Annotated in this window: 32 protein-coding genes and 1 pseudogene; 12 read left to right on the forward strand and 21 right to left on the reverse strand. The window is 66.5% G+C overall.

From position 1 onward, the window contains the following. The 12 genes and pseudogenes from GF405_00125 to GF405_00180 form a co-directional block, all read right to left on the reverse strand. Nucleotides 1–3,127, reverse strand: a 3,127-nt coding sequence (locus GF405_00125) for a hypothetical protein (protein MBD3366560.1), incomplete at its 3' end; no start/stop codon positions are given. Nucleotides 3,128–3,563: 436 nt separating this feature from the next. Continuing rightward, a pseudogene (locus tag GF405_00130) lies at nucleotides 3,564–5,025 on the reverse strand (fumarate hydratase). Between the two features lie 109 nt (nucleotides 5,026–5,134). Beyond that, nucleotides 5,135–6,562, reverse strand: a complete 1,428-nt coding sequence (locus GF405_00135; protein MBD3366561.1) for a sulfatase-like hydrolase/transferase — start codon at nucleotides 6,560–6,562, stop codon at nucleotides 5,135–5,137. A gap of 56 nt (nucleotides 6,563–6,618) precedes the next feature. Continuing rightward, complete coding sequence (locus tag GF405_00140) at nucleotides 6,619–6,837, reverse strand: hypothetical protein (protein ID MBD3366562.1); 219 nt, start codon at nucleotides 6,835–6,837, stop codon at nucleotides 6,619–6,621. Nucleotide 6,838: 1 nt separating this feature from the next. Further along, complete coding sequence (locus GF405_00145; protein ID MBD3366563.1) at nucleotides 6,839–8,389, reverse strand: oligosaccharide flippase family protein; 1,551 nt, start codon at nucleotides 8,387–8,389, stop codon at nucleotides 6,839–6,841. Beyond that, complete coding sequence (locus GF405_00150; protein MBD3366564.1) at nucleotides 8,389–9,471, reverse strand: GNAT family N-acetyltransferase; 1,083 nt, start codon at nucleotides 9,469–9,471, stop codon at nucleotides 8,389–8,391. Before GF405_00150 ends, GF405_00145 begins: the two co-directional genes overlap by 1 nt. Nucleotides 9,472–9,474: 3 nt before the next feature. Further along, nucleotides 9,475–11,160 (reverse strand): FAD-binding protein, encoded by a 1,686-nt coding sequence (locus GF405_00155; protein ID MBD3366565.1) that lies wholly within the window; start codon nucleotides 11,158–11,160, stop codon nucleotides 9,475–9,477. Next, the gene (locus GF405_00160; protein MBD3366566.1) at nucleotides 11,161–12,402 is read right to left on the reverse strand and encodes a M24 family metallopeptidase; all 1,242 of its coding nucleotides are present in this window, start codon (nucleotides 12,400–12,402) and stop codon (nucleotides 11,161–11,163) included. A gap of 131 nt (nucleotides 12,403–12,533) precedes the next feature. Then, nucleotides 12,534–13,310 carry a methyltransferase domain-containing protein gene (locus GF405_00165; GenBank protein ID MBD3366567.1) on the reverse strand — a complete coding sequence of 259 codons (777 nt, stop codon included), beginning with the start codon at nucleotides 13,308–13,310 and terminating at the stop codon, nucleotides 12,534–12,536. A 19-nt stretch (nucleotides 13,311–13,329) separates the two neighbouring features. Further along, on the reverse strand, nucleotides 13,330–13,782 hold the full coding sequence (locus GF405_00170) for a hydrogenase maturation protease (GenBank protein ID MBD3366568.1): 453 nt from the start codon (nucleotides 13,780–13,782) through the stop codon (nucleotides 13,330–13,332). Between the two features lie 75 nt (nucleotides 13,783–13,857). After that, nucleotides 13,858–15,330: a Ni/Fe hydrogenase subunit alpha gene (locus tag GF405_00175; GenBank protein ID MBD3366569.1), complete on the reverse strand. Its 1,473-nt coding sequence runs from the start codon at nucleotides 15,328–15,330 to the stop codon at nucleotides 13,858–13,860. Between the two features lie 61 nt (nucleotides 15,331–15,391). Continuing rightward, the gene (locus GF405_00180) at nucleotides 15,392–16,360 is read right to left on the reverse strand and encodes an oxidoreductase (GenBank protein MBD3366570.1); all 969 of its coding nucleotides are present in this window, start codon (nucleotides 16,358–16,360) and stop codon (nucleotides 15,392–15,394) included. 289 nt (nucleotides 16,361–16,649) lie between these two features. Here GF405_00180 and GF405_00185 point away from each other — a divergent pair, with 289 nt between their 5' ends. The 6 genes from GF405_00185 (at nucleotide 16,650) to GF405_00210 (ending at nucleotide 23,419) form a co-directional block, all read left to right on the forward strand. Then, nucleotides 16,650–17,780: a response regulator gene (locus GF405_00185; GenBank protein ID MBD3366571.1), complete on the forward strand. Its 1,131-nt coding sequence runs from the start codon at nucleotides 16,650–16,652 to the stop codon at nucleotides 17,778–17,780. Nucleotides 17,781–17,834: 54 nt separating this feature from the next. Beyond that, nucleotides 17,835–18,119, forward strand: coding sequence for a hypothetical protein (locus GF405_00190; protein MBD3366572.1), 285 nt, complete (start codon nucleotides 17,835–17,837; stop codon nucleotides 18,117–18,119). A gap of 13 nt (nucleotides 18,120–18,132) precedes the next feature. After that, the gene (locus GF405_00195) at nucleotides 18,133–18,519 is read left to right on the forward strand and encodes a response regulator (GenBank protein MBD3366573.1); all 387 of its coding nucleotides are present in this window, start codon (nucleotides 18,133–18,135) and stop codon (nucleotides 18,517–18,519) included. 115 nt (nucleotides 18,520–18,634) lie between these two features. After that, nucleotides 18,635–19,054, forward strand: a complete 420-nt coding sequence (locus GF405_00200; GenBank protein ID MBD3366574.1) for a response regulator — start codon at nucleotides 18,635–18,637, stop codon at nucleotides 19,052–19,054. 81 nt (nucleotides 19,055–19,135) lie between these two features. Then, a complete protein-coding gene (gene gltA / locus GF405_00205) occupies nucleotides 19,136–21,412 on the forward strand; it encodes an NADPH-dependent glutamate synthase (GenBank protein ID MBD3366575.1) in 2,277 nt (758 codons plus the stop codon). Nucleotides 21,413–21,493: 81 nt separating this feature from the next. Then, nucleotides 21,494–23,419, forward strand: a complete 1,926-nt coding sequence (locus tag GF405_00210; GenBank protein ID MBD3366576.1) for a HAMP domain-containing protein — start codon at nucleotides 21,494–21,496, stop codon at nucleotides 23,417–23,419. Nucleotides 23,420–23,450: 31 nt separating this feature from the next. Here the strand turns inward: GF405_00210 and GF405_00215 are convergent, their stop codons facing one another. Both GF405_00215 and GF405_00220 read right to left on the reverse strand, forming a co-directional pair. Beyond that, the gene (locus GF405_00215) at nucleotides 23,451–24,821 is read right to left on the reverse strand and encodes an oligosaccharide flippase family protein (GenBank protein MBD3366577.1); all 1,371 of its coding nucleotides are present in this window, start codon (nucleotides 24,819–24,821) and stop codon (nucleotides 23,451–23,453) included. After that, nucleotides 24,818–26,125 (reverse strand): glycosyltransferase, encoded by a 1,308-nt coding sequence (locus GF405_00220; GenBank protein MBD3366578.1) that lies wholly within the window; start codon nucleotides 26,123–26,125, stop codon nucleotides 24,818–24,820. Before GF405_00220 ends, GF405_00215 begins: the two co-directional genes overlap by 4 nt. A gap of 110 nt (nucleotides 26,126–26,235) precedes the next feature. Between GF405_00220 and GF405_00225 the strand changes: the two genes are divergently transcribed. Further along, entirely contained in the window at nucleotides 26,236–27,132 is an 897-nt protein-coding gene (locus GF405_00225; protein ID MBD3366579.1) for an EamA family transporter, read from the forward strand. 30 nt (nucleotides 27,133–27,162) lie between these two features. Here the strand turns inward: GF405_00225 and GF405_00230 are convergent, their stop codons facing one another. Further along, a complete protein-coding gene (locus tag GF405_00230) occupies nucleotides 27,163–30,912 on the reverse strand; it encodes a T9SS type A sorting domain-containing protein (GenBank protein ID MBD3366580.1) in 3,750 nt (1,249 codons plus the stop codon). Nucleotides 30,913–31,095: 183 nt separating this feature from the next. Between GF405_00230 and GF405_00235 the strand changes: the two genes are divergently transcribed. Further along, on the forward strand, nucleotides 31,096–32,463 hold the full coding sequence (locus GF405_00235) for a geranylgeranyl reductase family protein (protein MBD3366581.1): 1,368 nt from the start codon (nucleotides 31,096–31,098) through the stop codon (nucleotides 32,461–32,463). Next, nucleotides 32,460–33,719 carry a hypothetical protein gene (locus GF405_00240; protein ID MBD3366582.1) on the forward strand — a complete coding sequence of 420 codons (1,260 nt, stop codon included), beginning with the start codon at nucleotides 32,460–32,462 and terminating at the stop codon, nucleotides 33,717–33,719. Before GF405_00235 ends, GF405_00240 begins: the two co-directional genes overlap by 4 nt. A 35-nt stretch (nucleotides 33,720–33,754) precedes the next feature. Here the strand turns inward: GF405_00240 and GF405_00245 are convergent, their stop codons facing one another. Together GF405_00245 and GF405_00250 are read right to left on the reverse strand one after the other, a co-directional pair. After that, the gene (locus GF405_00245) at nucleotides 33,755–35,863 is read right to left on the reverse strand and encodes an ATP-binding cassette domain-containing protein (protein ID MBD3366583.1); all 2,109 of its coding nucleotides are present in this window, start codon (nucleotides 35,861–35,863) and stop codon (nucleotides 33,755–33,757) included. Nucleotides 35,864–35,865: 2 nt separating this feature from the next. Further along, on the reverse strand, nucleotides 35,866–37,671 hold the full coding sequence (locus GF405_00250) for an ATP-binding cassette domain-containing protein (GenBank protein MBD3366584.1): 1,806 nt from the start codon (nucleotides 37,669–37,671) through the stop codon (nucleotides 35,866–35,868). Nucleotides 37,672–37,915: 244 nt separating this feature from the next. On the opposite strand from GF405_00250, the gene GF405_00255 reads away from it, so the two are divergent. Together GF405_00255 and GF405_00260 are read left to right on the forward strand one after the other, a co-directional pair. Further along, nucleotides 37,916–38,491 carry a hypothetical protein gene (locus GF405_00255; protein ID MBD3366585.1) on the forward strand — a complete coding sequence of 192 codons (576 nt, stop codon included), beginning with the start codon at nucleotides 37,916–37,918 and terminating at the stop codon, nucleotides 38,489–38,491. Between the two features lie 133 nt (nucleotides 38,492–38,624). After that, nucleotides 38,625–39,167: a hypothetical protein gene (locus GF405_00260; protein MBD3366586.1), complete on the forward strand. Its 543-nt coding sequence runs from the start codon at nucleotides 38,625–38,627 to the stop codon at nucleotides 39,165–39,167. 227 nt (nucleotides 39,168–39,394) lie between these two features. Here the strand turns inward: GF405_00260 and GF405_00265 are convergent, their stop codons facing one another. Beyond that, the gene (locus tag GF405_00265) at nucleotides 39,395–40,057 is read right to left on the reverse strand and encodes a hypothetical protein (protein MBD3366587.1); all 663 of its coding nucleotides are present in this window, start codon (nucleotides 40,055–40,057) and stop codon (nucleotides 39,395–39,397) included. Between the two features lie 192 nt (nucleotides 40,058–40,249). On the opposite strand from GF405_00265, the gene GF405_00270 reads away from it, so the two are divergent. Further along, a complete protein-coding gene (locus GF405_00270; GenBank protein ID MBD3366588.1) occupies nucleotides 40,250–41,713 on the forward strand; it encodes a hypothetical protein in 1,464 nt (487 codons plus the stop codon). 42 nt (nucleotides 41,714–41,755) lie between these two features. Here GF405_00270 and GF405_00275 read toward each other — a convergent pair whose 3' ends face one another. From GF405_00275 to GF405_00285, 3 genes are all read right to left on the reverse strand, one after another. After that, nucleotides 41,756–42,772: a TGS domain-containing protein gene (locus GF405_00275; protein MBD3366589.1), complete on the reverse strand. Its 1,017-nt coding sequence runs from the start codon at nucleotides 42,770–42,772 to the stop codon at nucleotides 41,756–41,758. 73 nt (nucleotides 42,773–42,845) lie between these two features. Continuing rightward, nucleotides 42,846–43,334, reverse strand: a complete 489-nt coding sequence (locus tag GF405_00280) for a hypothetical protein (GenBank protein MBD3366590.1) — start codon at nucleotides 43,332–43,334, stop codon at nucleotides 42,846–42,848. A 143-nt stretch (nucleotides 43,335–43,477) separates the two neighbouring features. Then, the gene (locus tag GF405_00285; protein ID MBD3366591.1) at nucleotides 43,478–45,274 is read right to left on the reverse strand and encodes a T9SS type A sorting domain-containing protein; all 1,797 of its coding nucleotides are present in this window, start codon (nucleotides 45,272–45,274) and stop codon (nucleotides 43,478–43,480) included. Nucleotides 45,275–45,465: the final 191 nt, after the last annotated feature.

The following is a 45,465-nucleotide window of genomic DNA, read 5'->3' on the forward strand; positions in this document are numbered from 1 at the left end:
CCGCGAGGTCGTCGATGACCAGGATGTTGGCCAGCGTCTCCTCGAGCACGAAGTCCTGTGTCTGCGTCGCGCCGTCCACCGTGATGCCCCGCGTCTCGGGGATGTGGTGGTACGAGCGCACGAACATCGAGTAGTTGAAGTACGGAAGCTCAACGCTGTACGCGCCGCCCGCGAGCGTGTCGGACGTCACCTGCGTGTAGAGCTCCCCCGTGTCGGCGCGGTACACCTTGATCGTCGCCTCGAGCGGCAGTCCCGTCCCGAGCTGCGTCACCGTGCCCGACACGATGCCGGAAGGCGCGCTGTCCAGATAGAAGTCCACCACGTTCGCGCCGTACTGGACGAACACCTCCTCGACCAGCGTCAGGTAGCCGAACTTCGATACGTACACGTCGTAGTAGTCGACCTCGAGGTCGCCGTCCACGGTGTACGTCCCGTCGCCCGCGCTCACCGTCTCGAACACAGGCTCAGCCGTCGCCGTGTCGGCGCCCGCTGCGTAGCCCTTGATCGCAGCACCCGCGATCGGATCGCGGACCGCGCCGTTCACCGTGCCGGACAGCTGACCGTACACCACCTGCACCGTCACGTCCTCAAGGTAGATGTCGAAGCCGCTCTTCGCCACGGCCGTCGAGATCGTCCCCGTCGACGTCGGTGTCACCAGCAGATCGACCGTCGTCGAACCGCCCGAGCTCGTCGACGCGTCCACACCGCAGCCCGCGGCGTAGAGGTCGAAGCCCGTCTCGCTCGACGTGCCGGTGATCGTACCCTCGTAGTGCGGTGCCAGCATGCCGGTCAGGCCGATGGACGGAACCGAAGCATCGACGTCGGCGGAACCGAACGTCGTGCCGCCCGTCACCGGGATCACGTCGTCGAACGCGTGGTAGCTCTCGCCCGACTCCTGTCCGTAGATCGTCAGGTCCTCGCCGTACGGTGCGTTCACACTGAGCACCACATCGCCCGACGGTCCGGTCGTGCCGGAGATCGGGGAGACGCCCCAGCCGTCGATCTCGATGTAGCAGTTCTCCACCGGGTTCGACAGCGAGTCGAGCACCGTCACCGTGACATCGGTCGCCGTGTTGATCGGCACTGTCGGCGGGTCGATCGTGTAGGTCACCGGGACGATGACGTTCGCCGAACCCGAGTAGGGCTTGTAGTTGTGCTTCCCGACCCACACGTCCATCGCGCCGACATCCGTGGGCGGCGTCGAGATGGTGATGTCGGCATGGCCGGTGGCGTCCGTGTACTGCGTCTCGTAGAGCTGACCGTCCATGTAGAGACAGACCAGCGCGTTCTCGACGGCGGCGCGGCTTGCGTCGGTCACGTCGATCGAGAACGTGTCGCCGCCGATCGGGAAGGCGTCGTCGTACGAGGCGTAGAGATCCTGCGGCGGGTCGGTCCACGGATCGAGAGCCGGGTCGCCGAAGACCGTGTAGGCCTCGTAGTAGTAGCGGGTCCTGCCGCCGCCCGAGTAGGCCTCGTAGACGGCCCAGAGGCCCTCGTTGAACATGCCGCGGGCCCAGGTGTAGTCGTTGCCGAACCACGCGTCGTAGACGGCCCGTTCCATGATGTCGTCCTCGTCCCAGTAGGAGTAGGTCGAGGCGCCGAGGAAGAGCACGCCCCCGTAGGGCGCGAGTGTCCAGGTCTCGCCGAAGCAGCTGCTGTCGAACGAGCCCGTGAGACACGAGTACGACTGGACCATCGGAAGCATCTCGGCGTTCGTCAGGCCGTTGACGTCGGTGGCGTCCATCGGCGGACCGTCGGCCCACGAGTTCACCGAGCCGTGCCCGGAGTAGGTCAGCATAGAGATGCCGCCGTTGACGTCGTCGATGACCTGCTGCGTCGTGGCTCCGGAGTAGTAGTAGCGCTTGTTGGACGTGTAGCCGTCCGGCGTGAGCCACGTGTCGATCACGTAGTTGTGCGTGCCCTCGGAGACCGTGTGGTTATCGGTCGAGGCCATGAACGTGGCCTCCTTGATCCAGTCGGCCCCGCTCGAGAGCGCGAAGCGCGTGTAGTCGGTCGTCTTCTCGGTCAGGAGCGTGACCTCGGCCTCCGTGTCGCAGGAGAAGCGGCCGACGTAGATGTCGGGAAGCCAGTCGTCGCCGGCGTCCATGCAGCCGTAGTAGAGGTTGCTGGCCGAGCTCGAGGACGAGCCCGTCCACGCCGGGATCTGGCCCGTGTCGCCGACGAGCAGGACGAACGTGGGAGGCGTGTCCCAGTTCGTGTAGGCGTCCAGGATGTATGCCTGGATGTTCTCCTTCGTCGCGCCGCCCGGGATCTCGGAGGTCTTCACGACCGTCGTCTCGTAACCGAGACGGTGTCTGAGACCGGCGAGACTCTGGATCTCCTCGTAGTAGTCGTCGTAGACGACGATGATGTAGCCGATCGGAAGCGTCAGCGCGCGCGTCCGGAACTGGTCGGCGTTCACGAAGTGCTTCTGCGCGAAGACGTCGAAGTCGGGAGAAGCGTAGCGCTCGAGCCTGCGGCCGGTCTCGGCCCAGTCGCCGCCCTCGAAGTCGACCGCGACCTCGATGTCCGTGAGGTACCGCACAGCACCGGTCGCGGTATTGTACTGGACGGGGAAGATCTCGAGCTCGACGAAGCTGTGAGCGCGGATCGTGCCCGTCTCGCCGAGCGACGCGGGGACGTCCGGTGTGAAGGCATCGGCGGCGTAGACGGCTTCGTCGTACTGGAAGGCCGCCGCCTCACGCGCTCCCGGGACCTTCCTGACGGAGGGCTGGACCGGGATGATCGGAGCGTCGATCCCCAGGGCCTCGAGCGTCGTCTCCGCATACTCCACGCGGACGATGCTCAGGCGGGGCGTCGCGCCCCAGGGGATCTCGATGTACTCACGGATCACCGGAAGCTCCGGCGAACCAGCGCGGATCGTTGAATAGTGGCCCGGAAGCGTCAGCTCCGCGAAGACGCCGCGGTCGGTCGCGACGGTCTCACTGACGAAGCCGGGAAGGTCGACGGACAGCCTGATACCCGAGGCATCCGAGGCGAGAAGCTCGACCTCGGGCTCCGCCATGGGGCCGGCCGTGCCCAGGTCGACCCACCGCGCCGACGCCGTGAGCGGCGCCGCGATGAGAACGACAAGGGCGAGGAAAACGAGTGTTCGCACGGATCTCATCCGTTCCTCCTCTCGTGGGAAAGGCAAATCCCCCCGTCGAACGGGGGAACTCACGTCACCCGTCTCTATAACATCCCGCCATGTACGGGAACCGGCAACTCATTGTCTTTACACAGATTATACCACATGGCCACCTGGCTCACAAGAACACCCTGACGCGGGACTCATCAGGCCGTCCGGGGGCGCCCGAATCTTCGCCCTGTTCGGTCCTCGGGGAACCCTCTTCGCTCAGACATCGGCCGCGCTTCGCGCGGCCTGAACTCGCTCGGGAGGGTACCCCGTCGGCCCGTCATGGAACCCGAACGTGGCGCCCCCGAACGGCCTGGACAAAGGGCCGCATCAGGGGCTCATTGCCCCGTGATGCGGCCCTGTTGTACGTTCTGCGAGCCTCTTATCGTCCACCGCCACCCCGTGCCCGCGCCCGCTGAGTGTTCATTCAATCCTGCTTCTTCCCGACCAGCCTCTCGTAGTTGCCGCGCGACTCCCTCTCGATCTCGTCGTGCAGCGACCGGCCGTGCGCGTCCATCGTCACGATGGCCGGGAAATCCTCGACCCTGATGACCCACATGGCCTCGGGCGCCCCGAACTCATCGAGCTTGTGAACATCCGTCACCTCGACGACCGACTGCGCCAGGATCGTCGCCAATCCACCGATGGCCGTAAGATAGACGCATCCGAACTTCTCGCACGCTTCCTGCGTCCTCTCGCCCATGCCGCCCTTCCCGATGACGCCGCGCACATTGTACTTCTCGATGACGTCGGCCTCGTAGGGTTCGTCGCGGATGCTGGTCGTCGGTCCGGCGGCCACGAACTCCCACCTCCCCTCGTCGTTCTGCTTCACGACGGGGCCGCAGTGGTAGATCATGCTGTTCTCGAGGATCTCCTTCACCTCGGGACCGTCCGTATCGACCAGGTACTTGTGCGCCGCATCCCGGGCAGTGATCATCACGCCCGTGATCGACACCTCGTCCCCGGCCTTGAGCGTGCGGATGTCCTCCTCGGAGACCGGGAGCGTGATCTTAGTCGCCATAGGTGACCTCCTCCCCCGAGATGGTCATCGCGGCCTTGCGATAGGCCCAGCACACATAGCTGACGGAGACGAAGTAGCATGCCGGCGCCCTGTGCAGCTTGCAGGTCTTGACCCCGAGCACCGTCGTCTTGCCGCCCAGTCCCATCGGACCGACGCCGAGTTCGTTGAGTTCCTTCGTGAGCTGCTCCTCGAGTTCGGCCAGCTGCGGATCCGGGTTCGTGTCGTCGAGATCCCTCAGGAACTGCTTCTTGGACCAGCAGAACGAGGTGCAGCGGTCGCCGCCGATGCAGACGCCGATGGCGCCCGGTGCGCACCCCTTGCCCTGTGCGTTGTACACGGCGTCGATGACGCAGCGCCTGACGCCCTCCATGTCGCGTCCGGCTCCCAGCGAGCCGTCCGGCAGCTTGTACTGGGCGCCGACGTTCTCGGAACCGCCGCCCTTCAGGAGGAGCCTCACACGCATCCCTGCCTCGTCCCTATGTGTGAACTCGATGTGAGGAGCCTCGATGCCGACGTTGGTGCCGGAGTTCTTGCCGGTGACGGGATCGACGGCGTTCGGTCTGAGATAGTAGAGTTCCGTCGCCTGCTTTGCCGCCTCGCGGGCGGCCTCCTCGATCTCGCACGCCGTGAAATCGGGGCCGTACTCGATGAAGAAGAGGAGCGAGCCGGTATCCTGACAGATCGGCGTCGAGTTTTCGCTCGCCTTCTTCGCGTTCTCGAGCATCAGCCTGAGCGTCGCGGCGCCCGATGTCCCCTCGCCCTCGGCCTCGGCGGCCTTCTCCATGGCGCGCTGCACGTCGGGCGGAAGCGTCGTCGACGCCCGCCTGATCAGCTCGAGGAAATGCTCGGTCAGCTTCGCCTTGTCCATGGACCTCCCTCCTGAACGAAGAACAAGCCCGACGGAACGTCGGGCGTTCGCGAACGGTTACGATTCTACCGGGCCGGAAGGGCGGTGTCAAAGTCCGTTGAGCGGGCGCTCAGGCGCCGCGGCGCTCGAGAGCGCGGCGCACTCCCCGCATCCTGCGCTCGAGTTCGAACCTGGCGTCCCTGACCGCGGCCTCTCCCGCCCGGGCCTCCACGCGGTCGCGCAGGACCCGCGCAGCTCCAGCGTACCGATCGTCGTCCGAGAGATCGCGCTGTTCGCCGGGATCGGCGGCGAGGTCGTACAGCTCCTCGCGGTCGGTTCCCCGCCAGGAGATGAGCTTGAGTTCCTTCTCACGTGCGCTCAGCACGATGTCGAACTCCGCCAGGTGTTCCCGCGGGAAGGGCGTCGTCAACCCCCAGAGCGACTCGGTCACAGCGGGTCCTCCCGGCGTCGAGGCAAGCAGCCCGCTCCCCCCGTCAACGCCCGCCAGACCGAGCATCGTCGCGGCGAGCGAGCCGTGCGAGACCCAATCGTCGACCGTGCCCGTTCGGACGTCCGGTCCAGCCATCACGAGCGGCACGCGCACCACCTCTTCGTACAGGGAGAAGGGGGCGTGCCCGATGCGGCCGTGTTCGAAGAACTCCTCGCCGTGATCCGAGGTGACCACGGCGACCGTGTCGCCGCGCCCGAGCGTTGCATCGAAGAGCGACCCGAGCCAGCGGTCGGTGTAGGCGACCGAGGCGTCGTAGAACCCCTCGAGGATGCGCCGGTCCTCGTTCGAGTGTTCCACGTTCAGCGGCCCGGCGCTCGCCTCCGACGCGAGGATGAGCCTGGTCCATCGCGCGAGGTAGCGGTAGCGCTCCCACCTGAGCGCAAGTCGCGCGGCGCCGCTTTGCGCGCCGAGGACGCGCTCTCGGTCCTCTGGCTCGGAGTAGTAGTACCCGTGGAGATCCATGTAGTGAAGCCAGAGGAAGTACGGTCGCTCCAGCTGTTCGATGAGGGCGAGGGCGCGTCGGGTCACCGTCTCGCCACGCGAGGCGCCGTGAAGCGACGGGTTGCCGTCGCGGAAGGCCGACCGCACGTTGTTCCACGCCGCCTTGCAGCGCCGGAGCCCGGCAGTGAGGTCGCTGCCGAGCACGCGCTCGAGGTTCGATATCCGCGTTCTCCTGCCGCTCCCCGCGGCCGAGAAATCGTCGAAGATGTCGAAGCCTCGATGGTACGAGTAGTAGCGGGACAGGTAGGGGTTGGAGGAGACGACGGCGGCGGTGCTGTATCCTGACGCCCGCAGCCGCTCGACGACCGTCGGCCCGCCGCTCCTCAGCCCGATCCGCTTCCCGTTGTCGAGCGGACCGCCTCCGCGGAAGATCACCGGAAAGGAGAAATAGGTCGGCACCCCGGAGGCGACGGCGCCGGTGAAGGTCAGACCCTTCTCCGCGAGCCCGTCGAGGTTCGGTGTCAGCTCGCCGCCCGAGACCATCCGACCGAGCCTGTCGGCCCGCATCGTGTCGAGTGTGACGAGGATGATGTTGGGTCGTGACACGCGTCCCCCCGAAAGGGCGGTTTCTCCCCGCGGCGTCGCGGAGCACAGGTCGGCCGCTACATGTACCCCAGGTCGGCGAGCCGCTCCTTCATCTCGGCCTTCTCAGCCTCGGAAAGCTCGCGCTCTGTGTCGTCACTTTCGTCGGCCCGGCCGGAGACCAGCAGCCCGAGCGCGTGCGAGACCAGCTCGTCGACCGAGGCGAACCCCAGCCGTTCGAGCTCCTGCTCGAGAGCGCTGTAGGTCTCCTCAGGTATCTCAACGGTCCTTGTTGCCACGTTATCGCCTCCCCCGGATACGCGCGAAACGTGCCGCCAGTGCATCGAGGATCATCCTGTCCTCCTCGCTGATCCCGAGGAGCCATGTCAACGCGCCGACCAGGCCGGCGGAACCGATGAGCGTCAGCACGGACCCGACGAGGTTCCTCGGGACATCGACGTAGCGGCGGACGAGGAAGGCGACGACCAGGACGACCGCCGCCGTCGCAAGCACCTTCCAGGTCGCTCTGCCGTAGGGCGAGACGCCCAGCAGAACGCGAACCTCGATGATCCGGGCGATGTTGACCAGGACGAAGGCCGTGCCGGTCGCCAGTCCCGAGCCCGCGATGCCCATTCTCGGCACGAGCACCATATTGAGCCCGATGCTCAGTGCGGCCATCGCCAGCGTGTTCCAGACATTGTAGCGCTGGTGGCCGGTCATCGCCAGGCAGAGCCCGACGGACCCCGCGCTCGCTCCGAAGGTCATGCCGGTCGCGAGGAACGCGAGCGCCGGATAGCCGCTGACGAACTCGTCACCGAAGACCGAGAGCGTCGCGTCCCCGCCCGCTAGGATCCAGGCGTAGATCGCGAGCGTCGGGATCATGATCCAGCGCGTCACAGAGCGGAAGAGCGACCGGAGCAGGTCCTGCCGCCCGCGGTGATAGACGTCCGCGATCACGGACGAGAAAATCGCGTTGAACGAGAGCAGCACGAAGGTCGTGAGCCCCGCGATGAGCGCCGCGACGTTGTAGATGCCGACGGCCGCTGACGGAAGATAGAAGCCGAGTATGAGACGGTCACCGCGCTGCATGCCGAACGCCATGGCCGCGTCGGCCAGCATCGCGCTCGAGTAGACTACGAACTCGCGGGCCGGGACCTCCCCGCGTCCGACGTCGGCTCTGAAGAGTCCCGCCGGGTTCCTCCTGACGTACCCGATGAGCACCGACGCGGCGAACGAGCTCGCTACGATGGCAGCCCCGATGATGCCCTTGAGCTCCCACCCTACGAGATAGAAACCGAGAAACGCGACGAGCCGCATGACGCGATACGAGATGTCGCTTCCCAGCACGTCGCGTTTGACGTCCTTGAGGCCCCGCATGGCACCCGAGAGGATCTTCATGACCGTGAACGGCACGAGCATGAAGGAGATCCAGACGAGCGCGTCGACGAGCCGCGGCTCCTTGAAGAAGTCGAGCGCCAGCGGCCTCCTCAGCAGGATGATCGCGACGACGCCGGCCGCCGCCGCACCCACGCCGATCCGGAGCGCGAGGAGCAGTGTTCGACGCGCCGCGCCCGGACGGCCTCCGGCGACGTACATCGAGATGTAGCGAATGAGGCTGCCTTCGAACCCGAAGGTCGTGACGATGGCGAAGGCCTGGATCGTCGTCCACGCGAGGACGAAGACGCCGAGGAGATCGGCGCCCAGGAGATTGGCGATGACGGCCTGCGATGCGAAGCCGAAGACGAGCCCGAAGACCTTGCCCGAGAAGGCGAAGCCCGCCTCCTTCGAGACCTTCGAGAGGTATCCCCGGTACTCGGCCCTCCCGGCATCGTCGGCGCCGCGCAGTTCCATCAGCTTCTCCCGTCCCCGCCGCGGCCGGACACGCTGTCCCGTACGGCCCGGGCGGCGGGCTTGATGCGTCCCTCGACCAGGGCGCGCGCCCGCCCCGATGCGTCATCGGGATAGAGCGTGAGGTCGCTGTGCTCGAGGCGGTCGTTCGCCCACTCGTCCTTCCACCGGGCCGGCTGCCCGACGAAATCGAACCGGTCGAGTCCCCTCTCGAAGACGTCGCGGACTGCGTCCCGGAAGAGGCGGACCCCGGGCGAGAGCTTCGCCACTCTCTTGAGGTACGACGTCTTGAGCGCGTAGTAGGTTCCGCCGAGCTCGACGCCGTACAGGAAGGCGATCATCCGCCCGTCGAGCTCGACCCACCACGGGCGGAACCACCCGGCCTCATCGAGTCTCCTCGACACGTCCCGGTAGAAGCTCTCCATCCCACGGCCGCGGATCGAGGTCCCGGTGTCGTCCTTCCAGCTCCCGTCCTCCAGGTCGGCGAAGGCCGTGACCAGTTCGTCGGTGTCGCCCCCGTCGTAGACGTGGACCGTCACCTCACCGGCACGGTCGAGCTTCCGGATCTTTCGCTCCCACTCGTGCGTGACCTTACGGGGACGTCCTTCGTAGTAGCTCTCCCAGTCGCCCGCGACGTCCACCACCGGTGAGGAACGCCCCTCGCGCTCGACGGCGATGTAGCCGGACGGGGATGCGACGCCCCGGACGGCCCTGTCGGTGCCGGAGCCCGCGGGAAGCCCTCGCATGAGAAGCGTCTCGCCACGGGAACGGGCGCTTCGGAGGATCGACGCGGCGACCTCCTGTTCGCGTCCGGGAAGGCACACCAGCTCTCCCCGGTGCGACACGAAGTTGACTGGGGTCGTCAACAGGCCGTCGTCCCGTCTGAAGAGCGGGAGGATCCCCTGGATGGAGCCGGAGTCCCCCGCCAGTCCGATCTCCGGAACGAGCCTGTCTGCGAACGCGGCGGCCCAGGCGGCCACCCACGGAAGGCACGAGAAGACGCCGGGACAACCGCCCCGGTCGGTGATGGCGCGCCACCCCTCGACGACGTCGCGCCGCTCGATGTCGGCCGAGAACTCCGCCATGCGTCAGGTGCCGCTCCCTGTCAGCAGACGCTCGGGAAACATGACATCCCTGTTGAGAAGCCCATCGGGGTCCAGCGCGAGCTTGGTCCCCGCCATCTCGGAGAGCCCCTGCTCGCCGTAGAGAAGCTCGAGAAACGCGTGCTTCAGCTTCCCGATGCCGTGCTCGGCAGAGACCGTTCCGCCGAGTTCGACGGCCTTCGCCGCGAAGCGCACGGCGAGCCTCTCGGCGGCGGCGAGCTCGCCGGGGTCCTTCGGGAGGATGTTGAGATGCAGGTGGTTGTCGCCGATGTGCCCGAACACGACGTGCTCGAGACCCGTCCCATCCAGGGCGTCCCTGTAGTCCTCGAGCACCTCCTCCAGGGCGCCGGGAGGCACGGCCGCGTCGGTGCCGATCTTGTGGATCTCCGGATGCTCCGCCTTGGCGCGGGCGATCGTGTTGTTGACCTCCTCGGGAAGGGCGTGCCTGAGCGCCTTGAGCCGTTCGAGGTCGGCCTCCTCCATGCCGCCCCACGTCTGCTCCATCGAGGAGCCGTGGGCCGAGAGGACCTCCTCCCACGCCTCGTACGCGGCCATCAGGTCGTCCTCGTCCTCGAACTCCTGCTCGAAGAGCACCCCGGCCGCGGCCCCCTCGGGCAGTTCGGGGATCGATGAGGACTGTCCCTGCTCCTCCTTGCGTGAGCGGAGGAACGCGAGGCTCCTCGAGTCGAAGAACTCGTAGGCGAGAGCGCTGATGGCGTCGGGGACGCCGGCATCGAGGTCACCCCGCGCGTGCCGCACGAACGCGACGGCGTCGCCATCGCTTGGGAAGAAGGCGAGCGCCGAGAGCGTTCCGCCCGGTCGTCTCGTCAGCAGCAGCCCGACCTCCGTCACAATGCCGAGCGTCCCCTCCGACCCGACGAAGAGATCGACGAGGTCCATGCCTTCGGCCGCGTAGTACCCGGCCGCGTTCTTGGTCGCGGGCATCACGTACGACGGAACCGTGACCTCGGTCACGTCCCCGGAACGGACGATGCGGAAGGTCCTGCCATCGGCGACACATGCTCCGCGCTCGAGGGCGAGCACATCGCCGCCCGGGAGACAGACCCGCATCGACTGCACGTGCTCCCGCGTGGCCCCGTACCGGAAGCTCCTGGCGCCCGACGCGTTCGTGGCGACCGTCGCGCCGATGTGGGCCGTGTCCTCGGTCGGGTCCGGCGGGTAGAAGAAGCCTCGCTCGTCCGTCGTGAAGGCATCGAGCGCCCCCCGCTCCTCGGGAGAGAGCTCTTCAGGCTGAAGCCCCAGCTCGCGCCGGTCCAGCATGTCCGCAAGCTCCGCGATCGACAGCCCCGGCTCGACACGCAGCACGAGACGGCCGTCATCTCGGCGCGAGATGCCGCGCACGCGATTCATCTCGACGAGCGAGACAAGCGTCCCCCGGTTCGGGACGGCTCCCCCGACGATGCCGGTGCGCCCGGCGGAGACCGTCACTTCGGTGCCCGCGTCCTGCGCCTCCGCGAGCACGGTCGCTACCTGTTCCTCGCACCGGGGAAACACGAGACGATCGACCGAGGCCGCGCCGAAGCGCGACTCGTCCTCAAGATAGTCGGCGTACGACTCTCTGATGCGCTCCTCGGACTCGATGACCTGCGCGCAGTCGCCCTCGCCGGCCCGCGGCGCAATCGTCCGCACCTCGTTCGTCGATGGCACCATCTACCCCCGGGTCTCCTGCATCTCGATGACGAGTTCCCTCGGGAAGTTCGTCAGGTTCTCCATCACGCCGTCCGGTCGCGCGTAGTAGACGTCCTCTATGCGCATGCCGAACCCCTTGTCCGGGTAGTAGAGGCCCGGCTCGACCGTGAAGATCGAACCCGGCACCAGCTTGTCATCCATCCCGGGCATGTCGGAGAGGGTCGGCTTCTCGTGGACGTTCAGCCCGATGCCGTGGCCCAGGCTGTGCACGTACCCGCTCGTGACCTGTGGGTTCGTTCGCGGCGTCTCGTGACCCAGCTTCTCGAAGAACTCGCACGTCATCGTCTGGTACGTCCCGGCCGGAGCCCCGACCTCGAGAGCGGTCGTCACGGTATCGTGGCACTCCTCCAGCTGGCGGTAGTGCTCGACGATCTCGTCGGACGCCTCCCCGACGACGAAGGTGCGCGTCATATCGAAGAAGTAGCCGCCGCCCTCCTCCTGGGGGAAGATGTCGAAGACGATCGTCTTCCCGGCCTCGATGACGTCGTCGTCGTGACCCCTGCTGTGCGGGATCCCGGCGTCGCGACCGATCGCGAATATCGTGTCGACCTCCTCGATCATCCTCCGCTCGACGAGCATCACCTTGATGCGCGACTTGACATCGCCGATCGTGAGTGGACTCCCGTCGTCCTTGATGACCGTCCCGCCCTCGAGTTTCTGCGACGCGATGTGGTCCCGGATCCCGGCAACGACCTCGCAGGTCTTCCGTCCCGCGACGCGTATCCGCTCGACCTCCGACTCGTCCTTCGTCATCCTGGCCGTCAGGAAGATGTCGTCGTCGAACTCTCCGACGATCTCGATGTCCGGCATCGCCTCGTCGAGCGCCTTGAGGAGAGCCCAGTTGCTGCCGGTGTCTCCCAGACCGTAGAACGCGACCCGGCCGGAGACGCCGAACTCCTTCAGGATCATCTTCCGGTAGCTGACGGCCGCCTTGAGCCGGTCGCCGCCCGCCTCCTTGAGGATCTTGCGGTAGTCATACCTGGACGAGTCGACGATCTCGAGCCCGCTCGCCCCGGCCTCCTCACGCTCCATGGACGAGCAGACGAGAACCGGTGCCTCCCCCCGCTTCTTGATGACCGTTCCGTGCGAGATGGCCGCTCCGTTGACCATGTAGAACATGGTCGCGTTTCCCTTGACGACGCCTGTCACCACGGCGGCGTCGATGCTGCGTTCCTGCATCAGTCGATCCAGATCGGTCTTCACGCTTCAGCCTCCTTCGGTCCCGCGCGCTCGGCCCTGAGCCGCCGGCTCCGGGGGCCCGTCCTCCGGGCTCGCCCCGCGTCATCATAGCGACGACCCGGGCCGCCCGCCACCGGCAATCCGCCGCCCGGGCGTCATCGTCTCTTCAGAATGAAGTAGTGGTTTCCCATGTCCCCGGTGATCCGCGTCTCCAGCGGGACGCGGTCGTACGTGTAGCCGTCGCCGCGGATCCCGACGAGTGTGAAGCCGGACGACTCAAGCATGCGGCGGAACCCCTCGTCGGTCCACACCTTCAGGCGGTGCCGGTCCTCGAACACGCTCCGGTCGCCGTTGTCGTCGACCTCCATACGGCAGAGGTGCGTCCCGACCCCCGCCTCGCGGTCCTCCTCCTCGATGCTCCAGTGCGTGACGACGCGCACGTCGTCCCGCTCCATCTCCCAGGTGCTCACCTCCCCCGGCTGATCGGTCTCGAGCGCCATCGAGAAGTGCACCACGTAGACGGCCCCGGACCTGAGGGAGTCGGCCGTCGCGGCCAGATGGGCCTCGACGTCCGCGTCCGTCAGCAGATAGCAGAAGCTGTTGATCGAGTTGAGCGCAGCGTCGAACGGCGGGTCGAACCGGGCGCTCCGCATGTCCCCGGGAAGGACCTGCGCCTTGGAGGCGAGGCCCGCCCGCTCGATCGACCCGCGGGCGAACGAGACCATCTCGGGAGAGATATCGTAGCCGACCGCCTCGATGTCGTGCGACGGCAGCTCTCGCAGGAAGCGGCCGCTGCCGCAGGCCGGCTCGAGGAGCCGCTCCACCGGGAACGGTACGTGCTCGTCGAAGACCTCCTTCAGGAAGGCGATCTCGCTCTCGAGTTCCCACGAGAAGGCGATGTCGTAGTAGAGGGGATTCCTGTAGAGGTCCATGGCGGCTCCCTCCGATGCCTCAGAACATCTCGGCCGCGATCTCCTCGGCGATCGGCTCGACGCGCGAGGCGACGCGCGGGGTCAGTTCCTCTCCGAGCGTCAGCGTGTCCTCGGCCTCGACCGCGTAGATCACGATCTCTCTGGGCACGGCGAGCCCCTGACGCCGCCCGAACTCGATGACCGTCGCGAGGTTCAGACCGTGCGGCGCGCCCGCGTGGATCGTCTCTTCGAGATCCTCGAGCGCGAACCGGAAGAGTGTCCCTGGCTCCGCACCGGTCATGATGGAGTCGATCACGACCATCCGGTCGTAGCCGACGGCATCCTCGAGGAGCGTGAATCCCGCTTCCTCGTTCTCCAAGACCTCGACGTCGTCTCGCGAGGCGAATCGCTCGGCGAGCGAGCGCGCCACGAAGAGCCCGACGGCGTCGTCGGTCAGAACCGAACTGCCCACGCCAACAACAACGGTCTTCATAGAGAACGCGGCACTCCGGCGCGCCTCGTGAGGCTCCCGGAGTGCCGCCCTTTCCCGCGATCGAGCTCTCTGATGCTAGTCCTCGACGAACTGCGACAGTCTCTCGAGAACCTCTCCGTCCGGTCCCTTGACCTCGACCACGAGCGGCATCTGGCCCGGGAGCGAGTGCGTCGCACACGCGAAGCACGGGTCGTAGGCACGGAAGGCCATCTCGACCATGTTGAGAAGGCCGTCGTTGACCTTCCCGCCCTTGATGAGACCCCTCGCGGCGCCCTCGATCGACATGCAGATCCCGGGCGCGTTGTTGACGGTCGCGACGACGAGGTTGGCCTGCGTGATAACGCCGCGCTCGTCCGTCTTGTAGTGGTGGAAGAGCGTGCCGCGCGGCGCCTCGACGACGCCGACGCCCTCGTCGGGCTTCTCGGTCGGGAGCGTCCGGATGTCGTCCCCCATGATCTCGGGGTCGTCCATGAGCTCGACCAGCCGCTCGGCCGCCTGCGTGAGCTCGACGAGGCGCGCCCAGTGATACGCGAGGGTGTTGTGCGCCGGCTTCCCGCCGAGCGTCTCGTAGAGCTGGTCGTGCGCCGCCTGCGCCGTCTCGGTCGCCATCCCGTCGGAGGCGTTGAGGCGTGCGAGCGGGGCGACGCGGTAGACGCCGCTCTCCGGCCCGTCCGTGAAGCCCTTCCAGCCGACGGCCTTGAGATACGGGAACTTGATGTAGCTCCACGGCTCGACATGCTCGGCGATGTGGTCCAGATAGTCGGCCGGGGCGAACTTCGCGAACTCGTTCCCGTCGGGGTCGACGACGCGGATCATGCCGTCGTAGAAGTTCACCCTGTTCTCGTCGTCCACGAGACCCATGTAATAGGTCTTATGCTTGTAGATGTCGCCGGCGATCAGGTCGACGTAGTCCTTGTTCTCGAGGACGACCTTCGCGAACAGGTCGAGCGAGAACTTCCCGAAGTCGACCGCCTCGGCTGCCGTCGCCGTGAACTCCTCCTTCATCTCCTCCGTGAGTCCCCGCGAGACGCCGCCCGGAAGCCCGCAGACCGGGTGGATGACGCGTCCGCCCAGCGACGTGATGATGTTCCTGACGCGCCGGCGCATCTCGATGACCCTGCCGCCGACCTCGAGCCCGACCTTCGCGATGACGCCCAGGACGTTGCGCTCGGCCTTCGGCGCGTCGGGTCCGACGACGAAGTCGGGGCCTCCGAGGAAGTAGAAGTGGAGCGCGTGGTCCTCGAACATGAACGCATTGTAGATGAGCTCGCGGATGAGAATGGCCGTCCGCGGCGGCGTGACGTGATAGAGCGCATCGAGCGCCTTCGTGGCCGCCATGTGGTGCGCCGTCGGGCACACGCCGCAGATCTTCGGGGTGATCCGCGGCATCTCCTCGCACATCCGCCCCTCGGAGAACTTCTCGAAGCCGCGGAGTTCGGGTACCTGGAAGTACGCGTTGGCCACGTCACCGTTCTTGTCGAGGAAGATCTCTATCTTGCCGTGGCCCTCGAGTCTTGTGATCGGATCGATCGTGATTCGCTTGCTCATGGTTCCTCCGCCCTCAAGTTCTTCTCGCTCGATTCCTCATCCACCCTTGTCCCACGAAGCCCTATTTCTCGAGCTTCCTCCTCTTGAGGAGCGTCACAGGGAGGCTGTACATCGCAAAGAGCCCGGTCACGTCCGGGATCGACTCTGAGAGCCGCTCCATCTCCTCGGGTTCGTCCACGTCGAGCACGGACGCAAGCGCCGAGAGGAACTTGGCGCTCTGGTCCCTGACCTCGTCGGTCGGTCCGAAGCACCCGCGGCACGGCATGTTCGCGTTGATGCAGCGCTCCCCGCAGCCCGCGCGCGTGGCCGGGCCCATGCAGATGATGCCCTCCGCCAGGAAGCACTTCTCCGGGTCGATCATCGTCTGATGCGGCCGCTTGAGCTCGGATATCTCGATCTTGTCCGGCTTACTCTCGTTCCGGTCGCACTCGTCGCACAGCGACTTGGTCGGGGCCAGCACGGTGCCCTTCGGCGGGAGCTCTCCCGAGAGGATGGCGTTGACGGCGTCCAGAATGAGGTCGGCGGGCGGGGCACAGCCCGGGAGATAGTAGTCGACGTCGACCACCTGATCGAGCGCGTAGACCGTGTCGTAGATCTCCGGGAGTTCGAGCGTCCCCTCCTTGACCTTCGTCTCGGTCTGAGGGACGACGCCCTCCGGGTTGTCGACCGAGGGGAGGTATCCGTACGACGCCTCGAAGACGCCCTCGCGGTTCGAGAAGTTCGCAAGTCCGGGGATACCGCCCAGGTGCGCACACGATCCGAAAGCGACGACCAGGCCCGCCTTCCTTCTCAGAAGCCTGGCCCAGTCCTCCTGCTCCGACGTGCGGACCGAGCCGTTCAGGAAGGCGACGGCGATCTCGCCGTCGTCGAGCGCCTCGACGTCCTCGCGTTTGAAGTCCATGGCCACCGGCCACAGAACGAACTCGACCGCGTCGACGACCGTGAGGATATCCTCGGCGAGGTCGACGACGGCCTCCTCACAACCGCCGCACGACGCGTTCCAGTAGAATGCGACCTTCGGTTTCGCCACGCTGCCCCCTCCGCCGTGTTGAGCCGACGACTTTCCCCGGGCCGCCGCCCGAGACGGTCCGGCCCTTCGCTCGTCGGTCTCCTCCGCCGCCCCGGAAGCGGGGAGGAGACCGTCTCAATCTGAACATACCATCACGAACGGTCCCGAAGCAAGTGAAACCGCCCCGGGCGGGTCATCACCCGGGCTTTGCTGTTGAAGCGCATCGTGTTGTCATAGTAGCATTTAGACACTGATACTCAGTCAGGCTCGAGGCATCCCCTCTCCACGATCGCGGTCCCGAGGAGGCGACATGAGCGAGCGGCCTACTGTCCTCGTTGTGGACGATGAGGAGGCGATCCGGGATTCCTGCGTACAGGTTCTGACGAAGGCCGGCTACGACTGCCACGCCGGCGTCGACGGCTACCAGGGGCTGTCGCTCGCCCACGAGCTCGAGCCGGACGTCCTGCTGCTCGACCTCATGATGCCCGGCCTCGACGGGTACGAGGTCCTCGAGCAGGTGATGAACACCCACAAGAACACCGTCGTCATCGTCATCACCGGCTACGCGACCATCGAGTCGGCCGTCGAGGCGATGAAGCGCGGGGCGTTCGACTTTCTGCCGAAGCCGTTCACCCCCGACGAGCTCCGCCTGATCGTCAACAGGGGCCTCGAGCAGCGCAGGCTGCTCCAGGAGACGACCGCCCTTCGCGAAGAGAAGGAGCGGATGAAGCAGTACTTCATCACGATCGTCGCGCACGAGCTGCGCTCCCCCCTGCTCCTGTCGAAGCAGTACCTCGATCTGGTCGTCGGCGGCAAGATGGGCAAGATCGACGATACGGCCCGGGAGATGCTTGACGGCGCGCACGGTACGCTCGTCGGCCTGCTCGACATCATCGCCGACTGGCTCAAGCTCGCCCGCATCAACGCCGGGGACATCGCGGGCGGGATGGAGGAGACGAAGATCGGCCCTATCCTCGAGAAGGTCATCGAGGACACGATGCCGTTCGCGAAGGACAGGAACATCGACCTCACGCTCGAGAAGCCCGACGAGAGCTGCCCACTGAGCGCCCACCCCGAGTCGCTCGAGGTCGTCTTCAAGAACCTCGTTACCAACGCCATCAAGTACAATCGGGAGAACGGGAGCGTGACGGTCTCCGCGCGCTGCGAGGACGGCCGCCTGCTCGTGTCGGTGGCCGACACCGGAATCGGCATCCCGAAGGAGGAGCAGGGATTCATCTTCGAGGACTTCTTCCGCGTGAAGAGCTCGAAGACGGCCGACATAGCGGGGACGGGCCTGGGGCTCTCGATCGTCAAGAAGATCGTCGAGGGCCATCACGGGACCGTCGAGCTCGAGTCCCGTGAGGGAGAGGGCTCGACGTTCACCGTGTCGCTGCCGCCTCTCAAGCACAAGGACGAGGCGGAAGAGGAGGAAGAGGATTAGGCGGGCGCGTGCTGCGCCCGAACACGGATCCCCTGAGGTGAGAGGAGCGGACGCATGCCGAGCGAGGGCAAGTTCAAGCACGTCCAGGTGTACTGCCCGGAGTGCCGGAAGATGATCTCTCCGGGCGAGTATGCGATGTGCCCCTACTTCGAGGCGGCCTCGCTTGACGTGAACGACGCGGAGCAGGTGTTCGAGCAGCTCTTCACCTGCCACGTCAAGTGCGGCACGAAGATCCAGTATCACTACTACAAGGACGGCGAGCGCGTCACGACCACGATGGACCCGGTCGAGAACGAAGAGATGCTCAAGGAGATCCTGAAGAAGGTGCTGAACCACTAGGCAGGAGGCAGCGGTGGCTGGGAAACACGTCCTCATCGTCGACGACGACATGGACTTCGTGAAGCTCTACTCCCTGTTCCTCAGGAACAACGGATTCGAGGTCGATGCGGCCTACAGCGCCGCGGAGGCCATGGACGCGCTCGAGAAGGCCGATCCCGACATCGTCGTCCTCGACGTCATGATGGAGCACTTCGACTCGGGCTTCAACGTCAGCAGGTCCATCAAGGAGAAGTACCCCGACCTCCCGGTGATCCTGTTGACCGCCATCGGCGAGGAGACGGGGCTCGACTTCGAACCGAAGGACGACGACGAGCGCGAGCTCATGCACGCCGACGGTTTCCTCAACAAGGGCTCCGACCCCGAGGAGCTGCTCGCCAGGATCAACTCGCTCCTGAGCTAGTTCCTCCCGGCGCCGGGTCCCGACCCCCGGGCCTGCGCCGGAGCGATGACTGGCACCCGTTCATGAACCGTCCGCCGCCCAACGCAGCGGTCCCGCTGGAAAGGGAGGAGGTTCCGTGCCGGAGAAGAAGAGGATCCTCATCATCGACGACAACGCGCATTTCGTGAAGATGAACCGGACGGCGCTGGAGGCGGCGGGCTACGAGGTCGAGGCCGCCTACAACGCCGAGGAGGGCTTCACGAAGGTCGAGTACGGACAACCCGATGCCATCGTCCTCGACCTCATGATGGAGCGACACGACTCCGGCTTCAAGCTCGCGAAGAAGCTCAAGACGCACCCTGTCTACCGCGACATTCCCGTTCTCATGCTGACGGCCGTCGGCGAGGCGACCGGCTACCGCTTCACCATGGAGGAGGACGGGTACTGGATGAACACCGACGATTTCGCCGACAAGCCGCTCCCCCCGGACGAGCTCATCTCTCGACTTGAGAAGCTGATGTCGGGGAACCGGGAGGACGAGAAGGACGCAGCCTGACCCGCTCAGGCTGCGACGGCCGCTCCGCGGGTGCGGGGCGCGACGACCGCGGGCGGAACGCGACCACGAGGGAGCTTCACCGTGTCTGAAACGGCCACCGGAAAGAGGACGTGGACGAGAAATGAGATCGTCGAGATCAGGGACCTCTCCCCCGAGATCAAGCTCTGGAAGGTCTACTGCCCCGAGATCGCGCGGGCGGTGAGACCGGGGCAGTTCGTCGTCTTCCGAGCGAACGACTACGCGGAGAGGATCCCGCTGACGGTCGCGGACTTCGATCGGGACAGCGGGCTCATCACTGTCATCTTCCAGACGGTGGGCGCCTCGACGAAGAAGATGGCACTCCTCGGGAAGGGCGCCGTCGTCATGGACGTCGTCGGGCCCCTCGGCCACGCGAGCGACATCGAGAACTACGGGACCGTCGTGGTCGTCGGCGGCGGGATCGGCGTCGCGCCCGTCTACCCGATAGCCGGCGCCCTTCACGAGGCGGGCAACAGGCTCATCTCGATCGTCGGCGCCCGCACGAAGGACCTTCTCATTCTCGAGGACGAGATGCGCGCCATCTCGGACGAGATCATCGTGACGACCGACGACGGGAGCCACGGAGAACACGGCTTCGTAACCGACGCTCTGAAGGAGGTCCTCGACCGCGACGAGTCGGTCAACCGGGTGGTCGCCATCGGCCCGGTCGTCATGATGCGGGCCGTGGCGAACGCCACCCGCGGACGGGAGATCCCGACGATCGCCTCCCTGAACTCCGTCATGATCGACGCGACAGGCATGTGCGGCTGCTGCCGCGTGACCGTCGGCGACGACACGAAGTTCGCCTGCGTTGACGGACCGGAGTTCGACGCTCACCTCGTCGACTTCGACGAGCTCATGCGCCGACAGGCCATGTACGAACGCGAGGAGTACCGGGCGCTCTGGCATCACGAGTGCATGCTGGAGGCGGCGGCCGCAGAGATCGAGAAGGCGGAGTCCCGCATACCGATGCCCAAGCAGGACCACAGAGCCCGGGTCAACAACTTCAACGAGGTCGCCCTCGGCTACTCGCGCGAGATGGCCCAGCAGGAGGCACTGCGCTGCCTTCAGTGCAAGAAGGCACCGTGCATCTCCGGCTGCCCGGTCGAGATCGACATTCCGGCCTTCGTCAGACTGGTGCAGTCGGGTGACTTCCTCGGCGCCATCCGGAAGGTCAAGGAGAAGAACAGTCTTCCGGGCATCTGCGGCCGCGTCTGCCCCCAGGAGGAGCAGTGTGAGACCGCCTGCGTGCTATCGAACAAGCAGCAGCCCGTCGCCATCGGCAGGCTCGAGCGGTTCGTTGCCGACTACGAGCTCGAACAGGGCGAGGTGCGGGCCCCCACGATCAAGGACCGCACCGGGCACAGGGTCGCCGTCGTCGGTGCGGGCCCGGCGGGCCTCACCGTCGCCGGAGAGCTCGCCAAGCTCGGACACAACGTGACCGTCTTCGAGGCGCTCCACAAGCCGGGCGGCGTACTGGTCTACGGCATTCCTGAGTTCAGGCTGCCGAAGTCGATCGTTCAGGTCGAGTGCGACTACGTCATGAAGCTCGGTGTCGATTTCAGGACGAGCCACGTGGTCGGTCAGCTCGGAACGCTCCAGTCGCTCTTCGAGGACGGCTACGAGGCGGTCTTCGTCGCGACCGGCGCGGGCCTCCCCTACTTCATGAACATCCCCGGTGAGAACCTGAACGGCGTCTACTCCGCCAACGAGTTCCTCACGCGCACCAATCTCATGAAGGCCTACCTCTTCCCCGAGTACGACACGCCGATCCGCGTCGGCCACCGCGTCGCCGTCGTCGGAGGCGGCAACGTCGCGATGGACTCGGCCCGCTGCGCCATGCGACTCGGCGCCGACGAGGTGTCGATCGTCTATCGCCGCTCCCGCAAGGAGATGCCGGCCCGCGACGAGGAGATCGAGAACGCCGTCGAGGAGGGCGTCATCCTCCGGAACCTCAGGAACCCGGTCCGTCTGATCGACGACGGCAACGGCTGGGTGAAGGAGATGGAACTCATCGAGATGGAGCTCGGCGAGCCGGACGCCTCGGGCCGAAGGCGCCCGATCCCCATCGAGGGCAGCGAGCACACGATCCCGGTCGACGTCGTCGTTATGGCCATCGGACAGGGGCCGAACCCGCTGCTCACGACCTCGACGAAGGACCTCGAACTCAACAAGTGGGGCAACATCGTCGCCGACGAGGAGACCGGGAAGACCAGCATGAAGGGCGTTTTCGCCGGCGGCGACATCGTGACCGGCGCGGCGACCGTCATCCTTGCGATGGGAGCCGGGAAGAAGGCCGCGCGCGCGATAGACGAGTATCTCGCGACCGGCGAGTGGTAGCCTCGACTCGTGCGGCCGGTTCGATACGACGACCGGCGGGCGACCGGTGCGTCGGCGAACTCCGTCCCCGGAGTGCCTCAGATGATATTCCCCCTCAGAACGAGACTGGCGGCGAGCATCGTCATCGTCGTCCTCGCGATGGGCGTCGTCTCGACGATCGTCGGGACGCGCCTTTTCGCCGACAGCCTCGTGCGCCAGGTTCAGCAGGGCGTCGAGCAGGACCTCAACACCGCGTACCTCGTCTACGAGAGCCGCCTGCGCGAGGTCGAGACGAGCATCCTACTGGCGGCCAACGACGCCGAGGTCGTTCGTCCGATCACTGTCGACCGTCCCGGAACGCTCGCGAGCGTTCTCTCCAGGATCAGAGAGCGGCGGGGGCTCGACTTCCTGACGGTGACGGACGCAGAAGGCATCGTGATCGCGCGTGTCACGGGCGGCGCGGGGGTCGGCGACGACCGCGGCGGCGAGCCGCTTGTGGGAAGGGTTCTCGAGACGGACGAGCCGGTGCGCGGGACCGTCCTCATGGAGGCGGAACGCCTGGCGCTGGAACGCGCAGGTCTCGCCGACTCCGCCCGGATCGGGGTCCTCGAGACGCCCAGAGCTCGTCCGACGGAGCGCTCGGAGATCAGCGAGGGCATGGTGCTGGCCTCCGGCGCACCGGTCCGCGTGGGCGGCCGAACGGTCGGGATGGTATACGGAGGCGTTCTGCTCAACCGGCGCGAGGAGATCGTCGACAACGTCAAGCAGACGGCCTACGGCGGCGAGACGTGGAAGGGCAAGGAGATCGGGACGGCGACCATCTTCCGCGACGACACGCGCATCGCCACGAACGTCCTCGACGCCGGCGGCGACCGCGCCATCGGGACCCGCGTGTCGGAGGAGGTCTACGAGAAGGTCGTCGGCGAGGGCGAGCGCTGGATTGCGAGGGCCTTCGTCGTGGACGACTGGTACATCACTGCCTACGGTCCGATCCGCGACCTCGGCGGCAGGGTCGTCGGGATGCTCTACGTGGGCGTTCTCGCGGACAAGTTCGACGCCATCCGTGCGCAGACCGTCTGGACTTTCGCCGGCGTCAGTGTCGCCGGTATGGTCCTGGCGCTCGTCATCGCCAGCATACTCTCGACAGGCATCCTTCGCCCCATTCGGCACCTCCTTCAGGCCTCGCGCGAGATCGCGAAGGGCAACTTCAAGACGCGTGTCGACATCGACCCGAACGCGGCGAACGAGCTCGTCGAACTGGGCGAGTCGTTCAACTTCATGGCGCAGTCGATCGCGGAGCGCGACGAGCGCCTCCAGGAGAACGCCAGGAAGATGACCGAGTCGAAGAAGCTGGCCACACTCGGACAGCTCGCGGCCGGCATCGCTCACGAGATCAACAACCCGCTGGGCGGGATCCTCATGTACAGCCACATGCTCCGGGAGGACCTGAAGAAGGAGGAGAACCGCGAGAACGTTGTGAAGATCGGCCGCGAGGCCGACCGCTGCAAGAGGATCGTCAAGGGGCTCCTCGATTTCGCCAGGCAGACCCGCCCCGAGCGCTCGGAGTCCAATCTGAACCACATTCTGAACGAGGTCGTTGCGCTTCTTGAGCAGCAGGCGATCTTCAGGAACATCGAACTCGAGCGCGACCTCTCCCCGAGCCTGCCGCTCATCGAGGTCGACGTGACGCAGATTCAGGAGGTCTTCATGAACATCATCCTGAACGCGTCACAGGCCATGGAGGGTAAGGGGACGATCCGCATCGCGACGCGCCTCGTAGAGGACGGCGGGGCCGTGGAGATCGAGCTCGGCGACACGGGGCCGGGGATCCCGCCGGACGACATCGACAAGATCTTCGAGCCGTTCTACACAACGAAGGAGGTCGGGCGGGGTACGGGCCTCGGGCTCTCGATCGCGTACGGTATCGTCGAGAGACACCAGGGGTCGATCCGCGTCGAGAGCGAGGAGGGTAAGGGAACGACGTTCTTCATCCGGCTGCCTGTCCCGGAGCAGCCGCCGCCGATGTGATCCGCGAGAGAGCCCTCACCACGCCCGGGCGCTAGCGTCCGGGCGTTCTTCCTCTCCTTCTCTGAACCAGGCTCCTGAGGAACCCCGAGATCAGCCGCACGTCCTCGCGCTTCGGCACGAGGGCCTCGCGGATCGGCACGCCGGAGAGCCTGCGGAAGAAGACCAGCATCACCACGCTCTGCACCGTGTACGAGACGGTCGAGGCCCAGGCGGCGCCGACGATACCGTGCCGCGGGATCCAGACGAGACAGAGGACGACGTTCAGGCCGAACGCGGCGGCCGTCGCGATCGTGTGGTAGATGCGCCTGTCGCGTCCCGACAGGTCGCTCGAGAGGATCCGTGCGGCCGTCAGGGCGACGATGCCGGGAACGAGCACGCGAAACGGCGCCAGCGAGCCCGCGTACTCGGCGCCGTAGAAGAGCGTGAGCAGGGGGCGGCTGAGCAGGTAGAGCACGATGGCCGCGAGCGCGGTCAGGGCCAGCGAGGACCTGAGCACGCGCGGCGTCAGACGGTTTGCGTCGTCGACCTCCAGCGATGAGAGTTTCGGGAAGAGCACGACCTGGACCGACTGCGGAATATGGGAGAGCTTCTCCGCCAGGATGACGGCGATCGAGTAGAGCCCCTGTGCCGGGAGCCCGGCGAACGAGAGCACGAGGAACATGTCGAAGCGGTAGGTGAACTGGATGAGGACGTTCCCGATGTGTCCCTGGAGGCCGTACACGAAGGAGCGCTTGAGGAGCTCCTTCGTCGGACGCTCGAAGAGCGGCCTCCCTCCGGCCTCGCGGCGCGCCACGCGGAAGGCGAGCAGCGTCACGGTCGCCTCGCTCGCCATGTAGGCGAAGATCGCCCCCTGTACGCCGCCCTTGAGCACCAGCAGGTTGACCAGCATGAACACGAGGAGCGCGGCCGCCTGCAGGAGATTGGCCGCGTTGAACCACCGGATGCGCTGGAGGCCCAGGAGAAGGGCGATCGAGAGGTACTTCGCGATGAGGATCGGCACGAGCGCCGCGGCCGACACGAGGATCGTCCGGAAGGCCTCCGTTCCGACGCCGTCGTAGAGCCGGACGAAGACGAGATAGGCCGGGACGAGGATCGCGGAGAGAACGAGCGTCAGGACGGCGCTCTGACTGTTGATCTGACCCAGGCTGTAGCGCTTCCGCGAGAGGAAGTACGTGTGCGCCGCGTCGACGCCGAGGAGGCCGATGAAGGCGAAGGTCGTCGGGAAGATGACGGCCGACGCGTACGATCCCTGACCCTCCGTGCCGAGCAGGCGGGCCACGAGGATCGATGTCGGAATGTTGACGAGGACGGTCCCGACGCGGGTGCCGAAGGTCATCAGACTGTGGCGGAGGACGGTCCTCGCGGGCGTCTCGGCCGCCCCGACGTTCAGATCCTCGTTCACGTCGCCTCCGTTCGCGCCGCGGCCGGACGGGGCCACTCGGGAACCTCGGGCGTTTCGCCGCGCGCCTCGGCCGCGGCGGCCTCGACGACGGCCGCCTCCATCGCCTGGCGCTCCTCGACGGACGGCAGCGCCGCGTCGGCCGTCTCCCTGGCGCGTCGCCCGAGACGGCCCCGAAGCACCTCGTCTCCGAGAAGCCCGGCGACGACGTCCCCGAGCGACGCGAGTTCGTCGGGTTCGATGAGAAGACCGTTGTCCCCACCGGATACGACCTCGGCCGTGCGACCCGTGTTCAGGGCGACGACCGGGAGGCCCGCCATCATCGCCTCGTACAGCGGGTTCCCCGCGTTCGTCCTGTCCGACATCGTGACGAAGACGTCCGCGGAGCGATAGACCTCCGGCAGCTCCTCCTGTCCGACAGTCCCGGCGAAGACGACGTGGTCCTCGATGCCGAGCGACCGCGCCAGGTCCTCGAGGCGACCCCGCTCCGGGCCGCGCCCCACGACGACGAACGTGGTCTCGGGAAACCCGCACAGGACACGCGGAGCCGCCCGCAGCATGCGCTCAACGTGTTTCTCCGGGTGAAGTCGCGCCACAGCGAGCACCACCGGCCCGTCGGTCGGAACGCCGAGCCGCCTTCTGACGGCCGCGCGGTCGACCGGCTCGAGGAAAGCCCCCTTCCGAATCCCGTTCGGCCAGAAGAGGAACCGCTTCATATCGACACCCATCCGGCGCGCGACCTCGTCGCCGCCGGCTCCGTCGTCGTGGAGCACGACGTAGCTGGCCGGCGTGCGGAACGCCCGGCGTTCACGGTAGCGAAGCGCCATGCGGAACGGCGAGTCGAAGAACTGGCCGAGCGATGTCCCGAAGAGCCGGGTGACGTTGGGAACGTCCAGCTTCACGGCGACCGACCGGGCCGCCGTGGCGCCGAGGGCCCCCATACCGAAGACGACGTCCGGCTCGACGCGCCGGGCGACGTCGAGCGCCGCCGGCACCGCCCTCATGAACCAGTAGATGTAGGAGAAGAAGATCCGTGCGTGCTGCGCGAGTTTGCTTCGCGACACGTCCGGCATGAAGTCGACCCGGGTCGGGAACCGGTGGAGGTGGACGCCGTGATAGAGCTCGTGCCGCGGGCCTTCCGGTGGCCCCGGCATGACGACGTGGAGGTCGTGCCCTGCTCTTGGGAAGCTCGTGATCGAGAGGAAGAACGACGGCGCGCCCCGACCCTCCCCCATGGACCAGAACTCCGGCCACGCATAGAGGGCGAGGACCGTCAGTCGTCTTCGCTCTCGGGATGTTCCGCTCATGTCACCCCCGCCGTTCACGTCCGGGGAGCGTACCACGAGGGCCCGGGACGGGCAACAGCGCCGCGCGGAGCCGGTGAGCGGCTTTGACTCGGGCACCGCCCGAGGGTACGATGTTCGCTCACCCGCTTCCGCTACACCTGGAGCATCCGATGTGGGTCCTGCTCTCTATCGTCACGGCCGTGTTCTTCGCCCTCTCGTCGGGCCAGGCCAAGGCTCTCTCGCGGAGATCGCACGACTACGTCGTGACGTGGGCGATGATGGTGCTCGGCGTGCCGCTGACTGGGCTCGTGCTGGCCGTCCAGGGCATGCCCGAGATCGAGGACGGCTTCTATCTCGCGGCGATGGTCAGTGTTCTGCTGAACACGGTGGCCGTGACCCTGCAGGTGAAGGCGCTCAGGCTCTCGCCCCTTTCTCTGACGATGCCGTTCCTGGCGTTCACGCCGCTCTTCATGCTCGTGACGAGCTCGTTCATCCTCGGGGAGTTTCCCACGGCGAAGGGGTTCGCAGGGATCCTCCTGATCGTGGCCGGCGCCTACTCGATCAACCTCGACCGCCTGAAGGACGGCGGCATCACGGCGCCGATCCGAGCCATCGGCTCCGAGCCGGGCAGTCGGCTGATGCTGGCGGTGGCCGCCATCTGGAGCGTCGCCGCCGCCTACGACAAGGTCGCGACCGTCGCCAGCTCGCCGGCGTTCTACACGACCTTCTTCGGAGTCGTCTACGGCGTCATCTATCTGCCGCTCTTCCTCATCGGACTCAGACGGTCCGAGTCGCCGAAGCGCGCTGTCCCCGGACTCTTCCTCCTGGGAGCTCTCTCGGCCGGGATGATCCTCGCGCAGATGACGGCCATCGAGATGACGATCGCCAGCTACGTCATCGCCATCAAGCGCTCGGGGATGGTCCTGAGCGTCTTCCTCGGCTACTTCTTCTTCAAAGAACGGCACCTGCGAAACAGGTTCGCAGGCGCCGCTCTCATGACCCTCGGGGTCGTCCTTCTGTCCATCTGACGGTCCGCGACGCGGGGTCCGTCACATAGACTACTTCAACATGACCATCTTGCGCTCCACGCTGTAGTCGCCGATCTCGATGCGGTAGAAGTAGACACCCGAGCTCATGCGCTTCCCGCGATCGTCGCGCCCGTGCCACACCGCCATGTGCGTGCCGGCAGGCATCGCGTCATCGACCAGGGTCCTCACGAGTCGACCGGACAGGTCGTAGACCGTGATCCGTACGGGCTCTCCGGGCGCGGGTACCTGGTACCGGATCCGCGTCGTCGGGTTGAAGGGGTTCGGGTAGTTGTAGCTCGCGAACGGCTTCCCCGTCTCTCCGTCGATCCCCGTCGGACACTCCGTGTACGTCTCCGTGTGCGCTTCATCGGTCCACGGCACGTAGTCCACGAGTCCGTAGAACAGACTGTCGCCCACGCAGACATCGCCCCAGTAGTTGTAGTCGGCGTCGACCGGCACCGGTCCCGTGTTGAAGACCTGGAAAACGGAGTTGTCGTAGATATCGTTCGCGTCGGCCAGCGTCCGTCCGATCTCAGGACCCGGATCACCCGAGACGTTGACGCCCGAGAAGCCGTTCGAGACGATCTGGTTGCTCTCGAGGAACGGAGTCGACGAGTCTGCGACCGCCACACCGTTCGAGTTGCCGGTGACCGTGCACTCCGAGAGCGTTGGCGTTCCGCCGTACTTGAAGCTCGCTCCGGTCCCCGCGTTCTGGAACACGCAGTCCTCGATGAGGAGATACGATCCCCAGCACTCGAGTCCGGCCGTCGCCGTGCCCAGTCCGTCGATCGTGAATCCGGACAGACGAGTGAGATCGCTCTGGCCGGTCGCGGCCACGATATTGCCGGACCCGCTCTGGATCGTCGTCGCACCAGGACCACTTGAGCTCGCCACGACGACACCGTCCTTCAGCGTGATGTTCTCGGAGTACGTCCCGGCCGAGACGAGGACCGTGTCGATGGCGCTGGCCGCGTCGATCGCCGCCTGGATCGTAGCGTAGGTCGTTGGGACGTCCAGGACCTGGCCGCTGCCCATGACGACCGTCTCGGAGTACTGGCTCTTCTGAGAGGCCGCGTCGGAGGCCGCCAGTCTGTAGAAGTACGTCGTACCGGGGTCAGGTGACTCGTCCGTGAACGTCGTGTCGGGCGTGAACCCGACCAGGAGGTTCGAGTCGAGCGGCGGCGAGATCGGTACGGTATCGCGGTAGATCCAGTAGCGTCTGAAGTCGCTCTCGCAGTTCTCCTGCCAGTTCAGCACGATGTCGGGACCGACCCACTCGGCGGTGATGCCCTGGGGCGGCGAGGGCGACGGGTCGATGCCGACGCTCTCCGATACGAGACCCCGCCATCCGGTGTCGTAGACCGGCAGGATCGAGTAGAAGTAGTTGTCTCTCGGGCAGTCGGTCGTCTGGAGATCAACGAACGTCGTCTCCGATGCGGCCGCCCAGCCGACCGAGTCGGGCGGGTCGACGACGGTCGAACGCTCGATGACGTAGTAGTCGACCGGGCCCGCCGCAGGACTCCAGGCGAGTTCGTTCGCTCCCTCGCTGAAGCCGATCTGGAGGCCGTCGGGCCCATCGTAGCAGACCTCTCCGGTCGCCTTGTTCGAAGGCGCGCCCTCGAGCCCGCCGAGATCGACGGCGGAGACCCAGTAGTTGTGCGGCGAGCACGCGGGAACGGTGATGTCGACGAAGGTCGTCCCGGGCGCGTCGACGGTCGTGAGGAGGGTCGTCGGGACCTGTGTGGTGTCGCGGTAGACCACGTAGTAGTCGACGTCGGCCCTGGTCGGAGGCGGGCTCCACTCCAGCTCGATCGAAGCGCCGATCTCCGCCAGCTCCAGGTTCTGCGGTCCGACCGGGCATCCGATCCCGAGAGCGCCCATATCGAGTCCGCCGAAGCCCGTCCCGAGCGTGGGCGACGAGGCGTGGACCGAGTAGTCGCCCGACGCGGCGTCACAGAAGTCGGGATCATCCGATATCGACCCTGTTCCTGCGGAGCACCCGTCGTAGTTCCCGGAGCTGTTGCCCCACACGTCGTTGTAGCTGTTGTCGGGAGTCGAGCTCGAACAGGTGATGCCGTAGCCGCCGTTCGAGGCGACTATGTTGTCGCGCACGACGTTCCCGGACTCGTTCGCCATCGAGAGACCGTCCGAGGTGTTCCCGGCGATCGTGCAGTTCGTGACGTCGGTGTCCGAAGAGGCGAGACTGATGCCGGAACCCCCGTTGTCGTACGCGGCCACGTAGCGAATGAAGCACTCGGGGTTGTCGGGGTCACTGATGTAGATACCGTGGCCCGTGTTGTCGTGTACGCGGCAGTATTCGATGACGGCGCTCTCCTCGGTCACGGAACCCGTGCCGGAGACGACACCGATACCTCTCCAGCAGCTCTCCACTTCGCAGTTCCGGACGGTCACGCCGCTGTTCCTGAGGTAGAGCCCGTACGACATGCCGCCCGAATTACGAACAGTGAACCCGTCGATTACGATGTGGTCGAGTCCGGAGCAGTCGACGACGTGACCGGAGCCGCCGCCGTCGATGATCGTCGGATAGGCGTCGGGATCGCGCTCCGAGAAATCGGCGCTGTAGCCGCCGTAGATCGAGACATAGTCGGGGACGTTGAGCGTCTCGTAGTACGTTCCGCCCGCGATCCGGATGATGTCGCCGCGCTGAGCCGCGGTCAGGGCCGCACCGATCGTCCCGTACTCGTCCGGGACCAGGCGCTCCTTCGGAATGTGAGCGTTGACGGGGCGGTAGTTGCCGCCGCCGATGCCCGAGACGCCGTACTTGATGTAGAAGAAGCCGTTCTGACCCCAATCCTTGCCCCAGCTGTTCTTGACGATCCAGGCGCCGGCGCCTCCGCACATCGAGTCGTCCCAGCCGACGATGAGGACTGCATGTCCGCCCTCGGGCGAACCTGTCGGCTCGTAACAGCCGCTCGTGTAGCCGTAGAGATCGTCGTAGACCGTCATGCCGGTCGAGACGGGTCCGTAGGTCTCGACTGCGTACTTGATGGCGGCGGTCGAACTGGAGACGAACGAGTAGTCGTCGATGATGGCTACCTTGTCGCACTGGTTCTGCCGGCAGCTCGTGCCGTTCTCAGCACGATAGGGGTAGCATTCCTCCGTGACGCCGCCGGGGTCGACGTGGAGCTTGTAGGCCTCACCCGACCAGCCTCCGTCGCAATCGGAGCCTGCGAAGTTGCAGTCGATCGACTGCTGCTCGGAGAGGTCGAGCACGACACCCTCGTTGATGCGGATGTGCGCCTCGGTGGCCCCGCAGGCCGCGAAAGCCCAGCACGAGCCGCAGTCGAGCTGGTCGTCCGCGGGCGTGACACCGTCGTAGTCGCGCCAGTCGAAGGAGCTCCGGTAGGTGCGCTCTTCCACGCCGGGAGCGGGACGGAGCGTGTCGAAGATCGCCTGGATGTGAGGCGGCGTTTCGTTTCCAAGAAGCGCGCGACGCCTCTCGGGTGAGAGCTGCGAGATCGAGGTCGGCCCCGCCTCCCAGTCGAGCCCCCTCTCCTCTATCCGCTGGCGTATCGCTGCTATGTACTCGGCCTCCTCGGGCGTCATCTCGCGCTCCTCGGCCGGCGCGACCGAGACGCCGAGCGCGAGCACGGCGGTCACCAGAAGAACGCCGGTGAGCACTGTACGGGCAAACGGGTGTCTCAACATGACGGGTCTCCCTCGAGCGGGCGGTGGACAACGAACTGCGGAAGCGGCATACGCCGACCCTCCTCCGCTCGCGAGGGTCGCGACCGGTCCGCGCATACTTGCATTATGCATTTTAGCATGAAAACGGTCCGGATTCAAGAAAGCTCGGTCTCCCGAACTCCCTCCCGGGGCCCCTTTCCTTGACAAATGTAATGAGTAGCATACTCCGTTCCCGGTTGTGTTCGGGGGGTCGCGCGGCCTCCTACCCTCTCGAGCTTTGACGGGTGCGGTCGCTGCTGGTACGCTCGTCGCTCTATGCCAACAAGCAGACTCCCAGAAAACCCGGATGCCCTTGTCGTCGGCGCCGGCACAGCGGGAACGACCGTCGCACGGCGCATTGCGCAGGCCGGACTTGAGGTCGTACTCTGCGAGCGTGCGGCCGAGAGAGACGTCGGACGAAAGGTCTGCGGCAACGCCCTCTCGGACGACGGTCTGGCCGCGCTCGACGAGCTCCCGGAACGCCCGCGCGGTCCGGAGATCGCGGGGATCCTCGACGGCGGGACGCTGTGGCTCCCGGGACGCCGCGAACACGTGCGTATCCCGGTCGGCGGCATCGTCCTCAACCGGGTCGTCTTCGGACAGCGTCTTCTGCACGATGCGGCTCGGGCGGGGGCGGTCATCGTCACCCGCTGCACGTGCGCCGGGTGGGCCGACCGGACCCGGGGATCGATCGCGGTCCGGTCGCACGACGGGCAGCTGACCGAGCTTAAGCCGCGCATCGTCGTCGACGCCTCGGGCTATGCCTCCGTCCTGACCCGAGGCGGCGGACCGACCCACCCGTACGCCGTGTCCCGGGCCGACGTCGGTATCGGATACCGCCGGGTCGTTCCTCTTCTCGAGCCGCTGGAGGAACCGACCGAGGGGCGGGTCGTCCTGGGACCGGAGGGAGCGGGCGAGGGATACGGCTGGGTCTTCCCGGTGAGCGACCGTCTGGCGAACGTCGGTCTCGGCGGTCCTCTCGCCTCGGTGGGGAGCGGCATCAGACGGGCCTTCGACCGGTTCGTGGCATCGGAGCGTGATCTGGTGCCGGGCGGTGCGATCGACCAAGGCGCCGGCATGCTGCCGCTCCGCCGGCCCATACCGAGCCTCGTCGGGGACGGCTTCCTGTCGGTGGGGGACGCCGCGGGACAGACGAGTCCGCTCCACGGGGGCGGCATCGCGCCGTCGATCCTGGCAGGCGCGGCCGCGGCGGAGACGGCCGTCCGCGCCCTCAGGTCGGGAGACACATCGGCCGCCTCACTGTGGGACTACAACGTCTGGTACATGCGCGACGCCGGAGCCCGGCACGCGGCTCACGACATGCTTCGGCGCATCCTCTACTCCCTCTCCGACGACGATCTCGCGTATCTCACCGTCGCGTTCGCACGGGCCGGCCTCATGATGGGAGCGGTCCGGCACGGGGGCCTGAGACCCCCGATCCGGGAGGCGCTCGGCGTGGCCGGTCGTGCCCTCAGACGACCCGGTCTGACGGCGTCGCTCATCAGAGCGGGACGCTTGGTCGACCGAGTGAGCCGCCTCCATCGCGACTACCCGACCACACCCGAGCGGCTCGACTCATGGATCGGCCACGCGGAGTACCTGAACCGCGCCCTCACGAAGATGCTCCCTGGAGGTGCACGATGAGCCGTCACGGCACGGCATGCGCGGCACTCGCACTTCTCCTGGCGGCCGTCTCTGTCGCCTCGTGCCGCACCATCCTCGTCCGAAAGAACAACAGCCTGAACGGAACAGCGCTTCACGACCTGGGAACCGCGATCGCCATCGCGAACGACGGTGACACGATCATCATCGGCGAGGGCACCTGGGAGGCGTCGCCGGACGAGCTCGTGGAGGAACTCTGCGGCAACTGCGAGGAGCACGCGACCCGCGTCGAGGCGTCGGCGGGCTTCGTCGTGCGGGGGAAGGCCGTCCACCTGGTCGGTTCTGGAACCGGGAGGACAGTGCTCAGGACGAACGCGGGCTACGGTCTCTACTTCGAGGACAGCGACGGCTCGTCGGTCTCCGCGCTCACGATCACGGGCGGCGTGCGCGACAGCGACGGAGCGGCCACGGACGGCGGGGTCGTCGCGAGAAGGAGCCGGGTGACCATCACCGGCGTCGAGATCGCCGATAACACCGACCGAGCGGACGAGGTGGTCGTCGGCATCGGCGGCGTCATCGGAAGAGAGGGCTCCGTGCTCGCCGTCCACGACTGCGTCATCAGAAACAACGGCTGGGACGGCGTCGCCCTCTACCGGGGAGCGACCGCCCTTGTCATGGACACCAGAATCTCGGACGGCCGCGGCGCGGGCGTGGGCGTCACGTGGGACGCCGCCGCCATCGTCTGCCGCAACGAGATCTCCCGATACTGGAAGGGCATCGGCACGTTCGGAAGCTCCCGCGCTGTGATACGGAACAACATCGTGCGCGACAACCTCGGCTGGGGCGTCGTCGCCACGGGCACGTCCACGATGGAGGCGGCCAACAATGTCATCGTGAGAAACGGGAACTGCGGATTCGCACTCTGGAGCGATGCCGCGTCCGGTCTCTTCACGAACAACGTTGTCGCGTGGAACGGATGGAGGGACGAGTGGGTCTGTCCGAGGGTCGGGATCTGGATGAACGGCGACCCCGCCCACATGCCGCTCGAGTACAACGACGTCTGGGCCAACGTCGAGGGCGACTACCGGGACATGGACGACCTGACCGGTACCCTGGGGAACATCTCCGTCGAGCCGGCGTTCGTCGGGTCGCTCGACTTCCGCCCGCGTGCGGTGTCGCCGCTCGTCGACGCGGGAAACCCCATCTTCACGGACCCCGACGGCACGCGCTCCGACATCGGGATCTCCGGCGGTCCGGCGGCCGCTCCTCCGGGCGCGCGGCACGAACGGAATGACTGAAGGCACGCCTCCCGGGGCGCTTCTCCCGGCTGCTCCTACCCCTTGTACTGAAGCTCGTAGAGCCTGTAGTAGTAACCGCGCTCGGCCAGCAGCTCCTGGTGGGTCCCCTCCTCGCAGATCCTCCCGTTGTGCATCACGAGAATCCGGTCGGCGTGCTGGATGGTCGACAGCCGGTGTGCGATGACGATCGACGTCCGGTCCTCGAGGAGACGGACCAGCGCGTCCTGGATCAGACGCTCCGTCTCGGTGTCGATGTTCGACGTCGCCTCGTCGAGGATGAGCACGAGCGGGTCGAATGCCAGGGCGCGGGCGAACGCCAGAAGCTGTCGCTGTCCCGTCGAGAGCGTCGACCCTCTCTCTCTGACCTCCTCATCGTACCCGCCGGGCAGTCGCTCGATGAAATGGTCGGCGTGGACGTGACAGGCGATCCTCTCGAGGTCATCGTCGCCGACGTCGTCGTTCCCCAGACGGATGTTCCCCTTGATGTCGCCCGCGAAAATGAAGACGTCCTGCATGACGAGACCGAGTCTAGACCTCAGAAGGTCCTTCGGCATGTCGCGGATGTCGACCCCGTCGACGAGGATCCTGCCCGACCTCACATCGTAGAACCGTTCGAGCAGGCTGATGATCGAGGTCTTCCCGGCCCCGGTCGCTCCTACGATCGCCACGGTCTCGCCGGGCTCGACCTTGAACGAGACGTGCTTCAGGACGTACTCGTCGTCGACGTACGCGAAGCAGACGTCGTCGAACTCGATCCGTCCCTCCGCGTGCTCGGGAATGACCGGGTCCTCCGGCTCGGGGATCATGTCGTCGTTGTCGAGCAGCATGAAGATGCGCTCCGAGGAGGCCATCGCCTGCTGCATCGTGCTGTACCGCTCGGTCAGGTTCCTGATGGGCCTGAAGAACATCTGAACGTACGACAGGAACGCCACGAGCGTACCCAACGAGAGCGTCGTGCGGAGCACCTGCCCGCCGCCGTACCAGATGACGAGACCGATGGCGATCGCGCTCGCGAGCTCCATCAGGGGCATGAACATCGCGAAGACGCGGATCTGCCGCATCGCGGCGAGGAAGTTGTCGTGGTTGATCTTCCGGAAACGCCGCATGCTCTCGTCCTCGCGGCGGAATATCTGGGTGATCCGCATCCCGCTGATGCTCTCCTGCAGCGTCGCGTTGATGATCGCGACGCGCATCCTGACCTCCCTGAACGCGTCCCTGATCTTCACGCTGAAGACGACCGTCGCCCACGCCATGAACGGCAGGACGGCGAAGCTGACGAGCGCCAGCCTCCAGTTCAGTCTGAGCATGAGGACGATCACGCCGATCAGGATGAAGACGTCTCGCAACAGCATGATGACGATCGAGGTGAACATCTCGTGCAGCACCTCGATGTCGTTCGTTGCGCGCGTCACGAGTCGACCGACCGGGTTCTTGTCGAAGAAAGAGAGCGAGAGGCGCTGCAGGTGGGACAGGATCTGCATGCGGATGTCGTACATCACCCGCTGCGACGTGAGTTCCATCATGTTGATCTGGAAGAGCCGCACGACGAACGAGCCCAGGAGGATCCCGATGATGATGAGGGCGATGCGCCCGACGCCGTCGAAGTCCTCGGCTCGGACGGCCCGCAGGTCCTCCTCCGAAAGCTGCGAGAGCATGTCGGTCGGGATCCCGACGACCCCCTCGCCCGGCACGTATCCCTCCCGCATGAGCTCGCGACGCTCGATGACATCGCGTTCAGCGAGGTAGTAGTCGCGCTCGCCGATGAGTCCGGCCTCGCGGACGCGCGCGACCTCTCTCGGATCGTAGCCGGAGAGCGTCTTCGAGCGGACGAACCAGGCCTCACCGACGCCCGCGTCCGCATCGACCGGAACGAGATCGCTCCGGTGCTTCTCGATGAAGGGACTCGCGACGTCCGGGGGAGCGTCCGCCGGCGTGAGGAGGCGGGACGTAGCGACGATGTAGTCATCGATCGCGAGGCGGGTGAGATACGGCAGAGCGAGCTCGGCTCCAGCGACGACGACCAGGATGACGACCGATACGACGATCAGCCGAAGGTACGGCCTTGCGTACGTCACGAGCCGCCGGACCAGCCTCTGGTCGTACGCCTTGCCGAGGATCTCCTCGTCGTGGTAGTCGTACGCCATGCCTAGACCCCTGGATCCTCTCGGTCCATCTCCGCCTCGAGCAGCTGCCGTTCGTAGATGTCCGCGTAGAGACCGCCCATCTCCGTAAGCTCCTCGTGTGTCCCGCGCTCCACGATGCGCCCGTCATCAAGGACGATGATCTCGCCGGCGTGCTTGATGGACGAGATGCGGTGCGAGACGATGATGCTCGTCCGGGTGCGGAGCGCGGAGGTGAGAGCCTGCTGGATCCTCTCCTCCGTCGCCGTGTCGACCGACGAGAGCGCGTCGTCGAGAGCGACGATCGCCGGGTCCACGATGAGCGCCCGGGCGATCGCCACCCGCTGCTTCTGTCCGCCGGAGAGTGTCACGCCGCGCTCGCCGAGCTTCGTCTCGAACCCCTCCGGGAACTCCTCGATCTCGTCGAGGACCCCGGCGATCCGGGCGGCCTCACGCACCTCCTCCTCGCTCGCCGAGGGTCTCCCGAACCGGATGTTCTCGCGGATCGTGTCCGAGAAGAGGAACGTGTCCTGCGGGACGTAGCCGACCGCGCCGCGGAGTGAGGAGAGTCTGAGCTTCCTGACGTCGTGCCCGTCGACGAGTACGACACCCTCCTGCGCCTCGTAGATACGAAGCAGCAGGTTCATGATGGTACTCTTTCCTGAACCGGTGCGTCCGAGGATGCCGAGGGTCTCCCCCGCCTGCACCCTGAAGGATACATCGGCGAGCGCCGGCTCGAGCTCCTCCTCGTAGCGGAATGTGACCTCGCGGAACTCGACGTCGCCGCGGATCTCGCCGGGGTCGTACGCGTCCGGTGCGTCCTCGATCTCCGGATCGCTCTTGAGGATCCGGTTGATCCTCCCCATCGAGGCCGCGCCGCGCTGCATGATGTTGACGACCCATCCCATCGCCATCATCGGCCACGTGAGGATCGCGAGGTAGCTCGTGAAGGCGACGAGGTCGCCCGCCGAGATCGTTCCCATCATCACCTGGCGGCCGCCGAAGTAGATGATGATGACGACGCTCATCGAGGAGAGGGTCATGATGAACGGGAAGAAGGCGCCCCAGACGCGGACCAGGCGGATATTCTTTCTGATGACCTCCCGGCCCGCCTCGGCCAGCCGGCCGAGTTCGTAATCCTCCCGGACGTAGGCCTTGACGACCCGGACGCCGGAGATGCTCTCGCGGACACGCTCGGTCAGCTCCGAGAAGGTCTCCTGCACCCGCTCGAAACGTCTGTGGAGCATCTTGCCCGCCCGGAGCGTGAAGAGCGCGATGAGTGGCATCGGGATGAGCGCGAGCCCGGTCAGCCGGACGTTCAGCGCCAGCATGAAGCCGATGGCGGCGACGCCGAGGATCATGGCGTCCACGAGGGCGACGACGCCGAAGCCGCACGCCATTCGCACCGCGTTCAGGTCGTTCGTGGCATGGGCCATGAGGTCGCCCGTCTTGTGCTCCGAGTAGTATCGTGCGGAGAGGCTCTGGAGATGTGAGTAGATCTCGTTCCTCAGGTCCTCCTCGATGTGGCGGGAGGTCCCGATGATCAGATAGCGCCACGCGAAGCGGAAGACGGCGATGCCGGCCGCCAGCCCCGCGACCAGCAACGCGTAGTGGAAGAGACGCTGCTGGTCACCCGTGCCCGCCGTGAGATCGTCGACGGCAAGCTTGATGATCCGCGGGATGACGAGCTGCATGGCGTCGACGAGGAGCAGGGCGAGCACGCCCCACACGACGGCCCGCCGGTACCGGGAGAACCGGGCGAAGATGCTCCGCAGACTCCCGCCTGAGGAGTTCCTGAGTCCGTCGTCATTCGTACTGGCCACGCTGGTCATCCCCAAAAAGAGGCCCCGCACGGGGTGCGGAGCTCGTGAGGCGTCGCGACCGCCGGTCGCGTCTCAGGTGAGACCTCGCCAGTCTATGCCATACGGACGGACCCTGTCAACGCGCTGCGTAGCGCCGCATTCACCGATTGCGCCGCCACCCCTCAAAGGAGTAGAATGGTTAATGGAGCATCGGCGCGCGCGACGGATGGGCCGCCGGAACGCGCCGGGGCCCGCACGGAAAGGGGGCTGTGACATGGCGCGTACTGCTATCGCTGTTCTTCTGACGGTCGGTCTCGTCTCGACCGCTCTCGCGAACCCCATCCTCGGCGAGTGGTTCTACGTCGACTTCGACCCGCCCAACTACCAGCACACGATCGAGCCCGCACCGTACACACCGGCGGAGGGCTACCTGGTGCTCAACCTCGAGTATGCCTGGCCGCAGGACGCGACGGCCGTGTCGTTCCGCGTCGACATCGTGCCCTGGCCCGATGCTGAGCCTGCGTTCGAGGCCCTCCAGCCGTTCTCCATCACGGAGGGCACCTGGAGAGAGGGCGTGACACTCAGTCTGGGTGAGTGCCTCGATCTGAGCCAGCCCACGCCGGTCGCCAGATTCTCCTTCATGTATGCGGGCGGAGCACACGACGTGTTCATTCTCGACCACCCGGACTATCCGCGGTGGCTCCTCGACTGCTCCGACCCTCCCGAGTTGAGGATGTACTGCGTGTACGCCAACGGCGCGGTCGGCAAGCCGGACTACATCGGGGGTGACTGCGCAGGCAACCCGGTCGAGCGTAGCTCCTGGGGCACGATCAAGACGATGTACCGCTGACCGTCGGGGCAGGATCGAAGTACAGAAGGTCGGATCCGCTGACGGCGGGGAATCACCCGTCGGGGCGGCGGTCCGATCAGGCTCGCTCGACTAAGGAGGGAGCCGGACGATACGTACATTCGCGTGTCTTATCGTGTTCGCCGTGACCGTGTCCTCCGCCTTCGCCAATCCCGTCTGGAACGACGAGGTGGTCGTGGAGTTCTCCGACGGCCAGAACTGCGTTTGGCCCCACCCGGGTCAGGTCATCACGGCGAGAGTGGTCCTCACGGAGCCGGGATACGCACAGGACGGCATCACGGCCTTCGCGTTCCGGATCGACCGCACGTTCGGCGGCTTCGTCGTGGAGACGAGGAACCTGCTGGGCGGCTTGATGATCGGCTCGCTCGAGAGTGAGGGCGTGTCCGTCGGCGCCGCAACCTGCGTGACTCCGGACGGACAGGGACGAATCCCGATCGTGGAGATCGACTACTTCTACGACGGGATGCCGGGACTCCTGTCGGTGCTCTGGCACGTCGACGAGGGAGCGACCTTCGTGGACTGCGACCAGAACTACCACACCTGGTACAACGACTCTGAACGGAACGTCGGCGGGGTCGGGATGGAACCCCCCGGCGGCTGCTACGAGTCGCCCGTCGCGGAGATGTCCTGGGGTGCCGTCAAGGCCCTCTACCGGTAGACGAAAACGGACCCGCCGCGGCGCAGCGCCAGAAGACTGTCACAGGCAAAGCGAAGGGGAGACCGTGAGGTCTCCCCTTCGTTCGCCGGCGGGCCGCCTGGCACACGACCCTCGCAGACGATGTGCGTCAGCCGCGAACGCCGACACCTCCATCGTCCGGACGCCGGCGCTCGGCAGAGCAATACACCAACGCTCACTCCGATGTCAATGGCATATTCGAAGCGCGTTCAGTCCCGCTTCACGGCGCTGACCGCATACTCCTCGTAGAAGATGTGGCGGACACCCCGCCGGCTTCCCAGGAGAAGGCCGACCTCGACCTCCCCCGTGTGTCTCCGAACGAGGCGATACCGTCCGTTCACAAGCGCGAACGTCTTGTCCAGCAGGATCTCGCGTGCCGGGAAGGGCGGATCGGCGACCCCCCCCTGGATGCGGACGGGCCCGCCGTCGATGGCCGAGACCCACACCGTGCCGTCGAAGTGGTCGACGTCGCGTTCGAGCGCCTCGACGTCGAGACGTATGCACTCCTCGCCCTCCATCCTCTCCCGCCCTGCGACGGTCACCCGGTAGTCATCCTCGCTGATGAACGGGCCGACGAGGCTCTTCAACCGGTACTCCCCCGCCGGGTAGCGAAGGTCCGACGCGAGAACCGTCCTCTCGAGCTCACTCCCCCGGACGTACGAGAGGACGGCGGTCGCGGTGCGGTCCTCGCCGTCGTCGCACGGCTCGATGACCACCTGGCGCACCGTCAGGCTCTCGACCTCAGATGCGGTCAGGTCGATCCCAGCATTGTAGGCGGCGAGCACGTCCGCGACGGCCGGCAGTTCGCTGCCGTCGGTCGCGCCGGCGGCCGCCGCGAGACAGAGAAACACGCCGATCATCAGAGTCCGCACCGTGCCTCCCTCCTGGTCGCTCGGACTCTAGGCCGGGCCGCGCGCGCTGTCAAGACGCGCGAACGGAGGCAGTCGGACCCGAGTCGAGCGGTCAGACCCGACGAGCTCCACCGTCGACGCGCTTGACCCGCACCGCGCCCACGGCGATACTGGTTCGGGTCTCACGTCCGAGACTGAGAGGGAGAGGGCACCATGATCACAGTCCGCACAGGAACGGCTCTGTTCGTCGTCATGCTCATGGCGGCGGCTGCGGGAGCCCGGACCATCACCCCGTCGGACACGCTCGTCGCGACCGTCCGCGCGACGGTCGAGGAGAGCAGGTTCGGCTCGTCGCTCGCGGCAGGCGACCTGGACGGCGACGGCCGAATCGAGCTGGTCGTCGGCGCTCCCGGTCTCTCCTCTGTCGGCGGGGCGCCCCTCGCGGGCGCCGTCTATGTTCTCTCTCGACCGTTTCCGGCCGTCCCGGACGCTCCGTTCGTCCGGTCGGGCTCCGAGCGGGACCAGTTCGGGGCCGCGGTCATCGTCGACGACCTGACGGGCGACGGGCTCGACGACCTCATCGTATCGGCTCCGGGGGCGTCCCCGCGTGGACGCGCGGCGGCGGGCGCCGTCAACATCTGGTTCGGGCCCGTCGACTCCCCGCGCGACCCCGACGTCACGGTCGAGGGCGCGCTGCCGGGCGACCGGTTCGGCGTCGCGCTCCTCGTGGCCGACGTGACGAACGACACCCACGCGGACCTGATCGTCGCGGCGCCCCGCGGGGGGTCCCCGGACAGAGTCGGTTTCGGAACGGTCTCCATCATCCCGGGCAGGACGCTCGCCGCGCTCTCCGGGCCGGTCGGAATCGCCGACATCGCGGCCGCGACCGTCAGAGGGGACGCCCGGGGAGACGCGCTGTCCGCCGTGACGTCCGGCGATCTTGATGGAGACGGCCTCCTCGAGCTGATCGTCGGCGCCCCTCACGCCGACGGCGACGACTACGACTTCGTGGACGCCGGTCGGGTCGGCGTCTTCACGCTCGAGCCCGACGTGAGCGACACGCTCCTTCTCAGCGAGGGCGCAGCGCTCGTAGACGGACCTGATGCGCGCGGCTTTCTGGGGGCCGCGCTCGCCGCGGCCGACCTGACCGGGGACGGGAACGACGAGCTCATCATTGGAGCGCCGACCGGCGGGAGCAAGCGCTACGGCGGGCTCGTGTCGGGACAGGCGTACCTTCTGTTCGGCTCAGAGGAGGGTCTGCCCGTGCGGACGAAGCTGGCGGAGAGCGACCCGACTCGGTTCTACTCTCACCGCTGGCAGCTTCTCGGCGCCGCCGTCGCTGCCGAGGACCTGGATGGCGACCGGACCGGGGACCTCGTCCTGGGAGCACCGTTTCTCCCGTGCGATGGTGAGGAGACGCGATGCGGGGGCGTGTTCTACTACCGCGGCAGCCTGCGGTCCGTCGTCGCCGCCAAGGCGGGTTCGGCCGACCGCGCTGAAATGGTGTTCCTCGGGGAGCTTCCTGACGGTGGCGCCGGTGGAGCGCTCGCGACGGCAGACCTGAACGGTGACGGAGGGTCCGAGCTCATCGTCGGTGCGCCCGAGGCGGCCTCGCTCGACGAGGGTCCGAGGGCCGGCGCCGTCCACGTCATCGACTCGGCCGCCTTCGTGCGATAGCAGGTAGGAGTTTCCGCGGGCCGTATGAAGCGCGCAGCGGGTTCATCGCTCGATGACCTCGACGGTGTCCCCCGGTGAGAGAACGTGGTCGAGACCTACCTCCTGCCCTTCGTGTCGGGCGGACGGTCCCCAGATCCTCGCCCGCTCCGCGGAGGCGGCCAAGTCCTTGTGGATCGTCTCTGCAAGATCGAGGACCGTCGCGCCGTCAGGTACCGCATAGTCTACGGGATCGTCCGGCTCAGCCGGGTTTCTCGCCTTGATGACGATGCGTCCCACGAACGAGCACAGCGCCTCGCCGATCCTCGAGCGGACGCCTTCACCGAACGGATGCGCGAAGATGAGCGCCCCGCGCGCCCGTGTCCGGAGCTCATCGAGCGAGCCCGCGTCCGCCTCGTCGGCCCGCGTCGCCACCAGGACGGCCGGGCGCGCGTGCTCGCCGGAACCGATGCCCGCCGCCCCTGCCGGATCCCAGACCGCTCTCGTGTCGAGCTCCGTGAGACGCTCACCGATCACCCAGAGCACGAGTTCGAGGTCGGTTCGAAGGTCGACGACGACCGCGAGAAGACCGGCGTTCGAGACGGCCTCCTTCAGCCCGGCCGCATACGAGAGACTTGAGACGGGTTGGTCGTCGGAGAGCGGCGGGAGGTCGACGAGTTCGAACTCGTAAGCACCCACCGACATCATCCCGACGTTCGGCACGAGTGTCGTGTACGGATACGTCGCCGTCTCCGCCGGCGCGCCGGAGAGGGCGCAGAAGACGGTCGACTTCCCGGCGTTCGGAAGGCCGACAAGACCGACCTGAGCCAGTCCCCTCTTCCTCACGGAGAAAGGGTCCTCGTGGACTTCGCGGGATCCTCTGACGGCGATGACGCGTTCGAGCTCACGGACGCGTCTCGACAGCTTCTTGCCCAGCTCCTGGTATGGACCCTTGTACTCCGGCCAGTCGGCGAGATAGCCCCTCAGGATCGCGATCTCCTGATCGGGGGTCCTGCCCTTGGTCTCCTTCTTGATCTTGACCCGGAGGTCCTTGTGCGACATCGGCACGGCATCGTCCTCCACGATCCTCTCCCGCGGCGGCAGAACGGTCCGCTCGATCGGGCGACCGGAACTCCCGGTCGGGGTCACGTCCCGCTCAGCGGGAGACGCTCCCGACCCTCTTGTCGGCGTTGAAGATCGTCCAGTAATCGTCCTCGCTTGCCTCCGCCTCGTCCTCGCTGAAGCCGACGCGCTGCATGACGCGTACAACGAAGGCGTCGGCGTCCCGCTCCTGGTTGCGGCGGTCCGCTTTCGCCAGGTAGTAGTGCCCCCACTCGTGTGTGACCAGATACCAGGTACCGGTCACCGCCACCTTCGGGGCCCTGGACGCCATGTGATGGAGGTTGTGCACGAACCCGAAGTCGTAGACTGGGATGATGGCACGGTGCTCGTCGTCGGTCAGCGTCACCTGACCGCCCGTCGTGTCCCAGTGTCTGAGGCGCAGCGACCTCGAGGAGTAGGAATCCCGGATACGGAGCGCCCGGTAGACGAGCGTCCCCACCTGGCTGTGGACGGTCGCCATGTAGCGGAACCCGGAGCGGACCCGCTTCAGCCACGCGACCTCGCTGTCGAGCTTGGTGCTCACGTTCTGCCTCCGCACAGGGCCCATCCGGAACCTCGGACCGTCCTGAATCATAGCACGAAAAGGCGGGGACGGCACGAAGGCCGCCCCCGCCTGTGATGTTCGTTCGACATGCGCAGGAGAACCCGGTCGCCCGCCGGGCCCTGCTACTTGAGGACCATCAGCTTACCGCTTGCCGTCGTTCCGTCGATGTTGAGACGGGCGAAGTAGACGCCCGTCGCGACGGGCCGGCCCGTGCTGTCGAGACCGTCCCACCTGACCTCTCCGGGACCGGCCGGACGGTGGCCGTTGACCAGGGTGCGCACCGCGCGTCCCGAGACGTCGTGGATCGTCACCTCGACACGCCCGCCGCCGGTCGGCACCGTGTAGGCGATCGACGTCGATGCAGCGAACGGGTTCGGTGATGCGGGCCTGAGCGCGAATGCGTACTCGCCGCCCTCCTCGACGCTCGTCTCGACCTGTTCGGCGTCGAACGTGTAGGTCATATCGTTGGCATTGTCCGTCTGGTTCGAGACGACCATCACGACCTCGCTCAGGCCGTCCCAGCCCTCGACGGTGATGTCGCCGTTGCCCCACGGGTTCAGGCTGATGTCACCGTATTCGCTGGTCGTCCCGCCTGACGTCTTCTGCAGTACGGACGCGCCGTTCGGGGTCGAGAGCGTCGCCGGACCGTCGTACGCCAGATGCAGACCGGTCCATCCGGTTCCCGGGTTCGTGAAGCGGATGAAGTTCATGCCCATGTGATCAGGTCGGTAGGTGCTGTACGGCTCGCCGTCGACGATCGGGAACATGCCGAATGTCCGGGTGATCGAGACGAGCGGCCACGAGGCGCCCTCCGAGTAGTGCGCTCCGTCGCAGCGCGAGCCGGTGAACCAGTTCCACATGGCGAACTCGTGGAACTGCTCCTCGATCGTGGTGCCGTAGTTCGCGAGCACCATGTCGAGGTACTGGTAGACCGAGCTGTTGCCGCCGCACGCGTTCCAGTAGTCGCTGACGACGCCGGGGTCGACGTTCTCGGAGAGGAAGATGTTCCAGACACACGTTCCGTAGATCCGGAGCCCCGTGCCGTCCTCCCAGTCGAGCGAACGGTACGTCGAGTTGAAGTAGTAGGGAATGTACTGCGTGTAGTCGTCGATGCTGTCGTAGACCTGCTCCTCGGCCCACACCGCGGTGCACTCCATGTACCAGAGCTCCTCGGTGATGTCGACGGCCATCTGGCACGAGTGGTTGAACTCGTGAGCGACCGTGACCTTCATCGGGTCGGTCGGGTCGGGATAGCCGAAGCCGGCGTAGTCGTTGTCGATGACCACGTAGCTGGTGGCGGCGTTGCCGCTTCCGGTGTAGTAGGTCGGCTGGCAGTAGCCGTAGACACCCGACAGGTTCTGGACGTAGATGTCGTACCGTTCGCACCCCCCGCCGCCGTCGGGGTCACCGGAGTCATCGGCAGGAGGGACGAAGCCCATGGCGGTCACTTCCTGATCGTATACGTACTCTGCCGCCGTGGCGACGGCGTCGCGGTAGGACGTGTTCGGCCAGTTGAGGATCTTGTGGGTGCCGCTCGTGTCGTAGTGGATCCTGAAGTGCTCAGTTGTGATCGACGCATCGCACGATGGGCGCGCACGCATCCGCGTCACGCGATCGGACACGTCGGCCGGGAGCTCCGGAAGTGCCCTGTAGATCTCGAGCGCCATCGGAGTGCCGCTCTTGTCGATGAGGCCGCCCCGAAGATCGGCATCGAGCTCGCCGGACTCGTAGAGAGCCTGCGCCTTCGCCAGGATCAGCTCGCTGATGTTCCCGCCGCGCTCCTGGAACGCCTGTTCGATCGCCCTGCGCGTGGTCATCTCCTCGACGTTCATCCTGGCACCCGCGCTCAAGGCGACGGCCAGCACCAGCACGACAACGAGAAGAACCGGAAGCTGCTTCCGCATCGCTCGGACCTCCATTCCGATCCAGTTGTGTCGGCCTACTATGCTTCCAAGTATACAGTGTAACACAACTTACATGCCGCGTCAAGTCTCTGGCCTCTCTCTCTGTGTATGAGATGCGCCGGGCGGCGGCGCGTCGCTCCCGCGGAGGGTGTAGCTCCCGACGTGGCGGAGGCCGAAAAAGGCGTGGGGGCCGGAAAGGCCCCCAC

This window comes from Candidatus Effluviviaceae Genus V sp., assembly GCA_014728125.1.
Taxonomy (GTDB): Bacteria; Joyebacterota; Joyebacteria; order Joyebacterales; family Joyebacteraceae; genus WJMD01.

Bases quoted from the DNA above. Each gene is read 5' to 3' on its own strand.
- GF405_00155 (MBD3366565.1), bottom strand. From the start codon at position 11,160: ATGGTGCCATCGACGAACGAGGTGCGGACGATTGCGCCGCGGGCCGGC.
- GF405_00245 (MBD3366583.1), bottom strand. From the start codon at position 35,863: ATGGCGTACGACTACCACGACGAGGAGATCCTCGGCAAGGCGTACGAC.
- GF405_00165 (MBD3366567.1), bottom strand. From the start codon at position 13,310: ATGGACCTCTACAGGAATCCCCTCTACTACGACATCGCCTTCTCGTGG.
- GF405_00270 (MBD3366588.1), top strand. From the start codon at position 40,250: ATGATCACAGTCCGCACAGGAACGGCTCTGTTCGTCGTCATGCTCATG.
- GF405_00235 (MBD3366581.1), top strand. From the start codon at position 31,096: ATGCCAACAAGCAGACTCCCAGAAAACCCGGATGCCCTTGTCGTCGGC.
- GF405_00240 (MBD3366582.1), top strand. From the start codon at position 32,460: ATGAGCCGTCACGGCACGGCATGCGCGGCACTCGCACTTCTCCTGGCG.
- GF405_00210 (MBD3366576.1), top strand. From the start codon at position 21,494: ATGATATTCCCCCTCAGAACGAGACTGGCGGCGAGCATCGTCATCGTC.
- GF405_00230 (MBD3366580.1), bottom strand. From the start codon at position 30,912: ATGCATAATGCAAGTATGCGCGGACCGGTCGCGACCCTCGCGAGCGGA.
- GF405_00185 (MBD3366571.1), top strand. From the start codon at position 16,650: ATGAGCGAGCGGCCTACTGTCCTCGTTGTGGACGATGAGGAGGCGATC.
- GF405_00220 (MBD3366578.1), bottom strand. From the start codon at position 26,125: ATGAGCGGAACATCCCGAGAGCGAAGACGACTGACGGTCCTCGCCCTC.
- GF405_00255 (MBD3366585.1), top strand. From the start codon at position 37,916: ATGGCGCGTACTGCTATCGCTGTTCTTCTGACGGTCGGTCTCGTCTCG.
- GF405_00150 (MBD3366564.1), bottom strand. From the start codon at position 9,471: ATGGCGGAGTTCTCGGCCGACATCGAGCGGCGCGACGTCGTCGAGGGG.
- GF405_00250 (MBD3366584.1), bottom strand. From the start codon at position 37,671: ATGACCAGCGTGGCCAGTACGAATGACGACGGACTCAGGAACTCCTCA.
- GF405_00145 (MBD3366563.1), bottom strand. From the start codon at position 8,389: ATGGAACTGCGCGGCGCCGACGATGCCGGGAGGGCCGAGTACCGGGGA.
- GF405_00190 (MBD3366572.1), top strand. From the start codon at position 17,835: ATGCCGAGCGAGGGCAAGTTCAAGCACGTCCAGGTGTACTGCCCGGAG.
- GF405_00285 (MBD3366591.1), bottom strand. From the start codon at position 45,274: ATGGAGGTCCGAGCGATGCGGAAGCAGCTTCCGGTTCTTCTCGTTGTC.
- GF405_00175 (MBD3366569.1), bottom strand. From the start codon at position 15,330: ATGAGCAAGCGAATCACGATCGATCCGATCACAAGACTCGAGGGCCAC.
- GF405_00170 (MBD3366568.1), bottom strand. From the start codon at position 13,782: ATGAAGACCGTTGTTGTTGGCGTGGGCAGTTCGGTTCTGACCGACGAC.
- GF405_00225 (MBD3366579.1), top strand. From the start codon at position 26,236: ATGTTCGCTCACCCGCTTCCGCTACACCTGGAGCATCCGATGTGGGTC.